The 57,671-nt window shown below is 44.6% G+C and carries 49 protein-coding genes and 1 tRNA gene (2 of these 50 cut by a window edge); 36 read left to right on the forward strand and 14 right to left on the reverse strand.

All coding sequences use genetic code 11. The annotated features are described in order from the left end of the window. On the forward strand, positions 1–716 hold the 3' portion of the coding sequence (locus tag AAA943_RS17125) for a hypothetical protein (RefSeq protein ID WP_338225507.1). 157 nt of this gene lie to the left of the window's left edge; only the last 716 of its 873 coding nucleotides appear in the window; the start codon falls outside the window, past its left edge; its stop codon occupies positions 714–716. 3 nt (positions 717–719) lie between these two features. Further along, complete coding sequence (gene ctlX / locus AAA943_RS17130; protein ID WP_338225508.1) at positions 720–1,652, forward strand: citrulline utilization hydrolase CtlX; 933 nt, start codon at positions 720–722, stop codon at positions 1,650–1,652. 1,147 nt (positions 1,653–2,799) lie between these two features. Here the strand turns inward: ctlX and purB are convergent. Then, positions 2,800–4,143, reverse strand: a complete 1,344-nt coding sequence (purB, locus tag AAA943_RS17135; RefSeq protein WP_338225509.1) for an adenylosuccinate lyase — start codon at positions 4,141–4,143, stop codon at positions 2,800–2,802. Positions 4,144–4,354: 211 nt separating this feature from the next. Between purB and AAA943_RS17140 the strand changes: the two genes are divergently transcribed. Both AAA943_RS17140 and AAA943_RS17145 read left to right on the forward strand, forming a co-directional pair. Then, positions 4,355–5,458: a 2Fe-2S iron-sulfur cluster-binding protein gene (locus tag AAA943_RS17140; RefSeq protein WP_338225510.1), complete on the forward strand. Its 1,104-nt coding sequence runs from the start codon at positions 4,355–4,357 to the stop codon at positions 5,456–5,458. A 10-nt stretch (positions 5,459–5,468) separates the two neighbouring features. Next, on the forward strand, positions 5,469–5,957 hold the full coding sequence (locus AAA943_RS17145; RefSeq protein ID WP_338225511.1) for a hypothetical protein: 489 nt from the start codon (positions 5,469–5,471) through the stop codon (positions 5,955–5,957). Between the two features lie 17 nt (positions 5,958–5,974). Here the strand turns inward: AAA943_RS17145 and AAA943_RS17150 are convergent, their stop codons facing one another. The 7 genes from AAA943_RS17150 to AAA943_RS17180 form a co-directional block, all read right to left on the reverse strand. Beyond that, positions 5,975–6,901 (reverse strand): DUF4097 family beta strand repeat-containing protein, encoded by a 927-nt coding sequence (locus AAA943_RS17150; RefSeq protein ID WP_338225512.1) that lies wholly within the window; start codon positions 6,899–6,901, stop codon positions 5,975–5,977. Positions 6,902–6,920: 19 nt separating this feature from the next. Then, complete coding sequence (locus tag AAA943_RS17155; protein WP_338225513.1) at positions 6,921–7,721, reverse strand: hypothetical protein; 801 nt, start codon at positions 7,719–7,721, stop codon at positions 6,921–6,923. Between the two features lie 54 nt (positions 7,722–7,775). Beyond that, positions 7,776–8,816 carry a porin family protein gene (locus tag AAA943_RS17160; RefSeq protein ID WP_338225514.1) on the reverse strand — a complete coding sequence of 347 codons (1,041 nt, stop codon included), beginning with the start codon at positions 8,814–8,816 and terminating at the stop codon, positions 7,776–7,778. Between the two features lie 35 nt (positions 8,817–8,851). Further along, positions 8,852–9,646: a hypothetical protein gene (locus AAA943_RS17165; protein ID WP_338225515.1), complete on the reverse strand. Its 795-nt coding sequence runs from the start codon at positions 9,644–9,646 to the stop codon at positions 8,852–8,854. Continuing rightward, on the reverse strand, positions 9,639–10,208 hold the full coding sequence (locus AAA943_RS17170; protein WP_338225516.1) for an RNA polymerase sigma factor: 570 nt from the start codon (positions 10,206–10,208) through the stop codon (positions 9,639–9,641). The genes AAA943_RS17165 and AAA943_RS17170 overlap by 8 nt, the downstream gene beginning before the upstream one ends. A 140-nt stretch (positions 10,209–10,348) precedes the next feature. Then, positions 10,349–10,636, reverse strand: coding sequence for a hypothetical protein (locus AAA943_RS17175; RefSeq protein WP_338225517.1), 288 nt, complete (start codon positions 10,634–10,636; stop codon positions 10,349–10,351). 150 nt (positions 10,637–10,786) lie between these two features. Beyond that, positions 10,787–12,481: a helix-hairpin-helix domain-containing protein gene (locus AAA943_RS17180; protein ID WP_420915616.1), complete on the reverse strand. Its 1,695-nt coding sequence runs from the start codon at positions 12,479–12,481 to the stop codon at positions 10,787–10,789. Positions 12,482–12,938: 457 nt separating this feature from the next. Between AAA943_RS17180 and AAA943_RS17185 the strand changes: the two genes are divergently transcribed. The 4 genes from AAA943_RS17185 to AAA943_RS17200 all read left to right on the forward strand — a co-directional run bounded on the left by AAA943_RS17185 (position 12,939) and on the right by AAA943_RS17200 (position 16,560). Further along, on the forward strand, positions 12,939–13,340 hold the full coding sequence (locus AAA943_RS17185; RefSeq protein ID WP_338225518.1) for an EVE domain-containing protein: 402 nt from the start codon (positions 12,939–12,941) through the stop codon (positions 13,338–13,340). 91 nt (positions 13,341–13,431) lie between these two features. Further along, complete coding sequence (locus AAA943_RS17190) at positions 13,432–15,048, forward strand: hypothetical protein (protein WP_338225519.1); 1,617 nt, start codon at positions 13,432–13,434, stop codon at positions 15,046–15,048. Positions 15,049–15,082: 34 nt separating this feature from the next. Then, entirely contained in the window at positions 15,083–15,631 is a 549-nt protein-coding gene (gene pyrR, locus AAA943_RS17195; RefSeq protein ID WP_338225520.1) for a bifunctional pyr operon transcriptional regulator/uracil phosphoribosyltransferase PyrR, read from the forward strand. 2 nt (positions 15,632–15,633) lie between these two features. After that, on the forward strand, positions 15,634–16,560 hold the full coding sequence (locus AAA943_RS17200; protein WP_338225521.1) for an aspartate carbamoyltransferase catalytic subunit: 927 nt from the start codon (positions 15,634–15,636) through the stop codon (positions 16,558–16,560). 99 nt (positions 16,561–16,659) lie between these two features. Here the strand turns inward: AAA943_RS17200 and AAA943_RS17205 are convergent, their stop codons facing one another. Continuing rightward, complete coding sequence (locus tag AAA943_RS17205) at positions 16,660–17,262, reverse strand: hypothetical protein (protein WP_338225522.1); 603 nt, start codon at positions 17,260–17,262, stop codon at positions 16,660–16,662. 430 nt (positions 17,263–17,692) lie between these two features. Between AAA943_RS17205 and AAA943_RS17210 the strand changes: the two genes are divergently transcribed. The 4 genes from AAA943_RS17210 to AAA943_RS17225 all read left to right on the forward strand — a co-directional run bounded on the left by AAA943_RS17210 (position 17,693) and on the right by AAA943_RS17225 (position 22,339). Next, on the forward strand, positions 17,693–18,412 hold the full coding sequence (locus tag AAA943_RS17210) for an ABC transporter ATP-binding protein (RefSeq protein ID WP_338225523.1): 720 nt from the start codon (positions 17,693–17,695) through the stop codon (positions 18,410–18,412). Further along, complete coding sequence (locus AAA943_RS17215; protein WP_338225524.1) at positions 18,405–20,033, forward strand: putative ABC exporter domain-containing protein; 1,629 nt, start codon at positions 18,405–18,407, stop codon at positions 20,031–20,033. Before AAA943_RS17210 ends, AAA943_RS17215 begins: the two co-directional genes overlap by 8 nt. A 115-nt stretch (positions 20,034–20,148) precedes the next feature. After that, positions 20,149–21,516 (forward strand): pyridoxal-phosphate dependent enzyme, encoded by a 1,368-nt coding sequence (locus AAA943_RS17220; protein ID WP_338225525.1) that lies wholly within the window; start codon positions 20,149–20,151, stop codon positions 21,514–21,516. Between the two features lie 163 nt (positions 21,517–21,679). After that, complete coding sequence (locus tag AAA943_RS17225) at positions 21,680–22,339, forward strand: DUF2189 domain-containing protein (RefSeq protein WP_338225526.1); 660 nt, start codon at positions 21,680–21,682, stop codon at positions 22,337–22,339. Here AAA943_RS17225 and AAA943_RS17230 read toward each other — a convergent pair. After that, positions 22,317–23,045: a lysophospholipid acyltransferase family protein gene (locus AAA943_RS17230; RefSeq protein WP_338225527.1), complete on the reverse strand. Its 729-nt coding sequence runs from the start codon at positions 23,043–23,045 to the stop codon at positions 22,317–22,319. The two genes, AAA943_RS17225 and AAA943_RS17230, sit on opposite strands and share 23 nt — an antisense overlap. A gap of 313 nt (positions 23,046–23,358) precedes the next feature. Here AAA943_RS17230 and rpsA point away from each other — a divergent pair, with 313 nt between their 5' ends. Together rpsA and AAA943_RS17240 are read left to right on the forward strand one after the other, a co-directional pair. After that, positions 23,359–25,128, forward strand: a complete 1,770-nt coding sequence (gene rpsA / locus AAA943_RS17235; protein ID WP_338225528.1) for a 30S ribosomal protein S1 — start codon at positions 23,359–23,361, stop codon at positions 25,126–25,128. Between the two features lie 161 nt (positions 25,129–25,289). Continuing rightward, positions 25,290–25,886 (forward strand): outer membrane beta-barrel protein, encoded by a 597-nt coding sequence (locus tag AAA943_RS17240; protein WP_338225529.1) that lies wholly within the window; start codon positions 25,290–25,292, stop codon positions 25,884–25,886. A 44-nt stretch (positions 25,887–25,930) separates the two neighbouring features. Here AAA943_RS17240 and AAA943_RS17245 read toward each other — a convergent pair. After that, positions 25,931–26,001, reverse strand: a tRNA-Cys gene (locus AAA943_RS17245). Between the two features lie 367 nt (positions 26,002–26,368). On the opposite strand from AAA943_RS17245, the gene AAA943_RS17250 reads away from it, so the two are divergent. The 21 genes from AAA943_RS17250 to AAA943_RS17350 all read left to right on the forward strand — a co-directional run bounded on the left by AAA943_RS17250 (position 26,369) and on the right by AAA943_RS17350 (position 53,322). After that, entirely contained in the window at positions 26,369–27,631 is a 1,263-nt protein-coding gene (locus tag AAA943_RS17250) for a c-type cytochrome (protein WP_338225530.1), read from the forward strand. A 42-nt stretch (positions 27,632–27,673) separates the two neighbouring features. Continuing rightward, positions 27,674–30,757 carry a TAT-variant-translocated molybdopterin oxidoreductase gene (locus AAA943_RS17255; RefSeq protein ID WP_338225531.1) on the forward strand — a complete coding sequence of 1,028 codons (3,084 nt, stop codon included), beginning with the start codon at positions 27,674–27,676 and terminating at the stop codon, positions 30,755–30,757. 17 nt (positions 30,758–30,774) lie between these two features. After that, complete coding sequence (nrfD, locus tag AAA943_RS17260) at positions 30,775–32,139, forward strand: NrfD/PsrC family molybdoenzyme membrane anchor subunit (RefSeq protein WP_338225532.1); 1,365 nt, start codon at positions 30,775–30,777, stop codon at positions 32,137–32,139. Between the two features lie 2 nt (positions 32,140–32,141). After that, a complete protein-coding gene (locus AAA943_RS17265) occupies positions 32,142–32,672 on the forward strand; it encodes a DUF3341 domain-containing protein (protein WP_338225533.1) in 531 nt (176 codons plus the stop codon). A 13-nt stretch (positions 32,673–32,685) separates the two neighbouring features. Then, positions 32,686–33,366, forward strand: a complete 681-nt coding sequence (locus tag AAA943_RS17270; protein ID WP_338225534.1) for a c-type cytochrome — start codon at positions 32,686–32,688, stop codon at positions 33,364–33,366. Between the two features lie 2 nt (positions 33,367–33,368). Continuing rightward, a complete protein-coding gene (locus tag AAA943_RS17275) occupies positions 33,369–34,667 on the forward strand; it encodes a quinol:cytochrome C oxidoreductase (protein ID WP_338225535.1) in 1,299 nt (432 codons plus the stop codon). Between the two features lie 24 nt (positions 34,668–34,691). Next, positions 34,692–35,729 carry a cytochrome c oxidase subunit II gene (locus AAA943_RS17280; RefSeq protein WP_338225536.1) on the forward strand — a complete coding sequence of 346 codons (1,038 nt, stop codon included), beginning with the start codon at positions 34,692–34,694 and terminating at the stop codon, positions 35,727–35,729. Positions 35,730–35,740: 11 nt separating this feature from the next. Further along, complete coding sequence (locus AAA943_RS17285) at positions 35,741–37,627, forward strand: cytochrome c oxidase subunit I (RefSeq protein ID WP_338225537.1); 1,887 nt, start codon at positions 35,741–35,743, stop codon at positions 37,625–37,627. After that, positions 37,611–38,681 carry a COX15/CtaA family protein gene (locus tag AAA943_RS17290; protein ID WP_338225538.1) on the forward strand — a complete coding sequence of 357 codons (1,071 nt, stop codon included), beginning with the start codon at positions 37,611–37,613 and terminating at the stop codon, positions 38,679–38,681. The genes AAA943_RS17285 and AAA943_RS17290 overlap by 17 nt, the downstream gene beginning before the upstream one ends. Positions 38,682–38,690: 9 nt before the next feature. After that, positions 38,691–39,596, forward strand: a complete 906-nt coding sequence (gene cyoE, locus AAA943_RS17295) for a heme o synthase (protein WP_338225539.1) — start codon at positions 38,691–38,693, stop codon at positions 39,594–39,596. Between the two features lie 3 nt (positions 39,597–39,599). Further along, a complete protein-coding gene (locus AAA943_RS17300) occupies positions 39,600–40,181 on the forward strand; it encodes a cytochrome c oxidase subunit 3 (RefSeq protein WP_338225540.1) in 582 nt (193 codons plus the stop codon). A gap of 26 nt (positions 40,182–40,207) precedes the next feature. Continuing rightward, complete coding sequence (locus tag AAA943_RS17305; protein WP_338225541.1) at positions 40,208–40,984, forward strand: cytochrome c oxidase subunit 3; 777 nt, start codon at positions 40,208–40,210, stop codon at positions 40,982–40,984. A 21-nt stretch (positions 40,985–41,005) separates the two neighbouring features. Next, on the forward strand, positions 41,006–41,335 hold the full coding sequence (locus tag AAA943_RS17310; protein ID WP_338219557.1) for a cytochrome C oxidase subunit IV family protein: 330 nt from the start codon (positions 41,006–41,008) through the stop codon (positions 41,333–41,335). A 72-nt stretch (positions 41,336–41,407) separates the two neighbouring features. Then, on the forward strand, positions 41,408–42,076 hold the full coding sequence (locus AAA943_RS17315; RefSeq protein WP_338225542.1) for an SCO family protein: 669 nt from the start codon (positions 41,408–41,410) through the stop codon (positions 42,074–42,076). Then, a complete protein-coding gene (locus AAA943_RS17320) occupies positions 42,063–42,617 on the forward strand; it encodes a DUF420 domain-containing protein (protein WP_338225543.1) in 555 nt (184 codons plus the stop codon). Before AAA943_RS17315 ends, AAA943_RS17320 begins: the two co-directional genes overlap by 14 nt. Positions 42,618–42,643: 26 nt before the next feature. After that, positions 42,644–42,889 carry a hypothetical protein gene (locus AAA943_RS17325; RefSeq protein WP_338225544.1) on the forward strand — a complete coding sequence of 82 codons (246 nt, stop codon included), beginning with the start codon at positions 42,644–42,646 and terminating at the stop codon, positions 42,887–42,889. A gap of 51 nt (positions 42,890–42,940) precedes the next feature. Continuing rightward, complete coding sequence (locus AAA943_RS17330) at positions 42,941–46,642, forward strand: ATP-binding protein (protein ID WP_338225545.1); 3,702 nt, start codon at positions 42,941–42,943, stop codon at positions 46,640–46,642. Positions 46,643–46,684: 42 nt separating this feature from the next. Further along, a complete protein-coding gene (locus AAA943_RS17335; protein ID WP_420915617.1) occupies positions 46,685–50,143 on the forward strand; it encodes a hypothetical protein in 3,459 nt (1,152 codons plus the stop codon). Positions 50,144–50,282: 139 nt separating this feature from the next. Further along, positions 50,283–50,987 (forward strand): SDR family oxidoreductase, encoded by a 705-nt coding sequence (locus tag AAA943_RS17340; protein ID WP_338225547.1) that lies wholly within the window; start codon positions 50,283–50,285, stop codon positions 50,985–50,987. Between the two features lie 3 nt (positions 50,988–50,990). Further along, entirely contained in the window at positions 50,991–52,973 is a 1,983-nt protein-coding gene (gene ispG, locus AAA943_RS17345) for a (E)-4-hydroxy-3-methylbut-2-enyl-diphosphate synthase (protein WP_338225548.1), read from the forward strand. A 154-nt stretch (positions 52,974–53,127) separates the two neighbouring features. After that, on the forward strand, positions 53,128–53,322 hold the full coding sequence (locus AAA943_RS17350; RefSeq protein ID WP_338219549.1) for a DUF6728 family protein: 195 nt from the start codon (positions 53,128–53,130) through the stop codon (positions 53,320–53,322). Positions 53,323–53,342: 20 nt separating this feature from the next. Here AAA943_RS17350 and AAA943_RS17355 read toward each other — a convergent pair whose 3' ends face one another. Genes AAA943_RS17355 through AAA943_RS17365 form a run of 3 tightly spaced genes read right to left on the reverse strand, consistent with a single transcriptional unit; the run spans position 53,343 to position 55,967 of the window. Continuing rightward, positions 53,343–54,023: a TlpA family protein disulfide reductase gene (locus AAA943_RS17355; protein ID WP_338225549.1), complete on the reverse strand. Its 681-nt coding sequence runs from the start codon at positions 54,021–54,023 to the stop codon at positions 53,343–53,345. Between the two features lie 56 nt (positions 54,024–54,079). Further along, positions 54,080–54,706 carry a hypothetical protein gene (locus tag AAA943_RS17360; protein ID WP_338225550.1) on the reverse strand — a complete coding sequence of 209 codons (627 nt, stop codon included), beginning with the start codon at positions 54,704–54,706 and terminating at the stop codon, positions 54,080–54,082. 7 nt (positions 54,707–54,713) lie between these two features. Further along, positions 54,714–55,967 carry an LVIVD repeat-containing protein gene (locus AAA943_RS17365; protein ID WP_338225551.1) on the reverse strand — a complete coding sequence of 418 codons (1,254 nt, stop codon included), beginning with the start codon at positions 55,965–55,967 and terminating at the stop codon, positions 54,714–54,716. Between the two features lie 169 nt (positions 55,968–56,136). On the opposite strand from AAA943_RS17365, the gene ppsA reads away from it, so the two are divergent. Continuing rightward, positions 56,137–57,671: the 5' portion of a phosphoenolpyruvate synthase gene (gene ppsA, locus AAA943_RS17370; RefSeq protein WP_338225552.1), read on the forward strand. 835 nt of this gene lie beyond the right edge of the window; the window shows 1,535 of its 2,370 coding nt (coding positions 1–1,535); it begins with the start codon at positions 56,137–56,139; its stop codon lies beyond the right edge, outside the window.

The raw sequence follows: 57,671 nt of genomic DNA on the forward strand, positions 1-57,671 counted from the left end.
GTATTTACCCCAATCTGCTCTATCTCCACGTGGACAGCGGAGGGGAGTCGGCGGTCTTTTTGATGGATTCCTTGGGGAAAAGTCTGGGAAAAATCAACTTACTCGATACCCCAAACCGGGATTGGGAGGATATCGCAGTGGGCCCTGGTCCAAAAGGCAAAAGCTACGTCTATGTCGGAGAAATAGGGGATAATGCAGGAATCTATCCCGAGATTAGACTCTATCGCTTTCCCGAACCCGAAAAGGTAACCTCCTCCTTAGAAGTCCAACCCGAAGTGGCCGTCCTCAACTATCCCGACGGGGCCAAAGATGCCGAAACCTTGATGGTCGACCCTTGGACCGGAGAAATCTACATCCTCTCCAAAAGGGATGAGAAAAACACGCTTTACAGGGTTACTAAGGATGCTTTCTCCAAGAAAAAGTCGGTATTGGAGGAGTTGATCAAATTGCCATTCAGCAGTGCCGTAGCGGGAGATATCTCAGCTGATGGAACCCGTATTCTGATCAAGAATTACTTTGCCGTCTACTATTGGGAGAGAAAAAAGGGAGAAAGCCTGACCGATGCCCTCTCCCGAATGCCGGTTCGCTTACCTTATGTGCCGGAACCGCAAGGTGAGGCGATTGGCTTTTCTCCCAGCGGAAAATCCTATTTCACCATCAGTGAAAAGCGATTTAATATTCAGCCCTTTCTTTACCGATACCCTTCAAAAGACTAAATCATGCAAACCAGTTCTGTAATCTTGATGGTCCGCCCGGCCAACTTTGGATTCAATCCCGAGACGGCGGAAAACAACTTTTACCAGCAGAAAGATCAAAGGTCTGCAGATGAAATCCGGGAATTGGCCCGGAAGGAGTTTGATGGCTTTGTGGCTTTGCTGAGAGATCAGGGAGTGGAGGTGATTGTAATCGAGGACTCTGAGACCCCGATTAAAACCGATGCCGTATTTCCAAACAACTGGTTTAGCACCCATCCCGACGGCAAACTGATCCTTTACCCCATGTATTCCCCCAATCGTCGTCTCGAGCGAAGAAAAGACATCATTGAGCAGCTAATTAATTTGGGCTATGGGGTTGGTGAGATTTTGGATTTGAGCTTTTTTGAGAAAAGTGAGCAGTACATGGAGGGTACAGGAAGCATGGTTATCGATCATCTTTCAAAAACCATCTATGCCTGCTATTCCCAACGCACCCACCCGGTTCCTTTGGACTATGTGGCCAAACTACTGGGATATAAAGTGGTCGGGTTTGATGCTACTCAAGAAATCGGAGGACAAGTCAGTCCCATCTACCACACCAATGTCATGATGCATATCGGTACTGATTTGGCCGTGGTCTGCCTCGACAGCATACCCAAAGCCAGCGAAAAGCAGCTGGTACAGGAGTCTTTGACCAAAGCAGGGAAAAAGGTGATTCCCATTACGGCCAAGCAGAAGTTCCATTTTGCCGGGAACATGCTGGAAGTCAGCAATTCCGGCGGGGAAAAGTTTACCGTGATGTCACAGACAGCTTATGATTCCCTGAATGTGGGCCAAATCCAGCAAATTGAAAAATATACGACGATCATCAGTCCTTCCATTCCCACGATTGAGAAATTGGGCGGAGGTTCTGCAAGGTGCATGATGGCGGAGATTTTTTTACCTAGAAATCTGTAGGTGTTGAGCAGTAGGTAGTTACCAGTAGTAGTCTGTAAATAGTGAGAAGTAAGTAGTAAATGGTTTTAAATTCAGAAGGCTGAAACTCGACCAGAACAAATCATCTGTGGGAATCTGTGACATCTGTGAGCCGTATTTAAAGTCAGAAGGCTAAAAATTGACCTGAGCAAATCATCTGTGAGAATCAGTGATTTTTATCCGTGGAAATCTGTGGGAAAATTTAAAGCCTGATGCTTGGACCTAATTCAGCACAAGATCCAATAAGTTCAAACCCTATCAAATTAGTCTTTTTACAATGAAAAGCTAACCGAGAAAAAACCACTACTTACCACTAACCACTCACTATTTACGATTGTAGTAGTATGTAAATAGTGGGTAGTAAGTCGTAAATGGTTTTAAAATCAGAAGGCTAATACTTCATCAAAGCTCAGCGGGACAGTCAGAAAGCTGAAAACTTCCGAGATAAGAATTATCTGTGGGAATCTGTGTCATCTGTGAGCCAGAATAAAGTAAGAAGTATGAAGTCAGAAAGCTGGAAATTAACCAGAGCAAATCATCTGTGAGAATCAGTGATTTTTATCCGTGGAAATCTGTGGGAAAATTTAAAGCCTGATGCTTGGACCTAATTCAGCACAAGATCCAATAAGTTCAAACCCTATCAAATTAGTCTTTTTACAATGAAAAGCTAACCGAGAAAAAACCACTACTTACCACTAACCACTCACTATTTACGATTGTAGTAGTATGTAAATAGTGGGTAGTAAGTCGTAAATGGTTTTAAAATCAGAAGGCTAATACTTCATCAAAGCTCAGCGGGACAGTCAGAAAGCTGAAAACTTCAGAGATAAGAATTATCTGTGGGAATCTGTGGCATCTGTGAGCCAGAATAAAGTAAAAAGTATGAAGTCAGAAAGCTGAAAATTAACCAGAGCAAATCATCTGTGGGAATCAGTGATTTTTATCCGTGGAAATCTGTGGGAAAATTTAAAGCCTGATGCTTGGACCTAATTCAGCACAAGATCCAATAAGTTCAAACCCTATCAAATTAGACTTTTTACAATGAACAGCTTACCGAGAAAAAACCACTACTTACCACAAACCGCTCCCTATTGACGATTTACTGATCACTGCTGACAGCAAACTGCCCTCAAATCCCAGTATAATTAAACGGACTGATCGCCTTCAATTCTGTCTTCAAGTCATCCGAAATAGGCAAACCTTCCACAAACTCAGCAATGGAAGCCTGGGTGATTTTTGTGTTGGTTCGGGTCAAGTCCCGGAGTGCCTCGTAGGGTTTGGGAAATCCTTCTCTTCTCAGGATGGTCTGAATGGCTTCGGCCACCACAGCCCAGTTTTCTTCCAAATCGGCATCGATAGCTGCCCGATTGAGTTCGAGTTTGCCTAGGCCTTTTTGAAGGGATTCCAAAGAAATCAGCATATGGGCCAGAGGAACCCCAATCACACGGAGAACGGTACTGTCTGTCAGGTCCCGCTGCAATCTTGAAATCGGAAGTTTGGCTGCCAAATGCTCCAAAAGTGCATTGGCGATGCCCAAATTGCCTTCCGCATTTTCGAAGTCAATGGGATTGACCTTGTGTGGCATGGCAGAGGAACCCACCTCACCGGCTTTGATTTTCTGCTTGAAATAATTCATCGCCACATACTGCCATACGTCTTTGGATAGGTCCAAAAGGATGGTATTGATTCGCTTCAATCCGTCGAAAAGTGCAGCCAGATTGTCGTAATGTTCGATTTGGGTGGTTGGGAAAGATCGCTCGAGTCCAAGGAAGTTTTCCACGAAAGTGAAGGCAAATTCATTCCAATCCAGCTCAGGATAGGCTATTTGATGCGCGTTCATATTTCCGGTTGCACCACCGAATTTTGCCGAGTAGGGCACTTGCTCCAGGAGCTCCAATTGATTTTTCAGGCGAACGATAAAGACCTGGATTTCCTTGCCCAAGCGGGTAGGGGAAGCCGGCTGTCCGTGGGTTTTGGCCAGCATGGGGATGTCTTTCCACTCTTCTGCAAGATCGCTCAGCTTTTCGATGACCTCCTGTAAAAGAGGTAAAATCACTTCTTGCATACCCAATTTGAGCATGAGGGGAGTAGCCGTATTGTTGATATCCTGTGAGGTAAGTCCAAAATGGATGAACTCCTTATATGCCTCCAATCCCAGCTGATCGAATTTTTCCTTAAGAAAATATTCCACAGCCTTCACGTCGTGATTGGTGGTCCGCTCGGTGGTCTTGATCCACTCTGCATCTTCCAGAGAAAAGTTTTTGACCCAGCCTCGGAGTTGGGGGAAAAGGCTATGATCAAAAGCTTCCAGCTGGGGGAGGGGCAACTGGCAGAGGGCGATGAAATATTCGACTTCTACATGAACGCGGTATTTGATCAGAGCAAATTCAGAGAAAAAAGCACGAAGTGGGGCAGTTTTGCCAGCATATCGGCCGTCTACTGAAGATATTGCGGTGAGGGCGTTGAATTCCATGAGTGAGGATTTGAATCAAAAAGGAACCTGACCCGATTTTCGGGAAGGGCAAAGTTAAGTCTTTGACCAAAAAATCTTCTGTCTGCAGACATAATTCTCCTTTTTGTCCAAACTTCCCTTTTTGTTTTGGGGTTATTGAGGGAAAATATCCTAAGGATTGCCGGTTTTCCGGCTTGGGAAATTATTTTTGCAGCCAATTCATAAAATTCAGATGTTCAATTTCTTCAAGAAAAAGAAAGAAGAGGTCAAAGTCAGCCCTTACTTGCCTCTCAAAGTGCGGGAGGTAGTCAAAGAAACTTCAGATACGGTAACCATCTATTTTGAACAACCCGAACCCTATCTCGATTACAAACCGGGTCAATTTTTGACTTTGGTGATGGAATTTGAGGGAAAAGAACAGCGTCGTTCTTACTCCCTTTGTACTTCTCCTTTTGTGGATCCTTTTCCGGGGATTTCGGTGAAGCGGGTACCCGGAGGACTTTTTTCCAACTATCTGAATGAAAAGGTATTCCCCGGCAAAACCATCAATGTACTCAAACCTCTGGGGAATTTTACCACGGATTTTCATTCCCAAAACAGACGTCATTTCTTCCTTATTGCCGGAGGAAGCGGGATTACCCCTTTGATGGGAATCCTCAAATCAGTCTTGGTTAATGAGCCTCAGTCGGTCATTACGCTGATTTATTGCAGCCGAAATGAGGAACAAATCATTTTCAAAAAGCAATTGGATCTGCTTCAGAAGGCTAACTCGGACCGACTGAATATCATTCATAACCTTAGCCAGCCTTCGGATAGCTGGACCGGTCTCAAAGGGAGACTTTCCGGAGATCTTTTGAGAGAATTGTTTGCAAAAGCAGAGTTTGAAAAGCGCTATGAGGAGGTGTACTTCCTATGCGGACCTGACGGGATCATGGACACAGCAGAGGAAGTATTGGAAAAGTTGGACGTGGAAAAAAGTAGGGTTCACCGGGAAAGTTTCTTTTCCGCTGCTGCTCACCAAGCCCATGAAGATGCCCTCAAAGGTATTAATCATGGGGTTTTGACCCGGGACGTACGAATCCAATTGGATGGAGAGGAGCATGTGGTGACTGTGAATCCAGGCAAGACGATTTTGGAATCCGGTTTGGAATCCGGTTTGAATATGCCTTACAGCTGCCAAAGTGGACTTTGTACAGCCTGTAGGGGAAGATTGCTGAGCGGTCAGGTGAAGATGGATGAGGATGCGGGACTGAGTGATAAGGAAAAAGAAGCAGGATATATCCTTTGCTGCGTTTCCAGGCCGCTTTCGGAAGACATTCAAGTGACCATCGAATAAGCTCATTGTTTTGGAAATCGACCCCATTCGAAAAATCTACAAGCGCACCGAGAGGTTTACCCTGATTGTTTTGATGATTGCACTTCCAATCTTTGGATTGGTGTATCTCTATCATACTTCTGGGAGTATCAACAAGGATCTTCCTCCTTTGGGAGGATTTTTGAACGGTTTTTTGATTGCCTTTTCGGCCTCCCTTCTGATCGGGCAGTACCTTGTTTTTCACAGCAAAATCAAGACGACTTTTTCTGAAGAAGATTTGTTGGCAAAAGTAAAAATCTATTCCAAGGCCACCGAACAGCGGTTTTTGTTTTTGTTCTTGGTTTCTATTTGTACCAGTGTGGGCTTGCTTTTCGGAGGAAATCCCCTTCACACCATTCTTTTTGCTTTGGCTTTGGTATTCTTTTCTTTGGCCAAACCCAGTCCGGATAGAATGGCCAGACTGATGAAGCTGAAAAAAGAAGACCGGGAGCTGATTCGCGCAGCTTCCCGGCCTGAGTAATCCTTGATTGGTGGTTTTTAATTTTCGATGGAAATATTTCCTGAGGTGATATTTCCCCGGATCCAAGTGGAGGAACCGTTGTCTATTTCCAGCGTTTTACCGGAGCTGATGCTACCCACTTTCAGATTACCTGAAGAAGCTTTCAGGGAAAAATTGAAGTCTTTCAGGTTGGAATTGGTTTGGATTCGGAAGTTGCCCGAACTGCCCTGAAAGCGGGTATTTTCACCCAACCCTGCACCGGTGGCGCGCATGGTTCCTGAAGTAAACTGCAAGCTGCCCAATTTCCCGGCATTTTCGATTTTGGCATTTCCGGAGGTCAGTCCCACATTGACTTCACCACCGATATTTTTGGCATCCAATGATCCGCTGGTGGATTGATAGTCGAGGTTGCCGTCCACATTGTAGAAGTTGCCATTTCCTGAAGTCAGGCTGCTTTCCACATTTCCTTTTATTCCGTCGGCTGTCAGATTTCCTGAGGTAGCCTTGACAAGGAGATTTCCTACGATTTGATTTGCTTTTAGATTACCGGAGGTCACCCGTAGGTTGGTCTGTTCGCTTTTTACCTGAGAGATGGTGATGTTGCCAGAGCTTCCCTTGATGTCAAGCGCCATTGCTTCTGGTCCTGAAATAGTGATGTAGCCCTTATTTCGGGTGTTCCAGCTGTAGTTTCTCTGCTTTCGGGTATGGGTGATTTTCAGTACATCTCCCACAGTCACAAAGACGATGTCCTGATCGGTATCGTTAGACTCCAAGTAGGCCTCTACATTCACCGAAGAGCTAGATCCACCGCTGTAGGTGACATCAAGCCAACCGCTTTCTACTTCGATTCGGGTGATTCCAGGGTAAGATTTTTTGGTGTCCACCAATACATTTTGGGCAAAAGTCCAGGTTGAAACCAGCGCAAGTAAAAGCGTCAAGGTCAGTTTTGAATAGGTATTTTTCATCTTTTTTTTTGTTTAAAGTCTAGTCTGTAAGCAAAATTCCAAAACTCATAGCTTGAAGTTCCGGCCCTCTTCCAGGCTGGAAGAGATCATTCAGATCATAATTGAAGAAGAGGCTGACCTCACCTACACCAATTTCGGAACGTAGTCCATACCTGAAGTTGTCCACATACATGTTGGATTTTTCAAAAAGCTTGGTCTTATCCCCATTTTCATCCTCGTAGACATATTTTCCTCTGCCCCCAATTCGTAAACCGGCATACCCTCCCAGTCCAAAGCGGAGATTACCGTCATTGGTCTGAATACTCGGAACTAAGGTGAGATTGACAAAAGAGGCAGATATCTTGGATTTGGTGCCCATGCCATCGGTAAATTCCTGAAAGTCCAGTCCTTCGGGAGTCTTCACGGCTATGAGGTCTGTGTCTTCAAACTTGAAGTTGTACCAGTTCACTCCCAGGGCTGATTTGAGGCGGAAGTTTCTGCTGGGCTTCCATGTTCCGGTTGTATTCATGGCAAAATACCAGCTTCCCCAAGGTTTGACTTCGGGAGCCCCTTGATCTACAGGCCATAGGTTGATTCCCAGTTCAGGTTCAATGAAGTTGGTTTCAAATCGGGAAGGTTTTGTCTGCCTGTGATTTTGGTAGTCTTCTTCATTGATTTCCCATTCATAGATTTTGGTGCCGTCTTGGTATTTGGTGACCATCCAGCTTTTTCCCATGAGGGTATATACCTTGGTTTTTTCACCTTCCATGGCTGTTTTTTTCTGAGAAAATGCCAAGGTGAGAGGGAGAAGCAAAGCGAGGGTTAAAAGTAATTTTTTCATCGTTGGTTTAAGTTTTCAAAATAAAAGGCTGGGAGATAAGGCTCCCTGTCCTGATTAAAATACAATTCCGAAAGTGATGGGATTCAGTTCGGGGCCTTTGCCTTCTTGGAAGAGCTCGTTGAAGTCATAAGTAGTGAAGAAAGTGATTCGTCCTACTCCGATTTCACCTCTTAGACCATACCGTAGGTTTTCAAGGTAAAGACCGGTAGCTTCTTTGTCCTTCTTGCGGCCAGAACCACCCAATTCTTCATAAACGTATTTGGATTGACCTCCCAGTCTATAGCCCACATAGGGACCTACTGCCAGGCTGAGTCCTCGCTTGCTGTCATTCATTTTTCCAAAATCCAGCTCAAGCAAAGTCATGGCAGTGAGATAGGAAGCGGAAATCTTGCTTTTGAAGCCATCCACGTCTGTTCTCTGGGCAAATTCGATCATGTCTTCTCCTCGGACTGCTTGGAAATCCCGGTTTTCAAATTTGAAGTTGTACCACTGGAAACCTATTCCGAAGTTCCAATGAAAACCTTTGGAGATTCGCTGAGAGGCCATCCAATTGAGCCCCACTTGCCAGCTTCCCCAGCCTTTCACGGCGTAGGGATTGTCGGAAGTGGGAAATGATCCGTCCTCGAGGTAATTATTGATCCCTAAGTCCACGTTGAAGTAAGAGCGGAAAGGCGGATCCGATTTTTTCCGGCCTCCGGTTTCGACTTTGACCCGGGTATTTTCTCCGCTTTCATCTACATAAACTCTGACGCCGGCTACATTGACTTCCGTCTCCAATCCGTCCTCGTAGACTTTGACTACCTCCTTGACGCTGCCATCTTTCTTCCGGATTTCTACGATAGTCAGTTCTCCGGTTTGCTTGTTTTCTTCCAGATCCAGCTCGCTGATGATCTGATTGATGTTCATCAATTTGAGTTTTTCAAAGTCCTCTTTGGACTCTACCATGATGACTACTTTTCCGGATTTACCGAATTCGATGACCACACTGTCTTTCATGACACGGGTCTCGGTGAGAGGATAATCTGTCGGGTCAGAGGAGGCAAAAGCCACCTGAACCAAGGCCATCAGGCAAAATAACAGCAGATACTTTTTCATACGATTGATTTTAAGGAATGAGTTGGTTTAGTTATTTATGGTTTTTCATCAGAGGCTTCCCTCTTGGTGTTTTTTGCTGTAAACAGGTTGTTTTTGGCATCCTGAAGAGAAATCAGTCCCTCGTCCACTTTGCCGAGCAGATCTTCCACTTGGCCCACAGTTTTGCCCAGTTCGGTGATCAGGTTTTTATCCGGAGCTTCCCCTTTTTTGATTCCGTTGGAATAGATGCTTACTCGATAGAGCGGTTCCTCCTCGGTTGGTTTTGTTGCTTCTGCTACAAGAGTTTGAGGGATTTCCACTGCTTTGAGCTCAGGCTTGGGCAGTTCAATCAATTCCTCAGCTTTCAACTCCGGTACCGGGACGAGTTCTAGCGCTGTTTTTTTATTTTGCTCTTCCGGTTTTGTAGACGAATCAGCGATCAATCCCCGTTGAGGTTGGGTTTCAGCACGGTTTTGAACTATTTCCTGCTTTTTGGGAGCAGGAGTTTGGATTGATTTTTCTTCAGGCAATTCCACTTTTTCTTCGTTTTGGGTTACTACTTCGGTGGTGCCGTTCGAGTTGGCTTCAGGGGTAGTTTCTACTTGTTCAGTGGCCTGGTCGGCAAGTAGATTTTCTTCGCTTATTCCTCCTTCTTTGGGCCAAAGCAAGTAACCGACCGTCAGAAGAATGGTCATGGATGCGGCTATGCTAATAAAGAATCCCCAGCCTTTTTCAGCCTTTTTGGGGAGCTGGCTTTCCAACCTTTCCCAAGCCAGGGCACTGGGCTTTTCTTGGTGAGTGTTGAGTTTTTCTCTAAACACCCGGTCGAATTGTTCATTTGTCTTAGCCATGATTTGTCTTGATTTTGGGTGAAAGACTGGCAATTTTTTCTTTGAGCGAATTTCTCGCCCGGTTCAGTTGGGACTTGGAGGTACTCTCGCTGATTCCAAGTAGATCTCCTATTTCCTGATGGGAATATCCCTCGATTGCATAAAGGTTGAAAACGGTCCGATAGCCTACAGGAAGGCTTTGGACCAATTCCATCAACTCGGCAGCTTCCAAATGGGTCAACTCGTATTGAGGCGATTGCAGATAATGCTCGTCCTCCATATTCACTTCCATCATCAGATGCCGGTTGCTTCTGAGCTTCATCAATGCCTGAGTGACTACAATCCGCTTCATCCATCCTTCGAAACTTCCCTTGGATTGGAATTGGGGCAGTTTTTCGAAGATTTTCATAAAGCTCTCGATCATCACGTCTTCGGCATGTTCGCGGTTCTTCAAGTACCGCATGCAGATGGCCAGGAATTTTCCCGAGTAGGAATCGTACAGATGTCTCTGGGCAGCTCTGTCTCCCTTGAGGCATCCTTTGATTAGTCCTTCTTCTGTAGAAAAATTGGATCTGTTAAACATTCCGGTTGGCTTTCAATAGGGTAGATGCGGATGCCTGAAAATGGGTTGCGCAGGAAGACTAAAAAAAGTTAAATTTTTTGAGGATAAAAATAAAAACCCTGAAAGTCAGTTGCTTTCAGGGTTTCTTTTCGGAAGGTTTTTTACAGGGAAAGGACAAAAAATAGTAGGGCTACTCCCAATACCAGAATCATGATTTGGGATTTTTCCTTGAATTCCTGGGGAAGTTTCCTTTTTCGAAGCACCATCACGGCAAGACTCAAACCAAAAAACTGGAGCAAAAGGCTGACTCCGTTTAGCGGGCCCATGGGAGCATCCAAAAACCCGAATTGGGTATTGATCAAGGAGAGGGTTCCCAACACAATCCCCGTAAGTCCGAAGATAAACGAGCGCTGAAGGAGAATAGGTTCGGGAAGATTAGACCATTTCATTTTTTAGTATCTAGTAGCTAGAGTTTAGTATCAAGGATTAGAGGCAAAAAGCAATAGGCAAGAGACGAGAATCGAGAAGCAATAGCTGAATTTATGTTTGGTAATCAGATTACCATTCACTACTAACAACTTAATAAAACCTGAAATTGCCTACTGAATTTTTGCTTTTCGCTTCGCAAAGTAAGCAGCAATTTCCTCACCACTGAGTGCATTAAGAGTCATTTCTTTGGTCAGGCCACCTTTTCTCCCCACCAATACGCCATATTTCATGTCGGCATATCCGTCCATTTCATGGGCATCGGGGTTGATGGAGAGTTTGACTCCTTTCTCCATGGCATAATTTACCCAGCGCCAGTCCAAGTCCAATCTCCAGGGATTGGCATTGATCTCGATCACCACCCCGCGCTCTGCGCAGGCATCAATGATGACCTGATGGTCTATAGGATAGCCTTCTCTTCTTAGCAAGAGGCGTCCGGTAGGGTGTCCCAAAATGGTGGTGTAGGGGTTGGTGACGGCCTTGAGCAGGCGTTCGGTGGCTCTTTTCACATCCATGTTGAGAATGGAATGTACAGAGGAGACAATGAAATCAAAGCTAGCCAATACCTCGTCCGGATAGTCCAGACTTCCGTCTCCGAGGATATCACTTTCGATTCCTTTGAAAATCCGGAAGGGAGCCAGTTCCTTATTCAGCTCGTCAATCTCCTGATGCTGCTTGAGCACCTTTTCGATCTCCAAACCTCCAGCATAGCTGGCTGTCCGGCTGTGGTCGGAGATCCCCAGGTACTCATAGCCGAGGGATTTGCAGTACTCGGCCATTTGTCTCAGGCTGTGTTTGCCGTCAGAGTAGGTGGAGTGATTGTGCAGGATTCCTTTAAGATGGCTTTCCTCCAAAAGTGTAGGAATGGAATGCTCTTTGGCTCGGGTCACTTCTCCAAAACCCTCTCTCATTTCGATGGGAATAAATTGAAGCCCATGTTTGGAGAAAAACTCTTCCTCAGAACTGAAATCTTTTTTCAAGAGGAGTTCACCTATATTTTCTGTTATGGTCACTGGAGAAAGCAAATGGGCCTTGGATGCATTATGAGCCATTTTCTTCCAAAGAAAATCCTCGGAACTGGAAAAATAGAGGATGACTTTCAGGTCCAAATCTTTCAGCTTGCCTCTCCATGTAGTCGGACTGCTTTGAGTCCAATCCCAATCGATCCGATCCCAGTTTTTCAAGCTTTTCTTGTCTGCTTGATTGCCTACCAAAAACTCCGCACCGGAGATGATTTCCATTTTTCTGGCAAATTCACCTACCGCTATAAGAGAAACCTCTCCAGACAGGTTTTGTAACTCTTTTTCCAGATCCAAAATCGCCTCTTCAATATCTGCAAAGAGCCATTTTCCCGAATTGGAAGCCTTGAATTCCAGATTTTGTATGATGCTTTCCTGGGTCTTTTCTCCGAATCCCTTGATCTGGGCTACCTTGTTGCTTTGGCAGGCCTCCATGAGTTCGTGCGTGGAGGTGATTCCGAGTTCTTCCCAGAGGGTTTTTACTTTCTTTGGTCCCAGCCCTTTGATTTGCAGGATTTCCAAAATGCCTTGGGGAGTTTTAGTCAGGAGTTCATCCAGGGCAGGAAAGGATTCGGAAGCTTTGAGGCTAAGGATGGCTTCCTGGATGCTTTTTCCCACGCCGGGGATTTTTGACAGGTCAGCGTCAGCAATTTCCATCAAGTCCTGATCACCTCGATCGAGGGAATTCAGGGCGCTTTGGTAGCTTCGGATTTTGAAGGGGTTCTCGTCGTGAAGCTCCATGAGCTGTATGGACAGCTTGAGCTTTTTCAGGATAGTTTTATGATCCAAAACGTTTGGGTTTTCGTTAGGCTTAATGGACAAAGGTCTTCAATATTTGTTTCAATTTAAAGTCCGAAAGCTTAACTTATCCTTTGAGTGTTGGTTTAAAGGTAGAAGAAGGAAGGGGGAAGTTGGAAGTAGTGTTCGATGCTTTGACCCTTCGGCAAACACTGGGACCACAAGCTAAGCCCGAATGTTCGGTTTTCAAGTAACGAAGCCCGAAGACTGGAAGGAGGAAGTTTAGGGTCAAACTGTGGTACAAACTTATCCACTGTGGCGAATGGCGAATTGCCAATGCGGCAAAGTAAAATTGTCCATGCCAAGGTCTGGCCGATTGAAGTGTATCTTGCTTTGCCTTTTCAAAAGAAAAAAACACCCAATGACCAATGATCAATATCAATTACCAAAGATCAATTACCGATAACCAGATAACGAAAAACTCAATAAACAAATAACCCGAGAACCGATGAACTACTGGATGGTCAAATCAGAACCAACGTCCTATTCTTGGACAGATTTTGAAAAAAAGGGGGAGGATGTATGGGATGGCGTAAGAAACTATCAGGCTAGGAATTTTCTCAAGGAAATGAAGAAAGGCGATCAGGTCCTCTTTTATCACAGTGGAAAAGACAAGGCTGTGGTAGGGGTGGCGGAGGTGTCTGTGGAGGCTTTTCCCGATCCCAAAGACGGAGACTGGGTGGCTGTGAACCTGAAGGCCAACTCTTCTCTTCAAAATCCGGTAAGCCTAGCCGCAATCAAAGCTGAGGACAGGCTCTCTGAGATGCTTTTGCTCAGGCAGTCCCGGCTCTCTGTGATAGGAGTGACCCGGGAAGAATTTGACTTGATTTTGAAAATGAGCTCCAAATAGTCTTGACAAAAACGGGATTGTTTTATCCAAAATCTCCGAATATATTCCCAAATAGAGTAAAACTAAGCCCAGAGAAACGCTCCTAATTATCATGAAAAAATATTGGCTTCTTCTATTTTTACTTTTGACCCAATTTCAAGCCATCGGACAAATCAAGTTTTTATCCCGATTTGAAATCAAAGGACAGGCCTATGATCCCCCATTCGAAACCATGAGGACAGCCTCGGGATTGGTTTCTTTCCGGACCCTGTCCACCAAAAGTTTTTCAGGGGAGAGAGTGTTTCAGTTTTTTGTGTCAGACAGAAATCTCAACTCCAAGGGAATAGTGGAATTGACCCTGCGGCTCAACTTTGATATGATCGGATACGATATAGACGGGGATCGGCTCTATGTGCTATTAGCCAAAGGTTCTACCAGCAATGCCAACAAGTATATTTTGGAGGTCGACCTTCAGACCAATCAAGGGCTGGAATATCCTGCGGACAATCTGCTGCCATTGGACTTGGTGGAGTTTTTGGTGCAGGATAAAAAGGCAGTTTTTCTAGGGATGGCAGACAGTCGTCCTGTATTGCAGATTTTGGACTTGGTGAGCAAAAGTCTCCATACTGTTCAGGGAATTTACAGCAACAATACCCAAGTGATGCAGATCAGAAAAATGCCCGATTTGGAATCGCTTGAGGTGGTGGTGAGTAGAAAAGGTCAATATAGAAACAGGGAATTGCTTATTTTGACCTTTGACCTTTTAGGCAACCTCTATCGGGAAGTCAAAGTAGATCAGTTTGGAGACCCGGGTCAGGAAATTCTGGATGGGTTGCTCTTGGCTGATCAGAATTACCAGCAAGTCATGATCGGCTCTTACGGACTCAATTCCCGAGGCAACTATCAGGGGATGTTTATCATGGAAATCAATGAGTTTGGAGAGTTTGATTTCAAACTCTATGACTTGGGTGATTTTCCCAATTTTTATAATTATCTCAAAGAAAGACAGAAAGCCAAAAAAGATCAGCAAGTCCTTAAGGATTTAGAAAAAGGAAAAATCCCTGCCATCAGAAATACCTACACCGTCAGGGACGTAAGGGAGACCGAAAATGCCTATTTGGTGTATTTTGATCAGGTAAATATCGTGACTTCCCGGGGTGGCAATAGAGCAAGTACCACGGGTCCATTCAGTGAGTTTCGGTATGACCAATCCAACAGGATGGCAGGTCCCCCTCCCAGCATGCTCAATCAGGCTTCTATGGGCAACATGATGCCAATATACTCACAGACTGAGTATCAATACATTTCTTCCCATTTTATCAAGGTTTCCAAGGAAGGCCGGGTGATTTGGGAGAATTCGGCCACTTACGGGGATTTTGCCACTTTTTATCCAGAGCCTTTTGGGGAAATTGCCCTGCAGGGGGAAGACCTCTATCATGTCTATGCAGAGGACGATCAGATTGTCACCAGCTTTTTCAGAAATGGGGAGAAGAAGTTTGACCGACTCTATTTTGGCATCGAATTGCCTACTGAAAATGAAAGAATAAGGAGAACTGACCTGGAGTCCCTTCGTCTGGTCCATTGGTATGATCAGTACTTTTTACTATCCGGAATGCAATCCATCCGTTACCAAAACGAAGAAGGTTTGGAAGAGGTCAAAGAGGTTTTCTTTTTGAGTAAATTCGTAATCGACGGAGATTTGTACCAGCCTGAGGAGAAGGGGGACTAGTTTTATTTTCTATATTTACGCCCAAATCCTACCCATGCAAAAACGACTCGTTCTCGATCAGCAGCAGATCGCTATCATTCTGAAGCGATTCTGTTTTCAACTCATCGAAAATCACGACGATTTCGAAAACACGGTGATTTTGGGTCTTCAGCCCCGTGGGACACTGCTGATGGATAAGGTAGTCGCTCAGCTTGAGGAGATTTCCGGGGTACACGTGCCTTCGGGATACCTGGATGCTACCTTTCACCGGGATGATTTCCGCAGAAGGGATTTTCCTCTCAAAGCCAATGAGACCAAGATCGATTTTTTGGTAGAGGGCAAAAAGGTCATCCTTATCGACGATGTTCTGTACAAAGCCCGGAGCGTAAGAGCCGCAATGGACGCCATGATTGCTTTTGGCCGACCCCAAAAAGTAGAGTTGATGGTCCTCGTGGACCGAAAATATACCCGGGATTATCCCATTCTCCCTGACTACTGTGGAGTCAATGTCAACACACTGGACAGCCAATATGTGGTCGTCGAGTGGGCAGGACAGGGGCCGGAACAGGACGCCGTTTGGATCACAGAGAAAGTCAACCCCTAACTATGTCGCAAATCAGCACCCGAAATCTGCTTGGAATCAAAGATATCACCGAATCAGACATTCAGCTGATTCTGGAAACGGCAGCCAATTTCAAAGAGGTCATCAACCGACCGATCAAAAAAGTCCCTTCTCTCCGCGACATCACCATCGCCAATATCTTTTTCGAAAACTCCACTCGTACCCGGCTCTCCTTCGAGCTGGCAGAAAAGCGACTCAGTGCCGACGTGGTAAATTTTTCCTCCTCCAATTCTTCTGTGAAAAAAGGAGAAACGCTCGTGGATACCGTCAACAATATCCTTTCCATGAAAGTGGATATGGTCGTGATGCGTCATGCCAGTCCCGGTGCCCCGCACTTTCTCTCCAGAAATGTCAAGGCCAATATCGTGAATGCGGGGGATGGTACCCATGAACACCCCACTCAGGCCTTATTGGACGCTTTTTCAATGAGGGAAAAGGTGGGAGATTTGGCAGGGAAAAAGGTCGCCATCATTGGAGATATCCTTCACTCTAGAGTAGCCCTTTCCAATATCTTTTGTCTTAAAAAGCTGGGTGCCGAAGTGATGGTCTGTGGTCCGATTACCCTGCTGCCCAAATACATCTCGAGCTTAGGAGTAAGGGTGGAATTGGATGTGAGGAAAGCCTTGGACTGGTGTGATGTAGCCAATGTGCTCAGAATCCAACTTGAAAGGCAGCAGATCAAGTATTTCCCAAGTCTCAGAGAGTATTCCTTGTACTACGGGATCAATAAAAAGATGCTGAATTCTTTAAACAAAGAAATCGTCCTGATGCACCCGGGACCGATCAACAGAGGGGTCGAGTTGAGTTCGGATGCCGCTGACTCAGCTCAATCCATCATTTTGGAACAAGTGGAAAACGGAGTGGCTGTACGGATGGCCGTACTCTATCTTTTGGCTGGAGCCAAAGGCTAGGATTAGTAGACATAAAAAAGGCAACAGATCAACTCCAAGGTGACCTGCTGCCTTCTTTTACACTGGATTCTTTTCCGCAGGAGAGTTCTTAACCGGCATTTACTTTCCCCACCTTCCTCCCCCAAGAAAAAAACCAAGTGTAAAGCCAAAATACTCGTTGACAGCAGTGCCAATAGTCTCTCCATTGATGTTTTGAAGATCGCTGCTTGGTACAAAATTGTACTCTGCTCCCAGACGGAATTTACCTAACTCCACACCGGCCCTAAGCATGGGTGCCCAAGCAAAATCCGCTTCCAAATTACCGATATCTTCAGGAGCATCACTTGTATCTACGTCCACGCTGCTAAAACCATAGTAGCCAAAACCTGCTCCCAAGTAGGGGGCCACCCGGCTGTTTCCTTTATTGAAATAATAGTTCAGCGTACCGACAATTGAAGCATTTACGCCAAGTTCGCCTTCGTATTGTTCAGGGTCATTAAAATAGACCACATCTTTGGCCAGTCCTGCGATTCCTACTCTGACGCCAAAGGCCAGGTTGCTTTTGACTAAAATTTGAGGTTCCAGATTCATCAAGGCTCCAATACCCCCGTCTTTGGGGATCGCAGCACCTAAATCCATCTGAAATCGGAACCCACCGTCTCTTTGTGCTGCCACTTCTTGCACACTTGCCAGAAGAAAAATGGCAATGATCAGTTTTTTCATGTTTGAATAAGGATTGTTGATTGTAAAAAAGAACTGGTAGTGAAAATAACGATTATTTATATCCGTACTTCTTCAAATTGCCAAATTTTGTTAGACTTCACCTCGACTTGATTCTACATAGCTCACCAACCGTCCCTCGGTGTCGGTTGGTTTTGTTTTTGGGAAAGGGTAGAAAAACAGGTTCAGCCGCATTTTCCTCCCCCCCCGTAACTCCTCTGAATTCCGGTGAGTGAGTCTGGAGACTGCGCATGTCCCCTTCATTTTTGGACTTAGGTTAAAGTATTGGATATGCCAAATAACTATTCTAAAAATAGAAGAGTTAAATCAAAAGTCCGTGTTTTTCCTCATTGGTAATGAAATCTTGTCATTGGTCAGGGACATGTTTGGGAAAAAGCGGGGATCTGTTCATTTTTCGAAAAATTAAGCTCCAATGCTGACAGTTACCAATCTGATTAAAAAGTACGGCAAGCAAAATGCGGTTGACAATATTTCGTTCCATCTGGACGGTGGAGAAGTAGTCGGTCTATTAGGTCCCAACGGGGCGGGAAAGAGCACGACCATGAAGTGCATTGTGGGCCTGCTTCGCAAAACAGCCGGGGAAATTACCATCGGTGGTTACGATCATCTGAGTGTGGAGGCAAAGCGGTTTTTCAGCTATATTCCGGAAACTCCCTATGTCTATGATTTGCTGACGGTATACGAGCACATGCAATTTGTAGCTCAGGCCTATGGGGTGAGGGCTTGGAAGCCGAGAGCTCAGGAACTTTTGGAGCTTTATGAGCTTGACGACAAGCAAAAAAAACTGGGTAGGGATCTTTCTAAAGGCATGCGGCAAAAAGTATCGATCTGCTGTGCACTTCTGCCCGATCCTCAGTTGTTATTCTTTGACGAGCCGATGATCGGTTTGGATCCTAAAGCCATCAAAAATACCAAGCAGGTCTTCAGAAATCTCAAAGAAACCGGAAAGACTATTTTGGTGTCTACTCACCTGATCGATAGTGTGGAGAGTATTGCTGATCGGGTAATGATCATGAAAAATGGGCAAATTATCGGAAACGACACTATCGAAAACCTGCGCTTTCAAGCCGCAGAAGGTGGAGAAGGGTTGAGTTTGGAGGATTTGTTCTTAGAATTGACCAAGGATGAATGAGGTGAAACTTTTGCTCCGAAAGGATTTTTGGATCCTCAAAAACAATTTGTTGCTGATTCTGAAAAACCCGGTCAGGCTGATTCCTTATGGGGTCATGGTAGGGTATTTCTTTTTTATTTATTCCCAACGAATGAAAGACCGGGCCGAAGAGTCCTTTTCTGGGCAGAATTTGGATGCTTTGGGGGAGGTAGATTTCGGGATGAGGAATCTCATCGGAGGGGTGACTCTTTTGGCTTTGGCTTTTTTACTCTTTCAGTTGTATCGAGCGACCAAGAAAAATGTAAGTTTTTTCAAAATGGCAGACGTGAACCTGCTCTTTACTGCTCCGGTCAAGCCTGAGAATCTGCTTTTGTACTATATGGGTAGATCGATTCTTCCTTCATTGGGAGGATCCTTAATTTTTATGGCCTATGGGGGTAGTCAGATGGCTGGTACTTTTGCTTTCAGCTGGGACAATGTCGTTTTCCTGTTATTGGGATTTGCATTATTCTTTTTTATGATTTTCCCGATCCGTTTTTTGGTCTACACCCTTCACACCAAATACGGAATCATGGATTATATCCGCGGAGGAATTGTAGGAGTAGGGGTTATGCTGGCAGCAATGATATTGATTCCGGGATTGCAGGCGGAGAAGTTTTGGCAGGGGATGTTTGCCTGGATTGCTTCGCCATGGTTTGACTTCTTTCCTCTTGTAGGTTGGAGCAAGGGTATCTTCGGCTACCTTCAGCACCAAAATTGGATTTTGGCATCTGGCTTTGTCGCCTTGTATGGATTGACCTATTTCACGGTGGTGATGCTGGTCATCCGGCATTCGGGATACTACTACGAGGATGTACTTGAGGCGACTAAAAGCAACGAAGACAAACTTGAAAAAGCGCGAGGAAAGCAGGAAGTAACGGAGGATACTTACAGCCTCAATTCCAAAAAGCAATTGGCTTTACCGGAATTTGGAGTTGGAGCTAAGGCTTTTTATTGGAGAAATTATGTACACAGCAGTCGACAGGATTTTCATCCTTTGGTGGGAGTTTATACATTAGGAATGGCGGTATTGGGGATACTTTTTGCAGGCTTGTCCCGATTTGACTGGTTTTCGCATAAGGTCTTTTATTTCTATCTGTTTTTCATGCTTGTGTTTTATTTCCTGGCAGGTATCGGGAGGGCAAATATTGGAGATCTAAAGAAGCCTTGGTTCATTTTGGCTCCGGCAAGTTGGTCTTCCAAATTTTGGAATATGATCAAGTTGGACTTGCTGCAAACGCTGATCTTTTCTCTTTTGCTCATTTTGCCATCCGTTTTTCTGGCCAAAATCAGTCTGGGATTGATTCTGATTTTTCCTTTGGGGATGATCTTTTCTTACCTGATCGGATTGGGAATCAACCTCATTCCTCAGGTGGGCTTGGAAGAAAGTTGGGATCGATTTCTGATTAAGCCTTTGATGATTGGAGGGATCTTGCTCTTTGGCTTGGCGCCGGCTGGGATTCTTTCCATTATCATCTTTGCAGTCACTGATCAGTTTGTCTATGGCTTGTTGACCTTGGTTATCGGATTTTCCTTTATCGCAGCGATTTTGGTCCATGTAACCATGGACATTCTCAAACGATTGGAGTTTAAGGAACTGTAAAGTCGATCAGCTGAAATCCACTTCCTCTTAACAAAATATTATTTGGTCAGAATCCCGTCTTTTTTCCTACGGCTGGAAAATTCCTGTAATTTTGAGCATCCAAATGTAACTGACTATGATTTACAACTCCATCATTGAAACCATCGGAAACACCCCGATGATCCGTCTGAACAAGCTTGCCAAAGACATCAAAGGGGAAGTCTTGGTGAAGGTAGAATACTTCAATCCGGGCAACTCCATGAAGGATAGAATGGCAATCAAGATGGTGGAGGATGCAGAAAAGGCAGGAATCCTGAAGCCGGGAGGTACCATCATCGAAGGGACCTCTGGAAATACAGGAATGGGCTTGGCCCTTGCCGCGGTAGCTAAAGGATACAAATGCATTTTTACCATGGCGGACAAGCAGTCCAAGGAGAAAATTGACATCTTGAAAGCTGTGGGAGCGGAAGTGGTGGTTTGTCCAACCAATGTGACTCCCGACGATCCGAGATCTTACTATTCAGTGGCCAGAAAGCTGAATGCCGATATTCCGAATTCATTTTACCCCAATCAATACGACAACCTGTCCAATACAGCGGCTCATTATGAGACTACTGGGCCTGAGATTTGGAAGGATACCGAAGGAACAATCACCCACTATGCAGCAGGCGTAGGTACAGGAGGTTCTATGTGCGGTACGGCTAAATTCCTCAAGGAGCAAAATCCCTCCATCGTGACGGTAGGGATAGATACCTACGGCTCCGTTTTCAAAAAATATAAAGAGACTGGGATTTTCGATGAAAAGGAGATTTACCCTTACCTCACCGAGGGGATTGGGGAAGACATTTTGCCAAAAAATGTCGATTTCAGCCTGATTGATCATTTTATCAAAGTAACTGACAAAGACGCTGCAGTAATGACTCGGCGTCTCGCTCGGGAGGAGGGGCTCTTTGTGGGCTGGTCCTGTGGGTCGGCGGTGCACGGAGCCTTGGAGTGGGCCAAAGAAAACCTGAAAGAAGGGGATCGGATGGTCATCATTTTGCCGGATCACGGTACTCGCTATTTGGGTAAAGTGTACAATGACGAATGGATGCGAAATCATGGTTTTCTGGAGGACAAAACCTACGCTACTGCCCGGGATATCATCGCTCAACGCAATGGAAGCTATGCTTTGCTTGCGGTGAAAAAGTCAGATTCGGTCAAAGAGGCCATTGCTCTGATGAATGGGAAAAGTGTCTCTCAGATCCCAGTCATGGAAAACGACGAGGTGGTAGGATGCCTTACCGATAACAAGTTGCTCTCCAAAATCATTGATAATCCAAGTCTGAAAGATGGCCAAGTAGCTGATGTGATGGAGGATTCCATGAAGTTTGTGGCCTTGGATTCTTCTTTGGATGTGCTTTCTTCCATGGTAGAAAAAGAAAAAGCAGTGCTTGTCCGGGATTCTTTGGACAAAATCCACATCATCACTAAGCACGACATTCTGGAAGCCTTCACAAAATGATCGAATTGGAAAATTCCAAGATAAAAGGATTTTTAAATTTTCCTGATGAGCACATTCTTCTTTGGACTGATTGTCAAAAGCACCAAAGTCTAAAATCAAGAATCTGATATTTTGGATATCGGAACTCTGAATTTTCCATCAGTTTAAAGAAAGCGTTTTAAAAATGATGACTCAAGCTAAGATCCAAAAATTATTTCAGCAGTATCCTGAATTCAGTATTCAGGAGGCATTGAGCAAGGGCTGGGAACTTTTCAAAATCCAGCCTGCGCTTACTTTTTTGTATTCCTTGCTCATTTTGGGTATTTCGGCGGGATCCTCTGTTTTTTTGAAGGACTACAGCCTTTTCATCAGCATTTTGATTTCTCCGCCTTTGACTGGAGGGTTTTTCTTGGTAGCCAATCAGCTTAGCCGAGGTTTGGAGGTTCAATTGCCCGACTATTTCAATGGCTTTTCCTATTGGGGAATTCTCATAGTGACTTCTCTGGTTTCCGGTATCTTGACCTTTTTGGGAATAATTGCTCTGATTCTACCCGGGATTTATTTAGGCGTGGCATTTACCTTTGGGATTCCTTTCGCCCTGTTTTCAGGCATGGATTTTTGGAATTCTCTAGAGCTTAGCCGAAAGCTGATTACCAGAAATTGGTGGAAGTTTTTCGGGTTTATCCTCGTTTTGATTGGGATCAATATCCTGGGGCTGCTGTTTTTTGTGGTTGGGGTTTTAATCACCTTGCCGGTAAGCTATTTTGCGGTATATGCAGTTTTTGAGAAGCTGACTGCGGAGGCTTTGGCTGATTCAGGGCCTACTCATGAGTCAGAAGCATAGCCTCCAGCCGGTTTCGGCACTTTTCGGTAAACTCATTCACGGCTGTTTCTGAAGGTTGGGGAGGAAAAATCGGGTCAGAAAAGTAGATCCTGACTTTTCCCGGTCGGAGTAAAATCGATCCCCGCTTCATGATTCGGTCTGCCCCGATCACCGCCATGGGAAGGATGGGGATTTGGGTGTCAATGGCCAATCGGAAGGCTCCTTTTTGGAAAGATAGCAGAGTATCTCCGGAGTCATTTCGGGTTCCTTCCGGGGCCACGACCACGGAGATTCCTTTTTCCAATATGCTGATCAACTTTTCCAAGCTTGCCCGTCTGGATTCTACCGAGCTTCGATCTACCCAAATGGCCAATTTGCCTACTACCCATCCGAAAAAGGGAATTTTGGACAGTTCCTTTTTGCCCAAAGCCCGCAACTCCTGAGGGATAGCCATGGGGATAACAGGTGCATCGATAAAAGAACGGTGATTGAAAATATAGATGTATGGCTTGCTTCTGTCTATCCGCTTTTTACCTTCTACTTCAAACCGAACTCCTGACAAAAATGCCCAAATCCCGGCCCAAAGTCGGATAAAAACAAAAGAAATCCGGTCTCCCCTCGAGTGTACAAGAATCGGCAGGACAATGAATAATCCCAACAGCAACATGAGGAAGATAAATACCAAGGCAGAATACAGGGTATAAATCCACTGAAAGAACTTGATCATCCGGAAATATCGTTATTTTTGGGTTCGTAAATTATCCTTTAACTCTTTGCTTGCAGGTCCCGCTTTTGCGGGACTTTTTTTGTTTGGGACTTCAAGTTTAGAGGGAATGGGGAAAATTTACAACGGATGGAGAATACTTCTCCAAAGACCCACATTCATTTTTATGCTTTACTGACTTGAAATAAAAGAAAATCAGTACCTTTGCAGTCCGTTCGGGTGAACGGCTCGTTTTGTGTGTGCAAAGCGTTGATTCCTAACCAAAAAACTTCAGCCGGATGACTCGACGGCTGAGGCCAATCAGAGTCAATTTTATATGTCTAGTTCAAAAGAATTTAACTGGGAAAACTTCGAGACCAAAGGCTTCGGAGAAGGCTATTCCAAAGAGCAGCGCGAGCAAATGGCCGCGATGTACGAAGGAACCCTCAATGAAATCACCGAAAAAGAGGTGATCAAAGGGGTGGTAGTAGGAGTAAACGAAAAGGATGTGATCATCAATATCGGCTTCAAGTCCGATGGATTGGTACCTCTTTCCGAATTCCGTGATGTAGCTGGCATCAAGCCAGGCGATGAAGTGGAAGTATTCATCGAAGAGCAGGAAAACGCCTTGGGTCAGTTGATCCTTTCCCGTAAAAAAGCAAAAATCGTCAAAGCTTGGCAGGACATCGAGAGCGCTCTTGAGCACGACAGCGTGATCGAAGGTCTGGTGAAGAGAAGAACCAAGGGTGGTTTGATCGTAGATATCTACGGTGTAGAAGCCTTCTTGCCAGGTTCTCAGATCGACGTGAAGCCTATCAGAGATTTCGATATCTATGTAGGCAAGAAGATGGAAGTGAAAGTGGTGAAGATCAACCACGCCAACGATAACGTAGTCGTTTCTCACAAAGTCCTCATCGAGAAGGATCTCGAGAAGCAAAAAGCAGAAATCCTCAACAACCTGGAAAAAGGTCAGGTATTGGAAGGAGTGATCAAGAACATGACCAACTTCGGTGTATTCATCGATTTGGGTGGTGTGGACGGATTGCTACACATTACCGATATCTCTTGGGGTCGTATCAACCATCCGGAAGAAGTATTGCAGTTGGATCAGAAAGTTCAGATCGTTGTATTGGACTTCGATGACGACAAGAAGAGAATTTCTTTGGGTATGAAGCAGTTGACTGCTCATCCTTGGGATTCCTTGGCTGCCAACTTGGAGATCGGTTCCAGAGTACAGGGCAAGATCGTGAATGTAGCTGACTACGGAGCATTCTTGGAATTGGCTCCTGGAGTAGAAGGTTTGATCCACGTATCCGAAATGAGCTGGTCTCAGCACTTGAGAAACCCGGCTGACTTCGTAAAAGTAGGTGACGAAATCGAAGCGGTTGTTTTGACCTTGGACAAAGACGAAAGAAAGATGTCTCTTGGCATCAAGCAATTGACTGAAGATCCTTGGACTAAGGGTGACATGTCTACCAAATATGCGGTAGGTACCAAGCATAAAGGTGTAGTAAGAAACTTGACCAACTTCGGTCTCTTCCTTGAATTGGAAGAAGGTATCGACGGTTTGGTTCACGTATCTGACCTTTCTTGGACCAAGAAAATTAAGCACCCATCTGAGTTTGTTAAAGTAGGTGACGAGTTGGATGTAGCTGTTCTTGAACTTGACGTTGAAAACAGAAGATTGGCTCTAGGTCACAAGCAGTTGGAAGAGAACCCATGGGATACTTTCGAGACTGTATTCCCGGTAGGTTCTGTTCACAAGTGTACCGTAGTTTCCAAAAACGACAAAGGAGCTGTACTTGAGCTTCCTTACGGCTTGGAAGGCTTCGCTACAGTGAAAAATCTGGAGAAAGAAGACGGTTCTCAGGTAGAAGTTGGTGAAGCTTTGGACTTCCGAGTGACTGAATTCTCCAAGGATGACAAGAGAATTGTACTTTCTCATACCGCTACTTTCAGAGAAGAAGCAAAGGCTGCTAAGAAGGCTGCTGCTCCAAAGAAAAAAGGTAACGAATCTGTAGATATGCCTGCACCAGCAGAAAAGTCTACTTTGGGCGACCTCGATGCTTTGGCAGAATTGAAAGAAAAAATGGAAGGTAAAAAATAAGGCTTGAGGCTTTAGACTCAAGAATTAATAATAGAAAACGCCGGCTGGAAAGTCGGCGTTTTTTTTGGGTTGTAGCACTGGAGGGTTCATTTTCGTGATACTTCTAATGAATTGAAAATTGGGAGAGATTATAGATTTAAAAAAAATGACTTGATAGACCTATGAGAAAATACTTTTTGGTGCTGGGCTTTTGCTTTTTGGGGATTGCTGCTTTCGGGCAATCGAAGTATGCTATAAAATCCTTTGGGGGGATTTCAGGTTCTAGGGTAGCTACTACGGAGGATTATTTAGGCTTTGGTTCGGTGGATATGCGGGAATTTTTCGAGTTTGGGATCATCCTTTCCAGAAAAATGGGAGATAGGTTTTCTTTTAATTCCGGGGTTTCTTATCTGAGTTCCAAGGTGGATTTTATCGCAGGTAGCAGTTGCATCAATTGTACCCAGATTGTAATCGCTCACAATCCGGATTTTAGCATGGTCTCAGTGCCAATTTTCGCTGAATATGCCCTTGGAAAGGTGTTTTTTGTCAGTGGGGGACCGATTATTGATTTTCAGCTTAGCGAGCGTAATAACTTTGATGATCTCAGTGGCCTGGGATATTTTGTGGGGATGGGGGCCAAGATGAAATTGAGATCTTTTGATCTTTCGCTTCTTCCCAATTATAAGCGGCATGGTGTAGTCCCTTTTGAAAAAAATGAGGGGGCAAAGTATATTCTCCAAGAACTTGGAATACAACTCAGGGTAGGGTATAATTTTTAGATAAAAAGCAAAAAGCATTCACCGGAGTGAATGCTTTTTTGTTGAGGTCGCGAGCGGATTCGAACCGCTGTACAAGGTTTTGCAGACCTCTGCCTAGCCACTCGGCCACGCGACCCTTTGTTTTTAGGAATGCAAATGTAAAGATTATCTTTTCAGAGACCAAGAGCTGTACTTTTATTTTCCTTTGCACTCTCCATTGTCTTTAAGATTTTTTATTGGTATAAAAAGGCAGTTTTATGGAATTGAGTTGATTTTCAGGGCTGTACGATTTCGAATCAAAAATCACATTATTTATATTGATTCTAAATTAGTAAACCTCTTGAAATTAAGTTGCAATAAGCTGGAAATCAGTAAAATAAAGCCTGAATCTTCCATTAGCTTATACTTTTCTCCATCTGGAATTCATATTTGAAAAATTAGCGTCCGATACTACCTTTGCAGGGGTTATTGAGACCGTTAAAAACTATTTAATTAGCTATTATATGTTATCCAACCGCTCGTTAGTAGGGATTCGATTAAGTTTCCAAATGCTGGCCGTGTTGTTTTTCTTGCTGGTCGGAACTTCTGCTTATGCAGCCGATCCATCGGTGGCAGACACCGAAGAGGCAATCTCAGCAGGAAAGACTGTATTTAATGCCAACTGTAAGCAATGCCACAAGCTGGATCAGAAATACACTGGACCAGCGCTTAGAGGTTCTTCCGAACGCCAACCCATTGAAGTGGTAAAGAGCTTTATCAAAAATTCTCAGGCTGTCATTGCTTCAGGTAATGCTTATTACAGTAACCTGTACAAAGAGTACAATAACACTGTGATGCCGTCTCACGAATTCTTGACCGATGACGACTTGAACAACTTGTTGTCCTACATTGAGTATGGTGACAAAGTAGATCCAGCAGCCGCTGCTGCTTCGGGTACAGACGGTGCTGCCACTGCCGGAGGGGGAGGAGGGATTCCTAATGAATACCTAACCTTGATCCTAGGCGTGCTTGTGCTTGTTCTTTTGTTGATTCTTGTCGTGTTGGGATTGATCATCTCTGTATTGACCAAGTATCTCAACAAGCAGGGACTCGAAGAAGACGATCAAGAGTTTATCTCCCAAAAAACTGATTTTGGAAAAGTATTTAAATCGGACGCGTTTATCATCATCGTTACCGCTTTAGTGGTGGCTTTGGTTGCGAAAACGGCTATTGACGGCTTATACAGTGTAGGTGTGCAGCAGGGTTATGCCCCAGCTCAGCCTATTGCTTTTTCTCATGCCCTTCATGCCGGACAATATGAGATTGCCTGTCAATACTGCCATACCGGAGTGGAAATCGGAAAATCAGCCAATATTCCTTCTGCCAATATTTGTATGAATTGCCATATGCATATTCAAAATGTGGGCGGTAAAGAGGGAATTTCCTCTGAAATCCAGAAAATTTACAATGCTATAGACAATAATCAGCCCATCGAATGGGTAAGAGTTCACAATCTTCCCGACTTGGCCTACTTCAACCACTCACAGCACGTAGCTGTAGGCGGTATCGAGTGTCAAACTTGCCATGGTCCTATCCAGGAAATGGAAGTGGTAGCTCAGCACAGCTCATTGACTATGGGTTGGTGTATTGATTGTCACAGACAAACAGAGATTGCCACAGAAGGCAATGTCTACTACGAAAAACTGGTTCAACTTCACTCAGACTCTAAAGATGCTTTGAAAGTAAAAGACATCGGAGGTTTGGAGTGTGCGAAGTGCCACTATTAATTATTCCTTATCCTTTTAGCTAATTCATTCCTAGAAATAAAAATGAAGGAAAATAAAAAAACCTACTGGAAAGGGCTCGAGCAACTCAGCAACGATCCGGAGTTTGTGAAGAACGCAGACAGGGAATTTCCTGAATTACCATCCAGTTTGTCCGAAGAAGGAAGTGCTTCCCGAAGAGATTTTCTGAAAATGATGGGATTCAGCTTGGCAGCTGCTTCATTGGCCGCTTGCGAAGCACCGGTGCGAAAGGCCATCCCTTATGTCAATAAGCCGGTGGATATCAACCCATCCATTCCGAACTATTACGCATCAACTTTTGCCGCTGGCGGTGATTATGCTGCCGTGGTGGTGAAGACGAGAGAAGGCCGTCCGATCAAAATCGACGGAAACGAACTTTCTCCCGTAAATAAAGGAAAAGTCAGTGCTATCGTCGAAGGTTCTGTCCTTTCTCTATATGACAAGCAGCGCTTCTCTGACCCCATGGTCGGTGGTCAGAAGTCTGATTGGGCCACAGTAGACGGAGAAGTAAAATCCAAACTGGCTTCTGCAGGTACAGTAAAGATTGTGGCCAACACCATCCTTTCTCCTTCTACCTTGGAAGCGCTTCGCTTATTCTCTGACAGCTTTGGCGGGGCGGAAGTCATCATGTATGACCCTATTTCCAACTATGGAATCACAAAGGCCTCCGAAACCTATTATGGTTCTGCAGTTCTTCCTTCCTATTATTTTGACAAAGCGAAAACCATCGTATCCTTTGGTGCTGATTTTCTAGGTACTTGGATTTCTCCGATCGAATTTGCTTCAGCTTATGCAAAAACAAGAAAGATCACCAAGGAAAAGCCTGAAATGTCCAGACATTATCAGTTTGAATCCAATCTTTCTTTGACCGGTGCCAATGCAGATTACCGTACTCCGATCAAGGCTTCTCAGTCTGGATTAGCTGTTTTGGCCTTATACAATGCTATTGCTTCAAAAACAGGAGCACCTGCAGTTTCTGCTCCAAAAGTAGAAATTGCACACTTGGATAAAGCCGCCAATGATCTTTTGGCTTCCAGAGGTTCCTCATTGGTCGTTTCTGGATCCAATGATCCGAACGTCCAAGTAGTAATCCATGCGATCAATGAATTGCTCGGAAATACCGGGACCACTGTAGATTTCTCAACTCCTGCTCATTTCAGAAAAGGAGATGATGCCAAAATGAATCAGTTTGTGACAGAACTGAAAGCTGGAAGAATCGGAGGGGTGGTGTTCTACAACTGTAACCCGGTGTATGACCATGCAAGAGGTGCTGAAATTGCTGAGGGTATCTCCAAGGCAAAGGTGAGCATCGCCACCAATGGTACTATGGATGAAACCTCCTCTTTGGTACAGATTGTGGCTCCTGATCATCACTTTTTGGAGTCTTGGAATGATTATGAGCCCAAGTTGGGACATTTCTCCTTGGCTCAGCCAACCATTTCTCCACTATTTAACACCCGTCAGGCTCAGGATTCCTTCCTGACTTGGGCTGGTTCCAATAGTAATTTTTATGATTTCCTAAGGACCAACTGGGAATCTTCTGTTTTCACTCAAGTGGAGACAGGTGGTGATTTCCAGGAATTCTGGGATACGTCATTGTATAACGGAGTGGTTGCCCTGAATAAAACAGCCCTTTCTGTTTCGGCTTCCGGAGATGTGGCTGCAGCCGCTGCAGAAGTGGCCAAAGCCTACAAAGCAGACAACGCTGGTGCTGAATTGGTGGTTTATTCCAAGGTAGGTATCGGAAACGGTGCATTTGCGAACAATCCTTGGCTTCAGGAAATGCCTGACCCGATCACGAAAGCCACTTGGGATAACTATCTGACCGTGTCTCAAGCATGGGCTTCAGAAAACGGAGTAACCATGGTGGAAGAAAACACCAAGAAAGCGCAAATAACGGTCAATGGAAAGTCTTTGATCGTTCCCATTTTGATTCAGCCCGGTCAGGCTAATGGCACTTTCGGATTGGCCTTGGGCTACGGAAGAACCAAGGCAGGTCGAGTTGCTGATGGTGTTGGGGTAAATGCCTACGACCTACTGGACGCATCCAAAGGTTTTGTCAATTTTGATATCATCGCCGGGGTAGAAGTTGCCGTCACGAGTGACTCCTATAAAATTGCAAGAACGCAGACGCATCAGACCTTCATGGGGCGTGAAAACGTCATCCAGGAAGCCACTTTGGCTGATTATAAACAAGATGCTTCAGCAGGAAGATATAAGCCGAAAATTTACAAGGATGGAGAATTCGTAAAACCTTCCAAGATTTCTCTTTGGAAAGGACACCAGTATAGCCAGCACCACTGGGGCTTGGCTATCGATATGAATTCCTGTATTGGTTGTGGTGCTTGTACGATTGCCTGTCAGGTAGAGAACAACGTAGCTGTAGTCGGAAAACAAGAAGTGCTTAACCGAAGAGAGATGGCTTGGATCCGTATCGATCGGTACTACTCTTCAGACGCTCCAGCTGATGATTTGAGAGGGATGGAAGTGGCTGCAGAGAATCCGGAGGTAACCTTCCAGCCGATGATGTGTCAGCAATGTAACAACGCTCCTTGTGAGACAGTATGTCCGGTGGCTGCCACGACTCACTCTTCCGAGGGTCTAAACCAAATGACCTACAACAGATGTATCGGTACCCGATATTGTGCAAACAACTGCCCGTATAAAGTACGTCGATTCAACTGGTTCAAGTATCATGACAACAAGGACTTTGCTGGAGTGAACGTCGCTCAAAATGATGACTTGGGTAAAATGGTCCTTAATCCCGACGTGACCGTGCGCGTAAGGGGTGTAATGGAAAAATGTTCCATGTGTGTGCAGAGAATTCAGGCTGGAAAGCTGACTGCAAAGCGTGAGAAGAGAAAAGTTCAGGATGGAGAAATCAATGTAGCCTGTGCGGTTGCTTGTCCTACTGATGCTTTGGTATTCGGAGACATGAATGATCCTAGCAGTCGAGTATCCCAGCTTCTGAAAATCGAGGAGAATTCTACTTCTGCCTTGAAGGAAGTGGGAGAAGAGCGAGCGTATCATGTGTTGGAAGAGATCAACGTTAGCCCTAACGTTTGGTACTTTACCAAAATCAGAAATAAAGAGAAAAACGAAGCGTAATCATAATTTTATAAACTATGCAGGTTACTTCATCCGTACGCCAGCCGTTAGTCACCGGAGGTAAAACCTATCATGACGTCACACATGACATTGCACGTCAGGTAGAGGGAAAACCATCCTTATCCTGGTTTTTGGCTTTCCTTACCGCTGCCGGAGTCTTGGCTTTAGGATTTATTGCCCTGGCAGCCACCCTTTGGGAAGGGATTGGTATGTGGGGTCTCAACAAGACCGTTGGTTGGGCTTGGGACATCACCAACTTTGTGTGGTGGGTCGGTATCGGTCACGCCGGTACGCTGATTTCAGCAGTACTTTTGCTTTTCAGACAAAAGTGGAGAACATCCATCAACCGTGCTGCTGAGGCGATGACCATCTTTGCCGTTATCTGTGCAGCGATGTTCCCGGTGATTCACATGGGTCGTCCTTGGTTGGGTGCTTATTGGGCGCTTCCGCTTCCCAATACCTTTGGTTCTCTTTGGGTAAACTTCAACTCACCTCTTCTTTGGGACGTATTTGCAATCTCAACTTATTTCTCTGTTTCCTTGGTTTTCTGGTATATCGGATTGATTCCTGATTTTGCCACGATTCGTGACCGAGCTACAGGTTTGAGAAAGACTATTTACGGAGCTTTGTCTTTCGGATGGGATGGAGCTGCTAAGACTTGGATGAGATATGAATCCGTTTCCCTGATTCTTGCAGGTTTGGCAACACCATTGGTACTTTCGGTTCACACCATTGTATCTTTTGATTTTGCAACCTCGGTGATACCGGGATGGCATACCACGATCTTCCCTCCTTATTTCGTAGCGGGTGCGATCTTCTCCGGTTTTGCCATGGTTTTGACCCTGATGATTATCACCAGAAAAGTATTCAAACTGGAAGATTACATCACTATCGGTCACATCGAATTGATGAATATCGTAATCATCATTACAGGTTCCATTGTAGGTATCGCCTACATCACCGAATTCTTCATTGCTTGGTATTCCGGTGTTGAGGCAGAACAATACGCCTTTATCAACCGGGCCACTGGACCTTATTGGTGGGCATACTGGTCAATGATGACTTGTAATGTGATTTCTCCACAACTTTTCTGGTTTAAGAAAATCAGAACCTCCATAGTAGCTACTTTCCTTCTTTCTCTGGTAGTCAACATCGGGATGTGGTTTGAGCGATTTGTAATCATCGTCACTTCCCTTCACAGAGATTATTTGCCTTCTTCTTGGGCTATGTTCTATCCTACTTGGGCAGATGTGGGAGTTTATTTGTTCACTTTCGGCTTGTTTTTTACCCTGTTCTTCCTTTTTGCGAAGTTCTTCCCTGTAATCAACATGGCTGAAGTAAAATCTGTCTTGAAGTCTTCATCTGAAAAAGTTGAAAAATAATCATGGAAAGAGATACACATTTTGTTTTGGGAGTTTACGACGATGAGGACGTATTGCTCCATGCTGTAGAAAAAGTCAGAGGTAGCGGAGTAAAAATCCACGAAGTCTATTCCCCGTATCCTGTTCACGGATTGGAGCATGTTTTGGGCTACAAAAGAAGCCGTCTACCCATTGCTGCTTTCCTATTTGGGATGTTAGGCACCAGCTTGGCCTTGACCATGCAATTCTACATGATGCGTTTTGACTGGCCGATGATCATCGGGGGAAAAGATTATGCAGCGTTTCCCGATTTCATTCCGGTCACCTTTGAAATGACCGTTTTGCTGGCAGCTTTCGGCATGGTGGGTGTGTTTATGGTCAGCTCCAACTTGAAGCCTTGGGCACAACCCAGAATCTTCGATGTCAGAAGCACAGATGACAAGCACATCATGGCTGTGGATATTGCCAACAACGGGGCTATGGACTTGGCAAAAATCAAGGAAATCCTGAAGTCCTCAGGAGCTTCTGAAGTAAATGAAAAAAGTTTCGAATAAGAATTCCGGATATATGAAAATTGCAAATGCATTAACACTGACGGGTTCGGTTCTGGTAGTGGCTTTTTTTTCTGCTTGCAAAGCAGATGGAGACAGCCCGGGATTGGAATATGCTCCTCAGATGTATCATTCCGTAGCCTATGAACCACTGACACAGATTCAAGACGAATCTCAAGGCGCATGGCTTTCCAACAGAGAGGATGGTAAAGGAGAATTTTACAATTCCAATATCAATAACCCTCATGGAATGAATATGAGAGAGCCTGTTGAAAATACTGTTCCTCGAAACAAGCAAGGTTATTTGCCTTATCGTTTGAAGACCTTTGAATTGGAGCAGGCAGCTTTGGTAAAAAATCCAGTTCCTTCCTCTGATGCGGTCTTGGCGCAGGGTGAGGCTTTATATCTTCAGTACTGTAACGCCTGTCATGGCAAAGGCGGTGAAGGAGATGGTAAAGCAGGTGAAGTAATCGGTGGTGTCGCCAATCTGAAAGGTGGTGCTTATGTCGGACTTCCTGAAGGTCATATTTTCCATGTCATCACCAAAGGAAAAGGAAGAATGGGAGCTCATGGATCTCAAATCCCTGCTGAGAGCAGATGGAAAATTGTTCACTATGTCAAACAAGTTATCCAAGGACAGGCTACTGCAAGCGCAGAAGTTACTACTGAGGAGGCACAAGTAACCCCAGCTAATTAATCATGGCTCATCACGGCGAACAACACTACAATTTAGATCAGCGTTTCGATTTCAACGCTGCCACCAAAAAATCTATCATGACCGTTTTGATTATCGGTGCGGTTATTTTAGGTATCGGTATCGTAATGGCAATGACCGGTGGTCACCATGAAGAAGCTGGAGAAGCAGGTGGCCATGCATTTCATTGGTACGAGCGACTTTATGCCAATCTTTGGATCAACAATGTTTTCTTCACAGGAATCGCCATTGTAGGCGTTTTCTTCTTTGCAATTCAATTTGCGGCTCAAGCCGGATGGTCGGCGCCTCTTTTGAGAGTGATGCTTTCCCTGGGTAGCTGGTTGCCTTATGCTGCCTTGTTGATGATTGCCACGTTCTTTCTTGCCAATCATGACCTTTTCCACTGGACGCATGCCTATTTATTTGACAAAAACAATAAAGAACTCTATGATCCCATCATCGATGGGAAAGGAGCATTCTTCTATTGGCCTATGGAGAAAGGAACCTTCCCGATATTCTACGTCCTGAGAATGGTTGTTTTCTTTGCTTTCTGGGTTTTCTTTTTCAATAAATTCAAAAAAATCTCAGATCAGGAAGATCAGTTGGGGGGTACTTCTCATTGGTTTAAAATGAGAAGCTGGTCTGCTTACTTCCTGGTATTCTTCGCTGTTTCCTCGTCGATTTCGGCTTGGGACTGGGTCATGTCCATTGATACGCACTGGTTTTCCACGCTTTTTGGCTGGTATGTATTTGCTTCTTGGTTCGTTTCGGGCTTATCTGCAATTACTTTACTTACCATTTTCCTGAAAGGAAGAGGATATCTTGAAATGGTCAATGAAAACCACGTTCATGACTTGGGTAAGTTTGTATTTGGATTTTCCATCTTCTGGACCTATCTGTGGTTTTCTCAATTTCTTTTGATCTATTATGCAAATATTCCTGAAGAATCCGTCTACTTTTTGGAGCGGCTTCAGAGTGATGTGTATGGAGGATTTATATTTGTGAACATTGCACTAAACTTTGTGCTCCCTTTCTTGGTTTTAATGACAAGGGATTCCAAAAGACACGGAGTTTTCCTCAAATTGGTTTGTACCATTCTTTTGGTTGGACATTGGATAGATTTCTTCCTGATGATTCAGCCGGGTACTTTAGGACACAATGGAGGCATCGGTCTGATGGAAGTAGGAATGTTCCTGGTTTATGGTTCCGCGGTGGCGTTGGTTGTGTTAAGTGGTTTGGCGAAGAAGAACCTGATTGCGAAAAATCATCCAATGCTTGAAGAAAGCTATCATCATCACATTTAATTAACTATCCGAAAAAAATAAGGTATGTACGGATTTCTGATTGGAGTAGGGGTTTTGTTGCTGTTATCCATCATTTGGATGGTTTACAGAATTCAAACCTTGGTATCGGTTGTAAAAGGCTCGGATAAAAAAGTAGCATCCGGAAGTAACAAGATCAATGCGATTCTTTTCGTATTGTTCTTAGTGGGAACTGGCATTCTCATGTTTTGGTATTCCATTAAAGAATTTGACAACTATCAGTTGCCTGTAGCTTCTGAACATGGGGTAATTACAGATCAGCTCTTTTGGGTGACTATGGCTGTTACTGGTGTAGTATTCCTGATTACGCACATTTTGCTTTTCGTTTTTCCCTACAAATATCAGTATAAGGAAAACAGAAAAGCCTCCTTTTACCCTGACAACAACAAGCTGGAAGTCATCTGGACTGCTGTGCCGGGCGTTGTGCTCGCCGGTTTGGTACTTACGGGATGGATGGCTTGGTCCGATATCACCGCACCTGCCCCTGAAAATGCTCATGTTGTAGAAATCATGGGATATCAGTTTGCATGGGACGTGAGATATCCTGGCAAAGACAATGTGTTGGGAGACTACGATTATCGATTGATAACGGCTTCCAATTCGCATGGGGTGGATTTCACCGATAAAAATGCGATCGATGATTTCCCTTCGCCAAAAGTAGTTATTCCAAAGGGTGAACCTGTTCTTTTCAAAATCAGAGCTCGTGATGTTTTGCATTCCGTATTCGCACCACATATGAGATTGAAAATGGATGCTGTTCCCGGAATGCCTACCCGTTTCTGGTTTGTCCCTACCAAGACAACCGAAGAAATGAGAGCAGAATTGAACAATCCGGAATTTGAGTATGAAATCGCTTGTACAGAAATCTGTGGGCGTGGGCACTTCTCTATGAAGAAGGTGATTGAGGTAGTAGAGCCAGAAGCTTACCAGAAGTGGTTGGCGGAACAGAAATCTTTTATTCAGCAAAACCCTTCCCTTGCAGAAAATCTTCCTGCTGAAATGAAAGAATTGGCAGATATTCAGTTGAGCGAAAGTAAAAAATAAAATTATAGGTTATGGCAACAGCATCTGTAGCAAATCATGATGTACATGCGCACGATCATCACGATCACGAGCATCATGATAATTTTATAACAAAATATATTTTCACCCAAGATCACAAGATGATCGGGAAGCAATTCTTGGTCACCGGTATCTTTTGGGCGATTATTGGCGGATTCCTTTCCATCCTTTTTAGGTTGCAATTGGGATTTCCGGAAATGAATCTTGAGTGGTTACGACCACTTTTGGGAGGTTGGATTACTGAGACAGGAGCACTTGATCCTACTTTTTATCTGGCTTTGGTAACCATGCATGGTACTATCATGGTTTTCTTTGTATTGACTGCCGGGCTTAGTGGTACCTTTTCTAACTTCCTGATTCCTCTACAAATTGGTGCCAGAGATATGGCGTCAGGATTTATGAACATGCTTTCTTACTGGTTCTTCTTCCTTTCCAGTGTGATCATGTTTATTTCTTTATTCATCAAAACCGGTCCGGCCGGAGGTGGTTGGGTAGTTTATCCTCCACTATCAGCTCTGGAACAAGCTATTCCAGGTTCTGGATTGGGTATGACATTGTGGTTGATTGCGATGACTTTCTTTATCGCTTCCTCTCTTCTTGGAGGTATCAATTATATCACTACAGTAATTAACTTGAGAACAAAAGGAATGTCTTTCTCAAGACTTCCATTGACCATTTGGGCATTCTTCCTCACTGCTGTAATTGGTTTATTGTCTTTCCCTGTGTTGTTTGCTGCAGCCTTGTTATTGGTCTTTGACAGAAGCTTTGGTACTTCCTTCTACCTCTCCGATATCTATATCGGTGGTGAAGCTTTACCTAACACAGGAGGTAGCCCTGTATTGTACCAGCACTTATTCTGGTTCTTGGGTCACCCTGAAGTTTATATCGTTCTCTTACCTGCTTTGGGTATTACTTCTGAGGTAATTGCCACAAACTCCAGAAAGCCAATCTTTGGTTACAAGGCGATGATTATTTCCATGTTGGGAATCACTATTCTTTCCTTCATCGTCTGGGCTCACCACATGTTCGTTTCAGGGATGAATCCATTCTTGGGTTCGATCTTCATGTTCCTCACTTTGATCATTGCGGTTCCTTCAGCAGTAAAAGTATTTAACTACCTGACTACACTTTGGAGAGGTAACTTGATCTTTACTCCTGCGATGTTGTTTTCTATCGGCTTGGTTTCCTTCTTTATCTCCGGTGGTTTGACTGGTATTTTCCTAGGTAACTCTGCTATCGATATTCAGCTTCATGATACCTATTTTGTAGTGGCGCACTTCCACTTGGTAATGGGTTCAGCCTCCTTCTTTGGATTGCTGGCTGGTGTATACCACTGGTTCCCTAAGATGTTTGGAAGAATGATGGATGCGAGATTAGGATATGTACACTTCTGGTTGACTTTCGTAGGCGTATACATGGTATTCTTCCCTATGCACTACATCGGGATTGCCGGTTTTCCTAGACGATATTACTCTTGGACCAACTTTGAATTCACCAACATGTATACAGATCTGAACATGTTTGTGTCTGTTGCTGCTATCATCACATTTGCAGCACAGTTTATCTTCCTGTTCAACTTCTTCTACAGCATGTACAGAGGTAGAAAAGCTACTCTTAACCCTTGGAGATCTACTACCTTGGAATGGACTACGCCTATCAACCCAGGGCATGGTAACTGGCCTGGAGAAATCCCTACTGTTTACAGATGGCCTTATGATTACTCTAAGCCGGGTGCTGTTGAAGACTTCATTCCACAGACTGTACCTTACTCTCAAACCCCAGAATCCAATCTGCCTCATGAACAGGAGTTGGTGAAGTTGGAAGAGGAGATTATGAAGGAGGAGTCTGAGGTATTGGTCGCCAATGAAAACAAACACTGATAAATTGATAAACAGCTTCCGCCGGACATCTTTCTTGACGGTGGCAGCTGTTTATTTCCTCATACTGGTTGGTGGGATCGTCAGGAGCACCGGCTCCGGAATGGGATGTCCCGATTGGCCAAAATGTTTTGGGAGCGTGATTCCACCTACACATGTGGATCAGCTCCCAAAAAATTATCAGGAGATTTATCTCGCTCAGAGATTGGCTAAAAACGAAAGGTTTGTAGCTACACTTGAAAAATTAGGCTTTGAAGATACCGCCCGGCAAATTGCAGACGACAAGTCCATTTTGGTTGAGGAGGAATTCAATGCCACAAAAACCTGGATAGAATACATCAATCGTCTGATCGGTGTTGTGATTGGTTTATTGATCATTCTTACGCTTTGGAAGTCATTGAAGCTATGGAAGATTGATAAAATGATTCCGATCCTTGCTTTTGTTGCACTGCTTTTGGTTCTGTTCACGGGTTGGATTGGATCCATTGTTGTCTCCACCAACTTGTTGGCTTGGATGATCACGATACACATGCTTCTCGCTTTAGCGCTTGTGGGGGTTTTGTTGTACATTAATCATCGGTCAGAAAGACTGCAGGCTGAGCATGGAGTACGAGTAGAAATTCCCTCCAAAGTGAGATGGATTTTAATCATTGGAGCCATCCTGATGCTGATTCAGGTAGTATTGGGAACTCAGGTTCGTGAGGAGATTGACCGAATTTCTTTCGCATTCGGAAATTTGATGAGAGAAGAGTGGATTGATCAAATTGGACTCAAGTTTATCATCCATCGATCTTTTTCCTTATTGCTCTTGGCTGTACATGTTCTTTATTTCTTTTGGGCTTTCAAATATGCAGTCCGTAAGTCTAAGGTTCAGATATGGAGTCAAGTGTTGATGTTGGTTTTGCTTCTGGAAATAGCAACAGGCATTGGTATGGCCTACTTTGGTATTCCTGCATTCCTCCAACCGCTTCATTTAGTCTTTGGGTCTTTGATTTTGGGAATACAGCTGATGCTTATCCTCCAATTGAAAGATCAAGTTCAATTTAAGTTAAATTAAATAGTAAAAATGAGTACAGTTAATGCAACTGACCATTCTATAGGAAGCTTCCTTTTGGTGAGAGCCAAGGCCTATGCAGATTTGATTAAAATCAGATTATCTGCATTGGTGACCTTTTCCGCCGTCTTTGGATATATCCTTGGCGATCGGGGAATAGGTTTTGGCTGGACCGGGTTTTTGGGTTTAGCCTTGGGAGGTTTTTTGATTTCGGGAGCCTCGGGTGCTGCCAATGAAATTATGGAGCGGGATTTGGATCGGCTGATGAAAAGAACCCAAAACCGACCTTTACCCCTGAACATCATCTCTCTGCAGGAAGCGTATTGGTTCACTGTAGTGGTAGCATTAGTGGGAGTTGGTTTGCTTTGGGTATTTACCAATCCATTGACTACTTGGTTGGGGATATTGAGTATGGTACTCTATGTATTTGTCTATACTCCTCTGAAGCGGGTTGGACCTATTGCAGTGTTTGTAGGTGCTATCCCTGGAGCAATGCCTCCTTTGTTGGGATGGACTGCAGCCACAGGAGCTATCTCCCATGAAGCGTTGATCATCTTTGGGATTCAGTTTATTTGGCAATTCCCTCACTTTTGGGCTATTGCTTGGGTATCTGATGAAGATTACAAAAGAGCAGGTTTTAAACTTTTGCCCAGTGGTGGAGGTCAGGATTTGAATACTGCGATTCAGATTATGATCTACACCTTGTTTCTACTTCCTCTGGGTTTGCTACCGTCTTATTTTGGGCTTACCGGGATCAATTCTGGAATTGTTGCTACAATCTGTGGAGTGCTGTTTTTGGCACAGACTTTCTCCCTGATGAGAGATTGCAGTAGGAAGTCTGCCTTGAAGATTATGTTTGGATCATTTCTCTACCTGCCCATTGTGCAGATAGCGTATTTGTTGGATAAGATGCCTTAAGTGATGGAGAGAGAATTGAAGTACGTAGATATGGTCGAACAGCCGATCAGCATGCATCCCAAAAAGTTTGCCTTGTGGCTGTTTATGGTCACAGTAGTCATGCTTTTTGCGGCCTGGACAAGTGCATATATTGTGAGGCAAGCAGAAGGAAACTGGTTGGAATATGATCTTCCTGAGGTCTTTTGGATTACCTCTGGAATTGTAGTTCTTAGTTCTTTAGCCTTGCAGTGGGCCTATTTTTCTGCCAAGAAAGACAATTTTGCCAATCTTCGTACAGGTATGGTGCTGACCGTCCTGTTAGGAATTGGATTTTTGGTCGGACAGTGGTATAGTTGGATTGCTTTGGTGGATCGTGAAGTATTCTTTGTAGGCAATCCTGCAGGTTCGTTTTTGTACGTAATCACAGGAATGCATGCCTTGCATCTGATCAGTGGTTTACTATTTCTGATTATTGTGCTAATTTCGACTTTCAGATTGAAGGTACATTCACAAGCCATGAACACCATGGAGATGGCCACGACATACTGGCATTTTCTGGGAGGGCTTTGGCTGTATCTTTTCATGTTCTTATTATTGAATCATTAATTTAACCTGGTACAAATAGATAATTTATGTCTGCGCATTCTACTGCTATTGGAGTAAGCTCGAAGAGAGGCGTTTGGGGAGGAGGAAATGAGCCCCTTAAGGCTAGCTATGGAAAACTTATGATGTGGTTTTTCCTGCTTTCCGACATTTTCACTTTCGCTGCCTTTTTGATCAGCTATCTGGCTATCCGAGTCAGCTATCCTGCCTACGCCGGACCTGCCGAAACTTTCGTCGGTTCCAATGAATACTGGCCTGTTCCGGAATTGGTTTTTGAAGCCGTTCCTTTCCTACACGGTTTTCATGCCCCATTGGTATTTGTGGGTATCATGACTTTCATTCTGATTTCCTCTTCTGTGACCATGGTATTGGCAGTAGAAGCAGGTCATAGAAATGATCGAAATGATGTAGTTAAATGGATGCTTTGGACTATGTTAGGTGGTGTCACTTTCTTGGGCTGTCAGGCTTGGGAATGGTCGCACTTCATCCATGGTACAGACGGAGGTTCAGTCCTGACTTACATCAATTCTTTGAATCAAAATGTGACCGAGACTGTATTTGGAGCCAACTTGGTTGTCAATGAGTATGGACCTCCTGCTTTTGCTCAATTGTTCTTCTTCATTACCGGTTTCCATGGTTTCCACGTGACCATCGGTGTGGTGCTCCTTTTCTTGGCTTTCTATCAGGCTGCTGTGGGAGTGTATGACAAGAGAGGTCACTATGAAATGATTGAGAAAATCGGCCTTTACTGGCACTTCGTTGACCTGGTTTGGGTATTCGTGTTTACCTTGTTCTATTTGATCTAAGCCTTTTAAAATTCTCGAAATATGGAAATCCAAGACACTAAATCCACTCTTCAGGTAGAACCTAGAAATGAAGAGAAAATCAAGAAAATCTGGAAAACTGCCGGAATTCTTTTGGCCATCACTGTCGCTGAATTTATTATGGCATTTACCATGGATAGAGGTATTCTCTTGTATGCCCTTTTCATCATTCTGACTATTTGGAAAGCCAAGTACATCATGATGGAATTTATGCACTTGGGAGACGAAGTGAAGCCTTTGTTCTATTCCATCATCGTTCCTTTGATCTTCTTGGTTTGGCTTCTGATTGCCTTGGCCAAGGAGGGCTCGGACATCTTTATGATGCGTTGGTAATCCGTAAAAAATTTCCAAAAAAAGAGGGTTGGAGTGAATCACTTCAACCTTCTTTTTTGTTAATCAACTAGTATGAGAAGTTTGAGATTGCTGCAGGGCATGGTTTTGGTCTGCATACTGCTTATTCCCTTGTTGATCTTTCTTTTCCTGAGAGGATTTGGGAAAAATGAATACGATCTTCCAATTTATTTCGAAAATGGAGTGGACAATCCTTTTCAGGAGTGTCCATCTACGGATTCAGGTCAGCATTTTATACCGGAATTTTCCTTTTTGAATCAAAATGGGGAATCCTTAGGAAGGGCTGAAATGGAAGGGAAAATCACAATCGTCGACTTCTTTTTTACTTCCTGTCCAAGTATTTGTCCTCTTATGTCTAAGGAAATGGAGCGGGTCAATGACATGTTTAGAGACGAGCCAAAGATTCAGATCATGTCTATCAGTATAGACCCAGAGTACGATACTCTTGAGATTCTAAAAGAGTATGCAGAAAAACATAATGCTATACCCGGTAAATGGCACTTTCTATCCGGTCCAAAAGAGGAGACGTATCAGCTGGCCAAGTGCGGATTCGTTTTACCCACCTTGGATGGAAATGGAGTGCCGGATGATTTTGTCCACAGCGATAAATTTGTTCTGATTGATGAAATGGGGCGCATCCGTGGATACTACAGTGGTACAGATCGTGAAGCTGTCGATTTATTAATGTTGGAAACAAAAGTTTTATTGCATGGCAAAAATTGAGAATAAAGTTTTGGGGAACGAAAAAAGTGTTAAAGGCTGGATAATTGGGATATCCGTTGCAATTCCTTTGGCAGTAGCCGTGCTGCTCTTTATGCCTACCAAAATTACTGCGCTGGGAGATTGGGTATATTTTCTGCCTCATCTGAATGCAGTGATTAATACTGCGGCTTCCGTAGCTTTGATTATAGCCTTGATTTTCGCAAAGCAGAAGAAGTTTGCTTACCATGGGGCTACCATGACCGTGGCTTTTACGTTGGGAGCCATTTTCTTGGTTTCCTACGTGATCTATCACAGCGCGGCGGAAAGCACCAGTTTTGGGGGAGAAGGGATCATCCGTCCGATTTACTATTTCCTTTTGATTACGCATATCCTCTTTGCGGCCATAGCTTTATTCCCGATTTTGTTTGCCTACTATTATGGCTACACTGATCAGAGGGAAAAGCACCGAAAATTGGTTAAATTCGCCTTTCCGATCTGGTTTTACGTTTCGGTTACAGGGGTGATTGTGTACTTGATGATCTCACCGTATTACACCCATTGATCCGGTCAATTCAAATAAGAAACGCGATGAAGTTGAAGTATTTCTTTGTAATAATCCTGTTTTTCGGCCTCCAGTTGACCTCATGGGCTCAATGCGCGATGTGCCGGGCATCCGTGGAAAACAACGTAAGCAATGGAGATACCTCCATCGGCGCTGGACTGAATAACGGGATTTTATACCTATTCGTGATGCCGTATTTGATGGCAGCCATTATTGGTTTTCTATGGTATAGATCTGCCAAAAAGAAAAAAGCTAAATTATCCCTTCGATGAAGGTAAAGGCAAAGTTTGATACCAGACTTTGCTTTTTTATTTTTAGGCTAAATGAGTCCATCTACCCGTCGTCTTTTGATCTTGTTTGGCATCTTGGCTGTCTTGATCGTCCTGATTTTGAATTTTTTTGTTTTTCAAAAAAGCGATGAGGAAAAATACCTGCAACTGATCGAATCCAAAATCCAAAGGATAGAAAAGGATTTTGATACGGATTTTATCCGGGTCTTGATGGACGTGAGACCGGAAGATCCGGTTACTTTCACCATGATCAGCAGTCCTTCCCATTTACATCCGTTTTTTCTTCTGGATCAGGAAAAAAACCTGATGTTTTGGTCTGATTTTACGGTCAAGCTGGATTTTTCTGCTTTGGACGTTTCCAAGGAATATCTCCTGCATGAAGATCCTTTCGGGACTTTTTTCCTGAAAACTAGGAAAATCAAGCGAGGAAGTGCCGATTATTATATGGTCCATGCCTATCGGTTGATCTGGCCGGGATCAATTCAAAACGATTATCTCCAGACTGGTCCATCTCCTGAGCTTTTTGGAAACGAGCGATTCCAGCTTTTTTCCAATCCTTCAGATGGGGCCTATCAGATTCGGAACTCAGCGGGTAAGGAACTTTTTGGAATCAATTTTCTATTAGGCTATGTTCCGGTGACCCGGGTTTCCAATACGGCCTTGGTCATTTTTATCTGTTCCATTTCTATGCTTTACGTATTGGTAAGTTTTGATTTTTTAAGAAAAAAATGGAAAAAGGGCCAACGCTGGCAGACTATAGGCTATGGATTTATCCTCTTTTTGGCCGTGCGGTGGTTGATGTTAGGGACGGATTTTCCGGGTGGATTTTTTGAAACCGAGCTTTTCGATTCTATTTATTACGCTTCTTCCGGATTCAATCCCAGTTTGGGCGATTTGATGCTCAATACACTCGGCTTGGTGTTTCTGTTTGGATTGATGATCCATGAGTTGGCAGGAGCGATTACGCTGCAAAATGCCCAAAAGCTGGCCGATCGGTCTCCTTTCCTTCTGTTCTTTCTTCTTGCTTTCGGGGTCAGTTCACTCTTTTTTCTGATTCTCTGGTTTCTCCCCAGAGATTTGATATTTAACTCCCAGTGGGTTTTGGACATTCGCTCTATTCCTACATTCGATGGATTCAAAGCAATCAGCTTCCTCATACTTTTTTTGTGGGCAGGCATTTACATTCTGTTGGTCCTGACTCTCTTTCGGGTTTTGGGCAGCGTATTTCCACATTCTGGGGCGAGTAAGCGGCTGCTTTTGGTTTTTGGCTTGCCTGTTTTGGGGCTGATGTTTTGGTTTTCATTTTGGTGGAGTGTGGCCTGGGCCCTGCATTTGATATTTATTTTTTCGGTAGTTCGATTTGAGCTTTACAGAAATGTGTTCCGGTTGGGTTTGGATACTTTTATGACATTTTTCTATGCGAGTTTGGTCATGGCAGGGATCATGGGAGTGAGCACCTTTCAAACGGGAAGGGAAAGTTTGGTTCAGTCAAAAATGCGTTTTGCGACTCAAAACCTGATTGAAAATGACGTAATGACGGAGTTTTTCATGTCGGATATATTTAGCCGGCTGCGAAATGACCTATTTATCCAAAACCGCCTTGCAGATCCACTGCTCTCCAAAGACCCGGTAGAAACCAAATTGAGAAAAATCTATCTTGATAATTATTTCGATCAGTTTGAAGTAGTCATCCGGATTTTTTCTCCTTCAGGGCAACAAATTCTCGGTCCAATGGAAAGGGTTGAGCTGGCTACACTTCAGCAGCAGTTTGTCAAAAGCGACTATGCCACTGGGGTGAGGGATCTCTATTTCATTCGGGGAAAAGAGACCGGGGCCAATAAAATGGTCGGCTTTGTTCCCATCGTAAGGGATAATAATCTTTTGGGAACGGTCTTTTTTGAGCTGAATCAGCTGAGAGTGCAGCCTGGGAGTGTTTATCCCAAATTGCTATTGGATAAAAAATACGCGGATAAGCTTGAGCCGATTACGTATCCCTATGCGGTGTTTCGAGACGGGGAATTGCTCCGAAGCGTCGGAGTATTCAACTACTCCCAAGAGACATTTACAACCAATCTTCAAAGAGATCAACTTTTCAATTCAGGTGTGATCCAAAGCGGGTTTCATCATTTAGGCATTCGCAATGGGGATGAGATTTTGGTGATCTCTTCTTCCACTCCTTCGGTTGCTCATTTTTTTGGGAATATCTCCCTGTTTTTCGTCGCTTTTGTGTTTTTGACTTTTTTGGCCATTCTTCTCAATACCCTCTTCAAAGGGTACCGCAACTTTGAGTTCAATTATTCCACCAAGCTTCAGCTTTACCTTAATTTTGCTTTCTTTTTCCCGATTATCATTATCTCTATCATTACCATTGGCCTGCTTACAGGCAGCTACAGGGATGATCTGAATCGCCAATACCTCGAAAAAGCCAACCTGATCCGGGTCAATTTGGGGAGCCTTTTGAATAATCAAAATCCGGAAAGTATAGACCGGGATTTGCTCAATGAAGAGATCAATGCGCTGGCAAATACCTTAGCAAGTGATATCCATCTCTATACGCCGGACGGAATGCTGGAATTTACCAATCGGCCGAATATTTTTGATAAGAAGATTCTGTCTCCTCTGATCAATCCTGCAGCGATGGCTGGAATCATGGAAAAGAATCAGATTGAGCTTTTGATTCAGGAAAAAATCGGAAATCTGAGCTATCAGACGGTGTATCTGGGAATTCCCTCTCAGTTGGACTCCTCGATTTCCGGCATTTTGGCTATCCCGTATTTCGAATCGGAGACGGAGCTCAATTCGCTCATTTCGGATGTCTTGAGTAATATTTTCAATGCTTTTGTTGTCATCTTCATTCTTTTTCTGGTGGTTTCAAGCTTTGTTTCCCGCAATCTGACCTTGCCCTTTAAAATACTTACCCAAAAACTCAAGTCCACCAATCTGGAAAACAACGAGCCCATGTATTGGGCTGCCAAGGATGAGATCGGCTTGCTGGTGAAGGAATACAACAACATGCTTTTCAAACTGGAGGCGAGTAAAAAAGTCTTGGCCTCTTCCGAAAAGGAATCTGCCTGGAGAGAAATGGCCAAGCAGGTAGCTCATGAGATCAAAAACCCCCTCACTCCGATGAAGCTGACCCTGCAGCACCTGATCCGACTGGAGCATGAGGGTAAACTGGAAGATAAAGACAAACTGCGCAAATCCTTGGAAACTTTGATTCATCAGGTGGATGCGCTAAGCGGGATTGCCTCTTCCTTTTCCACCTTTGCCAAAATGCCTCTGCCCAAAAATGAGCGGATGAATTACAAGGCAGTAGTACTCAAAGTGCTGGAACTGTTTCAGAATGACAAGCGGGTTAGGCTTGATTTTCAGGATGATTCCTACGCAGAGGAAATCCCCATTTTGGGGGATGATAAACTCTTCGGGAGAGTCATTGCCAACTTGATTATCAATGGGATCCAGGCGGTAGATCCCGGAAAAACTCCTCACATTCGAGTATGGCTTTGGATGACCGAGCAAGCGGTTTTTCTGGAAATTTCTGATAATGGAAAAGGTATTCCGGCCGAATTGAGGGATAAGATATTCATCCCAAATTTCAGCACCAAAACCCAAGGCTCAGGTTTGGGGCTGGCCATTGCCAAGAGTGGGGTGGAGACCGCTGGCGGAAAGATCTGGTTTGAAACAGAAGAAGGAAAGGGCACTACTTTTTACCTTACCTTTCCCCTTATCCAGTAATTTGAGGTTTTTATTACCTTCAAGAAATAGTTTTGGATACGCATGCGGTTGATCTTGCTGATAGGCTTTCTTTTGCTGGCTGGATTTAGCCAGGCCCAGGAAAAATGCCGTTGGTTATCTTCACAAGAATTGAAGAAGCCGATCAGGTTGGATTCCTTGCCTATTTTGGAAAATACCATTCGGGTCTTGGATGCTTCCGGCGAGCCTTTTCCTTTCACCTTCCGTTCTGAAAATCAAAGCCTATTGCTAAATGGAAATCTGGAATCACTACCTGATTCTTTACAGATTTGCTATCAGACTTTAGCCTTGCCTTTGCAACAAACTTTTGCCCGTCGGACACTTTTGGCCAATTACGATTCCGCGGCCCTATTCAAAGACAATCGAGTGCAGACTCTACCTGATTTTGATATCCGGGAAGAGCTCTTTCCCAGCACCAACCTCTACAAAACCGGTAGTTTGACCCGGGGAGTTTCCTTTGGCAACACTCAAAATGTCTTTGTGAATTCTGCGCTGAATCTCCAACTGGACGGGGATATTGGAGAGAACTTGAAAATCAGGGCAAGTATCACGGATCAAAATGTCCCATTTCAGCCCGAGGGAAATACCCAGCAGATCCAGGATTTCGACAATGTGCTGGTGGAGTTGTACAATGATCAGTTCAGACTTTCGGCAGGGGATGTGGTGCTGCAGCAAAGGCAATCGGAGTTTCTCCGCTATTACAAAAACGTGCAGGGGCTCCAACTAACCACCAAATACAAAGTAAAAGGAGGTTGGGAGGCAAGTACAGAAGGTTTTGCCTCGGTGGCCAAGGGAAAATTTGCCTCGATTCAAGTGCCGATTTTGGAGGGAGTGCTTGGCCCATATCGGCTTAATGGTCCAAATGGGGAGCGATTTGTGGTCATTATGGCCAATTCCGAGCGGGTATTTTTGGACGGTAGACTCCTGCAGCGGGGCTTCAATGCGGACTATGTGGTCGATTATAATCAGGCAGAGATTACCTTCACTCCCCGGGTGTTGATCACCCAATACTCCCGGGTGAGAGTGGATTTTGAGTTTGCGGAGAGAAATTATACCCGGTCCATTTTAGGAGCCAATCACTTGCAGACCAATGGTAAGGTGGATTTTTATGTCAATTTCTATCAGGAAAAAGATAACAGAAACCGACCGCTTTTTACCGAGTTTTCTCCCGAGGAGCAGGCCCTTTTGGCTTCCGTTGGAGACCAAACCCAAAATGCAGTCATTCCCAGAATCGACTCGGTGGGCTTTGATCCGACACGGATTTTGTATGAAAAAGTAACCGAAGTCGATGCTTTGGGCAATCCCGTGATCTTTTACCGCTATTCGACTAATCCTGCCTTGGCTCATTTTCAGGTCTCTTTTTCTCAAGTCAGCCAAGGACAGGGAGATTATCGAAAAAGCTCCCAACTGGCCAATGGGGTGGTCTATGAGTATGTTCCAAGGATAAATGGACAAGCCCAGGGGAATTACACCATTTTGACTCAGCTTCCCGCTCCTGATGCGAGAAGGATGACTACGGCTGGAGCACGGGTTCGCTTGGGAAGTTATGAAAAAGTCTACACCGAGGTCGCTTTGTCTTCTTTGGACAAAAACCTGTTTTCAGAGCTGGACGATCAGGATAATCAGGGATTGGGCTGGAAAGTTGGGATTCAATCCGAAAACAGAGAACTTGGTTTCCTGAAAGGATATCGGTTCAAGGGCCAAACCGAGCTGGAATACAACTCCACCAATTTCAATTTCATTGATCGATTTCGGTACATCGAGTTTGACAGGGATTGGGGCTTGGATCCAGCCGAACTCAGGGAAGCAGCGGCAGAGCGTCTCTTTTTCACTCAGCTTGCCTTGCAAAAAGACGCGCTCAATGAACTTAGCTATCGAATCAATCTGAGAAACCGGGAAGATCAGCTGACTGGCTATCAGCAAGCGGCTAATTGGAAAGCCGAATTGGGAAAGAGATTCCGAATTCAGCAGGAGTTTTTTCAGCTCAATTCTACCAAAGATACCCTCACCAATAACTGGATTCGGTATTTGGGTAATGTGAGCTATCAATCCAAAATCTTCGTGCCGGGTTATCAGTTTTCCTTGGACCGCAATCAGGTGACCGACTCCCAAAGGGATTCTATCATCGGTACTGCGATGAACTTCCAGGAGCATCGGGTATTTCTGCAAAGCAATGACTCGCTCAAACTCACATTCCTCGCCGATGCGGCATGGAGAACAGACCGACTACCCACAGGAGGAATTCTACAGGATGATACGGAGGCCTTTACCTCTAATTTCTCTTTGCGTAAGCAGTGGAAAAACCACAACCTCAGCGGGACATTCACCTACCGGGATATCCGATATTTGCAAAGGGAGCTACCCAATGAGTTGACTTTGCTAAGTAAGGTGGACTACTCGGGTGGGATAGGAAAAAATCTCATCCGAAATGAAATCAGCTACGCCATTGGGAACGGTCGGGAGCTGCAGCGAGAGTATGTCTATCTCCCTGCACCCAACGGAGACGGAACCCACACTTGGCGAGATGACAATGGGGATGGAATTCAGCAGTTGAATGAGTTCTATCTGGCAATTAATCCGGAGGAGAAACTGTATATCAAGGTCTTTGTACCTACGGATACCTTTGTGCAGGCCTACACCACTTTGCTGAATTACCGGATTCAGGCCAGACTTCCGGATTCTTGGAAAGGGGCGGGTGGAGTGAAGTCTTTTCTCCAAAAGTTCTCAAATACCTCCAGCCTCAGTGTGGAAAAGAAAGTCACTTCTGATGACTTCTGGAGTCGGGTAAATCCTTTTGTGGGGAGCTTGAGTAGAGATCAGATTCTTTCGCTTCGGCAGGTGATTCGAACCAGTTTTTTCTTCAATCGGGCATCTGCCAAATACGGATTTGACCTTTCTCTTTTTGACTCCCAACTGAAGCAGCTGCTGACGGGAGGCTTTGAGGATCAGATTCAGCAGGAATGGAAACTCAACACCCGCTACAATTTCAACTCCCAAACTACGCTCCGGCTTTTGGGAAGTGTGGGAAATCGGGTTTCCGCTTCGGATTTTCTTGACAACAGAAATTATACCTTGGATCAGTATTCCTTTGGTCCTGAACTGGCTTGGCAGCCTACTCCCTATTTTCGGATTACCGGCTTTTATTCTTTCACAGAAAAGGAAAATGTGCAAAATGTGGAGTTTCAGGAAAAGTCTCTAATTCATCAGACGGGGATGGATATTCGCTATGCAAAAGCCATAAAAACGACACTTACAGGAAATCTAAAGCTCGTCCAAATTGATTACAATGGAGAGGTCAACTCCCCTGTAGGCTATGAAATGCTGCAGGCTCTGACTGTGGGCACCAATGTGACTTGGTCGCTCAATTGGCTACACAAAATCGGGGAGGGGCTTCAACTCAATCTGGTCTATGAGGGAAGAAATTCCGAAGGGCTCGATCGGGTGGTCCATATCGGAAGAATGCAGGTCTCGGCTCTTTTTTGAGAGTCACTCTTCTTCTGAAAATAAGCAAGAATTCTCTTCCCCTGCACCCCTGTTTTTTCGATTTCTTAATCGCGTGAAAAAAAATGTAACTTTGCTGGCGCTGGTTAGTTGTCATACTAACTATTAAACTGCTAAACAAATGGGCAAAAGCATCCTGGTCACAGGCGGAACAAAAGGAATAGGAAAAGCAATCATCGAGCGATTCGCCAAGGAGGGATTCGATATCCTGACTTGTGCGAGAAATCAAGAGGATTTGGAACGTCTCAAAGCCTCAATTGAATCTGAATATCCCGGAGTTCGTGTATTTGCCAAAAAGGCGGATCTTTCCCGTGCAGATGAAGTAAGAAGTTTTGCTGAGGCAGCTAAGGCCGTTGCCATTCCGGATGTGTTGGTCAATAATACCGGGGTATTTTTACCAGGAGCAGTTCACGATGAGCCTGCTGGTAATTTTGAGCTGATGATGCAGACCAATTTGTTTTCTGCCTATCATTTGATCAGAGCCTTTGTGCAGGATATGATTCAGCGGAAATCCGGGCACATCTTCAGCATGGGATCCATCGCGGGCCTTACAGCCTATCCCAACGGAGGAAGCTATGCGGTCTCCAAATGGGCCATGCTCGGCATGACCAAGTGCTTAAGAGAAGAATTGAAACCCCATCAAATCAAAGTCACCTCCATTTTGCCAGGAGCTACCCTCACTGAAAGCTGGGCAGGAGTAGACTTGCCTGTGGAACGCTTTATTCCGGCGGAGGACATTGCCGAGAGTGTTTGGTCTGCCTATAACCTTTCGCCCCGAACCGTTGTTGAAGAAGTAATAATCCGACCCCAACTAGGAGATATATAAGCTATGGAATCCCTCATCAAAAGCCTTGATTCCCTTTATTGTGACAGCCTCACGCAGTATTCCCGCAGGAAGACCATCCCGGTAAGGGTGGGAGATGTCATCATCGGTGGTGATAATCATATCGTGGTGCAATCCATGACCACGGTAGACACCATGGATACCCGAGGCTCTGTGGAGCAGTGTATCCGAATGATCGATTCTGGATGTGAGCTGATCCGGATCACCGCGCCTTCGCTCAAAGAGGCGGAAAACCTGAAGAATATCAAGGCTGAGCTTCGCAAAAGAGGCTATCAGACTCCTTTGGTAGCCGATATTCACTTTACTCCCAATGCGGCCGAATTGGCTGCCCGAATTGTGGAAAAAGTGAGAATCAATCCGGGGAACTATGCGGATAAAAAGAAATTTGAAGTCATCGACTACACGGATGCGTCCTATGCGGAAGAGTTGGAACGGATTCGCGAGCGGTTTTTGCCTTTGGTGAAAATCTGCAAGGAAAACGGCACAGCCATGCGGATAGGAACCAATCATGGTTCGCTCTCCGATCGAATCATGAGCCGATATGGAGATACTCCTCTCGGTATGGTGGAATCTGCGCTGGAGTTTTTGAGGATTTGTGAGGATGAAAAATTCCACGATATCGTCATTTCGATGAAATCCTCCAATACTCAGGTGATGGTGCAAGCCTATCGGCTTTTGGTCCAAAAGCTTAACGAAGGAGGCTTCAAACCCTATCCTCTCCACTTGGGTGTAACCGAGGCAGGAGAAGCAGAAGACGGTAGAATCAAGTCAGCCGTTGGTATCGGAACTCTCCTTGAAGACGGCTTGGGAGATACCGTAAGGGTTTCTCTTACCGAAGATCCGGAATTTGAAGCGCCGGTAGCCAAAGCACTTATCGATCGATATACCCATAGGGCAAAACATGCCTCCATTCCCGAAGTGGTCAACTATCCGATCACTCCCTTTGAGCATAACAAGCGTCAGGTCGCTGAGATTTATAACTTCGGAGGGCATAATGTACCCCGGGTAATTACAGATATTTCCAAAGTCGAAAATATCTCGGATCGGGAAATGAAGGCTGTGGGCCATTTCTACTTGCCTGAACTGGACAAGTGGAAAATGAACGACTTGGGATGTGATTTTGTCTATTCCGGTTCCAATCCGATTCCTTTCATGCTACCCAATGGGATGAAGGAAATCCAGAATTATTCCGTTTGGGAAAAAGCTCCCGATCAGGTCAATAAATTCCCTCTTTTCAGCCTTTCAGAATATCAAAAAGCGGAGATTTTCCATTCGGAAATCAATTTTCTGGAAGTCTTGGATACAGAAATCACAGATACCATTTCAGCTATTCAAGGAAGAAAAGACACAATCTTGATTCTGAAAACATCCAATACGCACAGTATGCCTGCATTGAGAAGAGGATTTGTTTCTTTGATCGAAGCGGGTTCGGATATTCCAGTGGTAGTCAAAGTGAGCTACCCGGATCAAACAGCCGACATGACCATGCTCTATTCTGCCACGGATGTGGGTGGGTTGCTGGTAGACGGATTGGGGGACGGGATTTTGATTTCTCTGGAAAAAGAAGGTGAGCATACCCGACAGGAAGTTTTGGATCAGATCAAGTTGCACAATTCGGTGAGTTTTGGAGTGCTTCAAGCGGCTCGAACCCGAATGTCCAAGACCGAATACATTTCCTGCCCATCCTGTGGACGGACACTCTTTGACCTTCAGGAGACTACAGCGATGATCCGAAAGCGAACTGACCACCTTAAGGGAGTCAAAATCGGAATCATGGGCTGCATCGTCAACGGACCAGGGGAAATGGCTGATGCTGACTACGGATATGTGGGTTCGGGCAAAGGAAAAATCACGCTCTACAAAGGAAAAGAGGTGGTGAAGCGATCCGTTCCATCCGAAAAAGCTGTGGATGAACTGATCGAAATCATCCGGGAAGACGGAATGTGGAATGAGCCGGAGGCGATTTGAAGACGGGAGACTGAAGACCGAAGTTGGGGAGTCGGGGAGTTAGGAAGTTGGAAGGTAGTAAAGTGGTAAAGTTTGCTACCTAGATCAAAGATTGAAGTCCCTGAAAGCCTCGTAAATCGAAATTCGTAAATCGTAAATAAAGAAATTAATTATCATGGCCGAGAAGAATAAAGTGCAGGAGTTTTTCAAGTTGGGAGAGGTAGGAAACTACTTCGTGCGGGTATTTCAAAAGCCAGACCCCAACAAGCCCTCCAACTTCAACCTACGAATGATGCATGGCATCAACAAAATATCCATTTTGATCTTCCTTTTTGCTCTGATTGTCTGGACGATCAAGCGGTTTTTGTAAGTCGTTCTTTTTTAAATGGATCAGTTCAAATAATCCAAGATCTGAACTTTTTCCATCCCTTGGAATTTGGCTACCAAAATCCCATCTGGATTGATCAAAAAGCTGGTGGGCATGGATACTAGTTGAAAAAGCTGGAAGAAGCCTACTGCGTTGTTCACTAAGTGGATTTCTGGCTGGTAGGCACCCAACAGCGGTTCAAGGCTTTCATCATAAGAAAAAACTGCAAAAGCTTCGATTTCAGTTACTTTTTTGGCTTCCAATACCTCGGTATGAATCTCCTCAAATTGCTTTGAATTCATGTTTTTGATGGAATGCCTGAAATACAACAGGATCCATTTCCCCTTCAGATTCTCTTTGTCAAATTTCTCTCCCTGCAAAGTTTCGAAGAAGAACTCAGGGAAATCTTCACCTGTTTTGGGCTGAAGTTCAGCCTTCCTGGTCGTGCTTGCATAGGGGTTATTGGGGTCGAAATAATACTTTTCTACCTGACCATATTTGTTGTAGACTGCTTCTACCGTGAATTTTGGGAATTCCTCACTTATCTTGGCCATCTCCTCAAGCGTTACCAATTGATCAGTCGTTTTCCAAAAGAGAATATTTTCAAAATGGGAATTGCTGTACGAATATCCTTCTTTTTTCACCTCCTGGGCCAAGGATGAAAATGTGATTGCCACTAATGTAAGTGCTACTAGATACTTCATGAATGCAAAAAAACTAAAAGTATTGAAGATATAAAGTTCTTTTTGAGATAAACGAATCAAAACATCAATCCAGCCCGGAATACTAAGCTGTGAAAGATGGTTTCCCTTCGAAAGATTGAATTGAAACCATCTGGAATATCGCCGATGTTATCAGGAAAAATGATTCCTCCACCATTCAGTGTGCCTTCGAAATAGGTCAGATCTTGCCGCTTGTATGCCAAGATAAAGCTAAGGGAGGATTTCCCCTGTTTGGAAGGAAATCGGACACCTAAAGAAGGACTGACCATCGCTCCTCCTTCGTACCAGCTTTCCTGCCACTCGGTTCTTACTTTTTTCTCCAAAAGTGCCGTACTAGCTCCTAAATCCAGCCCGCCAAAAAACTGAGGCCTTCCACTTTTCCCCAGAAAACCTCTCCAACCCATCGCCAGAGGAATCAAGGAAATATCATCATACTGATCCAACCCAGCCGAAAAGCCGATGACCTGCTTTTTTCCTATCCAGGCTCCGTGAAAAGTTTGGATCGTGATATCTACCCGGCGCTCCGAACTGCCATCCCACTGCTCTTCTCCTTTTCCAAAGAGTAAACCGATCTCATTTTGGGTAAAATAGATTTTCTCCTGAGCCAAGCCGCTGACCCAGGAGAAGAAAAAGCAAATAATCAGGCAAAAAATCCGAAGCTTCATAGGCCAATCAATTAATCACAATAGGGTTGGAGACTTGAATACAGCTTAGCTTTCGGAGACGGTTAGGTTGGGAGTAGTCAAACTGGCAGACCCCATCCGGTCCGATCACTATCAGGGATTTTGGTCCTGGTATCAGGTCTACGGATTTCATGTCACGGAGGAATTCCAGCTGGTTTTGATCAATATTCATCACATCGCTTACATCAAAACTTTTTAGACCGTGATTTCCCTCAGCCAGGTAAAGAAAATCTCCTGCAAGGCCTAGACCATGAGGATTTTGCATAGGGTAGGCCTTTTTGAGCGTTGGATTATAGGGATTGGTGATGTCGACTACTTGCAGCTCATTGACCCCATTCCAGCAGGTATTGCCGGTTCGTAGCGTGACAAAGGCATATTCTTCATTGACTACCACCGGGTCACAGGCTAAGACATGCTCAAAAACCGACATGCGGGTAGGGGAGCTAGGCGTGGAGGCGTCATAGATGTGCATCCCTCGGTTTGAACCGATAAAAAGCTTTTCCTGAAAGGGGAAAATCGTCTCAATTCCCCATCCCAAATCGATAGGCTTAATGAATTGGGGATCTTTGGGGTCTTCTACATCAAAAACCCGAAGTGTATGGTCATCCACAGCATATAAGTGACCGCTCATAAGTGTGAATCGGGCCAAAGATCCTCCTGTCCCATAGCTTTGTGAAGCGGCTGAAAAATTGGCTCGGAATCCCATATCCGAACTCACCAACCAGCCCCATTCCGGCCTTCCTGTGAAATAAGGAGCATCCGTGGTAATCACTGTATCCTTAAACGTAATCACCTGCCCTGTCTCGTGAGTGTACTGGCTGGCAAAAACATCTTCCACCCGATTTACCAGCCTGATATTTCCCAAATTGCTCAGGTCAAAAACAAGCAAATCCACGTAACTGTCCGCATAAAGCATCTGATCATTGACAGCCAAATCCACATTGCCTTCAATTGGGATAAAACTCAGATTGATTGGATTGGCAGGATTGCTATTGTCTAGAATATGGATGCCTTTGGTCGGTTCATTGACCAGTAGGTAATTCTCGTAGATGTAGATTTTGCCTGGATTTTCCAAGGCCTGTGGAGGTTCGGGTGCAATGATTCTTGCCCGTACATCGCTCATTTCCAGATAAACCGGAAGCATGGTCCGGTAGGTATAGGTCGTAGTCACCTCATCCTGACAAGAAGCAAAGATGAGGGCCAAAGCCAAAACGGGGAGAAAGTAGTTGGTCAGGCGTTCCATAGGGATAGGATTTGGAAGTATGGGAAAAGTACCGATTTTTCTTTGGAACGTTAGGGAAAAGGCATTCGCTACAGGGATTCAAAAAAGATTCACTTTTTGATCTGACTTTTATCAGGAATCTTCCGAAAGGAATCCGGTAAGTTAGATCAGATTCTAAACCCAAAATATCATGTCTGACTTGATTCTTTCCTTTCGGGAGATCGGAATGGGAGATGTGGGCAGAGTAGGCGGTAAGAACGCCTCTCTGGGTGAGATGTTCCAAAAGCTGATCCCACTCCAAATCAATATTCCTGATGGATTTGCCATCACGGCAGATGCTTTTAGGCTTTTTGTCCAACACAATGAAATCGGAGAATCCATTCAGAAGCACTTGAAGGAGTTGGACTTGAAGGACTTTTCCAATCTCAATTCCGTATCCTCTTCCATCAAAAAGCTTTTTCTCTCCGGTTCCTTTCCCAAAGAATTGATTCAGCAAATTGAAAAAGCCTATCAGCAACTGTGCGAAGCAAACGAAAGGGAAGTAGAGGTGGCTGTCCGAAGCAGTGCCACCGCCGAGGACCTTCCCGGGGCGAGTTTTGCCGGATTGCATGAGTCATTTTTGAATATCCGAGGAAAGGAAAAGCTGGTGGAAACGGTCCGGTCTTGCTTTGCCTCGCTATACAATGCCCGGGCGATCAAGTATCGGCACGACAAGGGCTTTGACAAACACGAAATCGCACTCTCGGTGGGTGTGCAACTGATGGTGAGAGCAGACTTGGCCTGCAGTGGGGTGACTTTTTCCATTGATCCTGAATCGGGCTTTGCTGATGCTGTTTTGATCACTGGATGCTGGGGTTTGGGAGAAAATATTGTGCAGGGAGCGGTGATTCCCGATGAGTATTTGGTATTCAAGCCTTCCTTGGAAAAAGGGAAAAAATCCATCCTTTCCAAAAAAATCGGCTCCAAAACCAAGACCATGATCTACCAAAAGGGGGGAGGAGTTCTCAACTTGGACACGCCTAAAGAAAAACAAAAGTCATTTGTGCTCTCCGATGAGGAAATCGAAACGCTTGGCAAATGGGCTGTGGAGATCGAAAAGCACTATCAAATGCCCATGGATATCGAATGGGCAAAAGACGGGAATTCAGGGGAGCTGTTTATTGTCCAAGCCCGACCGGAAACGGTTCATGCGGAAAAGGATCCCTATGTACTGAAGGAATATTCCCTTACTGAAAAAGGCAAATTGCGCAGTACCGGCTATGCCATTGGAAGCGGAATCACAGCCGGGAAAATCAAAATCCTCCATTCTCCTGCCGAGGCGAATCTGCTGGAAAAAGGGGATATTCTCCTTACCGAAATCACCAATCCCGATTGGGACCCGGTGATGAAAAAGGCCGGTGCTATCATTACCACTAAAGGCGGTCGAACCAGCCATGCCGCCATCGTGGCTCGGGAAGTCGGAGCATTGGCGATTGTCGGGGCTGAAGGGGCTTTAGAGGACATGAAAGACGGGGATGTGGTGACCGTGGACAATTCCTCAGGAAAAATGGGGAAAGTCTATGAAGGAAAGCTGAAATGGAAAATCCAAGAACATAATTTCCGAGGACTTCAACTCCCGAAAACCCAACCTATGTTTATCCTGGCCGATCCCGAGAAGGCATTCAATCTTTCCTTTTTTCCTAATAAAGGTGTTGGCTTGATGCGGATGGAGTTTGTAGTCAATGG

This window comes from Algoriphagus confluentis, from assembly GCF_036245625.1.
GTDB lineage: Bacteria > Bacteroidota > Bacteroidia > Cytophagales > Cyclobacteriaceae > Algoriphagus > Algoriphagus confluentis.

Excerpts from the sequence above, each read along its gene's own strand:
- ctlX (WP_338225508.1), top strand. The coding sequence starts at position 720 with ATGCAAACCAGTTCTGTAATCTTGATGGTCCGCCCGGCCAACTTTGGA.
- purB (WP_338225509.1), bottom strand. The coding sequence starts at position 4,143 with ATGGAATTCAACGCCCTCACCGCAATATCTTCAGTAGACGGCCGATAT.
- AAA943_RS17140 (WP_338225510.1), top strand. The coding sequence starts at position 4,355 with ATGTTCAATTTCTTCAAGAAAAAGAAAGAAGAGGTCAAAGTCAGCCCT.
- AAA943_RS17150 (WP_338225512.1), bottom strand. The coding sequence starts at position 6,901 with ATGAAAAATACCTATTCAAAACTGACCTTGACGCTTTTACTTGCGCTG.
- AAA943_RS17155 (WP_338225513.1), bottom strand. The coding sequence starts at position 7,721 with ATGAAAAAATTACTTTTAACCCTCGCTTTGCTTCTCCCTCTCACCTTG.
- AAA943_RS17160 (WP_338225514.1), bottom strand. The coding sequence starts at position 8,816 with ATGAAAAAGTATCTGCTGTTATTTTGCCTGATGGCCTTGGTTCAGGTG.
- AAA943_RS17165 (WP_338225515.1), bottom strand. The coding sequence starts at position 9,646 with ATGGCTAAGACAAATGAACAATTCGACCGGGTGTTTAGAGAAAAACTC.
- AAA943_RS17170 (WP_338225516.1), bottom strand. The coding sequence starts at position 10,208 with ATGTTTAACAGATCCAATTTTTCTACAGAAGAAGGACTAATCAAAGGA.
- AAA943_RS17175 (WP_338225517.1), bottom strand. The coding sequence starts at position 10,636 with ATGAAATGGTCTAATCTTCCCGAACCTATTCTCCTTCAGCGCTCGTTT.
- AAA943_RS17185 (WP_338225518.1), top strand. The coding sequence starts at position 12,939 with ATGAACTACTGGATGGTCAAATCAGAACCAACGTCCTATTCTTGGACA.
- AAA943_RS17190 (WP_338225519.1), top strand. The coding sequence starts at position 13,432 with ATGAAAAAATATTGGCTTCTTCTATTTTTACTTTTGACCCAATTTCAA.
- pyrR (WP_338225520.1), top strand. The coding sequence starts at position 15,083 with ATGCAAAAACGACTCGTTCTCGATCAGCAGCAGATCGCTATCATTCTG.
- AAA943_RS17200 (WP_338225521.1), top strand. The coding sequence starts at position 15,634 with ATGTCGCAAATCAGCACCCGAAATCTGCTTGGAATCAAAGATATCACC.
- AAA943_RS17205 (WP_338225522.1), bottom strand. The coding sequence starts at position 17,262 with ATGAAAAAACTGATCATTGCCATTTTTCTTCTGGCAAGTGTGCAAGAA.
- AAA943_RS17210 (WP_338225523.1), top strand. The coding sequence starts at position 17,693 with ATGCTGACAGTTACCAATCTGATTAAAAAGTACGGCAAGCAAAATGCG.
- AAA943_RS17215 (WP_338225524.1), top strand. The coding sequence starts at position 18,405 with ATGAATGAGGTGAAACTTTTGCTCCGAAAGGATTTTTGGATCCTCAAA.
- AAA943_RS17220 (WP_338225525.1), top strand. The coding sequence starts at position 20,149 with ATGATTTACAACTCCATCATTGAAACCATCGGAAACACCCCGATGATC.
- AAA943_RS17225 (WP_338225526.1), top strand. The coding sequence starts at position 21,680 with ATGATGACTCAAGCTAAGATCCAAAAATTATTTCAGCAGTATCCTGAA.
- AAA943_RS17230 (WP_338225527.1), bottom strand. The coding sequence starts at position 23,045 with ATGATCAAGTTCTTTCAGTGGATTTATACCCTGTATTCTGCCTTGGTA.
- rpsA (WP_338225528.1), top strand. The coding sequence starts at position 23,359 with ATGTCTAGTTCAAAAGAATTTAACTGGGAAAACTTCGAGACCAAAGGC.
- AAA943_RS17240 (WP_338225529.1), top strand. The coding sequence starts at position 25,290 with ATGAGAAAATACTTTTTGGTGCTGGGCTTTTGCTTTTTGGGGATTGCT.
- AAA943_RS17250 (WP_338225530.1), top strand. The coding sequence starts at position 26,369 with ATGTTATCCAACCGCTCGTTAGTAGGGATTCGATTAAGTTTCCAAATG.
- AAA943_RS17255 (WP_338225531.1), top strand. The coding sequence starts at position 27,674 with ATGAAGGAAAATAAAAAAACCTACTGGAAAGGGCTCGAGCAACTCAGC.
- nrfD (WP_338225532.1), top strand. The coding sequence starts at position 30,775 with ATGCAGGTTACTTCATCCGTACGCCAGCCGTTAGTCACCGGAGGTAAA.
- AAA943_RS17265 (WP_338225533.1), top strand. The coding sequence starts at position 32,142 with ATGGAAAGAGATACACATTTTGTTTTGGGAGTTTACGACGATGAGGAC.
- AAA943_RS17270 (WP_338225534.1), top strand. The coding sequence starts at position 32,686 with ATGAAAATTGCAAATGCATTAACACTGACGGGTTCGGTTCTGGTAGTG.
- AAA943_RS17275 (WP_338225535.1), top strand. The coding sequence starts at position 33,369 with ATGGCTCATCACGGCGAACAACACTACAATTTAGATCAGCGTTTCGAT.
- AAA943_RS17280 (WP_338225536.1), top strand. The coding sequence starts at position 34,692 with ATGTACGGATTTCTGATTGGAGTAGGGGTTTTGTTGCTGTTATCCATC.
- AAA943_RS17285 (WP_338225537.1), top strand. The coding sequence starts at position 35,741 with ATGGCAACAGCATCTGTAGCAAATCATGATGTACATGCGCACGATCAT.
- AAA943_RS17290 (WP_338225538.1), top strand. The coding sequence starts at position 37,611 with ATGAAAACAAACACTGATAAATTGATAAACAGCTTCCGCCGGACATCT.
- cyoE (WP_338225539.1), top strand. The coding sequence starts at position 38,691 with ATGAGTACAGTTAATGCAACTGACCATTCTATAGGAAGCTTCCTTTTG.
- AAA943_RS17300 (WP_338225540.1), top strand. The coding sequence starts at position 39,600 with ATGGAGAGAGAATTGAAGTACGTAGATATGGTCGAACAGCCGATCAGC.
- AAA943_RS17305 (WP_338225541.1), top strand. The coding sequence starts at position 40,208 with ATGTCTGCGCATTCTACTGCTATTGGAGTAAGCTCGAAGAGAGGCGTT.
- AAA943_RS17310 (WP_338219557.1), top strand. The coding sequence starts at position 41,006 with ATGGAAATCCAAGACACTAAATCCACTCTTCAGGTAGAACCTAGAAAT.
- AAA943_RS17315 (WP_338225542.1), top strand. The coding sequence starts at position 41,408 with ATGAGAAGTTTGAGATTGCTGCAGGGCATGGTTTTGGTCTGCATACTG.
- AAA943_RS17320 (WP_338225543.1), top strand. The coding sequence starts at position 42,063 with ATGGCAAAAATTGAGAATAAAGTTTTGGGGAACGAAAAAAGTGTTAAA.
- AAA943_RS17325 (WP_338225544.1), top strand. The coding sequence starts at position 42,644 with ATGAAGTTGAAGTATTTCTTTGTAATAATCCTGTTTTTCGGCCTCCAG.
- AAA943_RS17330 (WP_338225545.1), top strand. The coding sequence starts at position 42,941 with ATGAGTCCATCTACCCGTCGTCTTTTGATCTTGTTTGGCATCTTGGCT.
- AAA943_RS17335 (WP_420915617.1), top strand. The coding sequence starts at position 46,685 with ATGCGGTTGATCTTGCTGATAGGCTTTCTTTTGCTGGCTGGATTTAGC.
- AAA943_RS17340 (WP_338225547.1), top strand. The coding sequence starts at position 50,283 with ATGGGCAAAAGCATCCTGGTCACAGGCGGAACAAAAGGAATAGGAAAA.
- ispG (WP_338225548.1), top strand. The coding sequence starts at position 50,991 with ATGGAATCCCTCATCAAAAGCCTTGATTCCCTTTATTGTGACAGCCTC.
- AAA943_RS17350 (WP_338219549.1), top strand. The coding sequence starts at position 53,128 with ATGGCCGAGAAGAATAAAGTGCAGGAGTTTTTCAAGTTGGGAGAGGTA.
- AAA943_RS17355 (WP_338225549.1), bottom strand. The coding sequence starts at position 54,023 with ATGAAGTATCTAGTAGCACTTACATTAGTGGCAATCACATTTTCATCC.
- AAA943_RS17360 (WP_338225550.1), bottom strand. The coding sequence starts at position 54,706 with ATGAAGCTTCGGATTTTTTGCCTGATTATTTGCTTTTTCTTCTCCTGG.
- AAA943_RS17365 (WP_338225551.1), bottom strand. The coding sequence starts at position 55,967 with ATGGAACGCCTGACCAACTACTTTCTCCCCGTTTTGGCTTTGGCCCTC.